The sequence below is a fragment of the Elusimicrobiota bacterium genome (genome assembly GCA_016182905.1).
GTDB lineage: Bacteria > Elusimicrobiota > Elusimicrobia > UBA1565 > UBA9628 > GWA2-66-18.
On record JACPFR010000005.1, the window covers coordinates 1 to 52,969 of the forward strand.

Sequence of the window (52,969 nt, forward strand, 5' to 3'; positions counted from 1 at the left end):
CCCGCTTCACGCCCGCGACCACCGGCGACGAGGCCGCGATCCTCTTCGATCAGGGCGTCGCCCGTCCCCGCGCGCTCGACGACGCCGTCGCCCCCGCCGCCTCCGGCTCCGAGGCCCCGAACCCCGGCGGCCTCGAGCCCGCGAAGACGCCGGCCGCCGCCGGCGCCCCCGACGCGCCGCCCGCGCCGCAGGCCGCGAGCAAGCTTCCGAGGTCCCTGTGGGGCCTGTTCTGGGGCCATCACATCACGACCGTGTTCGGCGTGAACTTCCACGTCTTGAGCCAGGCCTTCCTCGTGAAGGACGCCCTCGGCATGGGGACCGCCGCGATGGGCCTCGTGCGCAACATCCACATGGGCTCGATGGCCGTGGTCAACCTCCTGCCGATCGGCTACCTCATCGACAAGACCGACTACCGCGTCGTCTTCATCGCGACCTCGCTGGCGCGCGCCGCGCTGATGGCCGCGATCCCGCTGCTGTTCATGGCCGGCGGCCTGCACTTCACGGTGCTCGCCTTGATCGTCGCGGTCAACCCGATCTTCCAGAGCGTGATGATCGTCGCCGACGGCGCCGCGCGCAAGTCCTTCCTCGGCAAGGACGAGAAGCTCAACAAGGACGCCGCGGCCACCCTCGGCAAGTGGGACTCGGTCGCCGGCATGCTGATGCCGATCGTCGCGGGCTGGGCGGTGGGCGCGATGGTCACGAGCCTGGGCCTCGGCGGCTACGCGATGGCCTACGCGGTGTATGGCGCGCTGCTGGTCGCGTCCATCCCTTTCTACTGGTTCATGGTGCGCGACTCGCGCTTCCCCGGCAACGACAAGATGGGCCCGATCGCGTTCGGCGCGCAGATCCTGACCTTCATGGCCGCGCTCGGGGCGAGCATCATCCACCCGCTCACCATGATCCTCAACTGGTCCTTCCGCTCGTTCTTCGCCTATGCCCGACCGGAATTCCCGGCGACGCACGGCGCCCGCGCCCTGTGGGTCGCGCGCGAGCTCCTGGTCGCCCTCGCTGGGGCGGCGTTATTGCCGTTGGCGCTGCTCAAGGCGCTGTTCAAGCTGCCCGGGTCGATCAAGGCGGCCCGCGCCAAGGGCGGCCCGCGCCGGTCCCTGCCCGAGATCCTCGACGGCTACAAGCAGATGGAGGGCGTCGCGTTCATCCTGCGCAACCGCACCTTGCGCATCCTCACGGGCGTGATGGCCCTCGAGGTCCTGCTCATCGACGCCCTTCCCTTCGTGCTGATCCCGAGCCTGATCACCGACGCGCTCGGGGCCGCGCCGGCGGCGCTCTCCGTCCCGCTGTGGGCCGCCGCGGTCCCCGCCGGCCTCGCCGCGCTGGCCGCGCTCGCGCGCGCGGTCACGCGCTTCAAGTCCTGGTGGCCGGCGGCCGGGTTCGCCGCCGTCGCCGCGACGGTCGCCGCCGTGTCCTTCTTCCCGTCGATCCTCCTCGTGCAGATCGCGAGCGCGGGCGGCATCATGGGCCTGCTCTTCTCGCTCGAGTACATCGGACGCTTCATCCCGTCGGCCCGTCTCGAGGGGGAGAAGGGCGACCAGATCATCGCCAAGGTCGGCCACGGCCGCTTCTACCGCCACGCGGCCTTCGCCTCGCTGCTGTTCTGGGCGCTGCTGGCGCCGGTGTACCTGACGACCGGCATGTTCTGGGTGAACCTCGCGATCATCGCGGGCGTCCTGTTCACCGTCCAGTACTTCCACGCCCCGGTCGGCATCGTGATGGAGCCGGTCAAGCGCGCCCAGATGGACGACGACAAGCTCGCGCGCATCGAGAGCGCCGTGTTCATGATCGACGTCGCCTTCGAGTCGGTCGGCGCGCTGTTCCTCGGCCTGCTGCTCGACTTCGCGGGCTTAGCACCCGCGCTGATCGCCACCGCCGCCTTCCTGACCATCACCGCGGTCCTGCAGTACAACGTGCCGAAGTGGATCTTCAAGGACGGCAACCATCCGGACAAGGTCCCCGCCGCGCCGCCCGCGTCCTCCTCCGATAAACAAGCCTCGCTGAGCCTCCCCGCGCTCGCCTTCGCCTAAAACTCCGTCGAGAAACGCCTCGCGCGGAGCCCTGTTTAAAATCTCACATTATTTGTCAGAAAACCTATTGACAAATATGAGATGTCATGTTAAAACAGACGCGACGGATGGCGGATGGGGCGAAGGAGGCAACATGAACGCGAAGTACGCGGTGGCGAAGGACCTGATGCCCTGGTTGTTCGTGGCGAGAAGCGCGGCGTGGCGTCCCTTCGCGAAGGTGCGGTGCGAGGGGGGGAAGTGCGTGTGGTCGGAGCGGCCCCGGGGGCGCAACTCGAAGCGCGCCCAGGTCTGCGCCGCCTAAAGGCGCCGTTCCCGGCTGGCTTCGCCTGAGGCGAACGCTCCGGGAGCAAGCAGCAAAAGCGAGCGGCCGGTCCCCGAGGGGACCGGCCGCTTCAATTCGGCGTCAGTCCTGCCGGGTTTTCACCGGCCTAGCCGCCGGCGATGACGATCACTCCGCACGCGATGCGCCCGCCCGCATTGCCCGCCGGCTGGCTGAAGTCGTCCTCCTTCTCGTGCAGCACGATCGAGCGGCCGGCGACGGGGTTCTTGCCCTTGAGGGAGGCCTTCGGCAGGACGGCCTCGAACGACACGGCGCCGTCCTTCGCGGCGACGTTGCCGAAGTCGCCGGGATGGGCCTTACTGCCGTCCTTGAGGGCGTGGCCGTGCGGCGCGCCCTGGGGGTTGTAGTGGCCGCCGGCGGCCTTGCCCGAGTCGGCGCAGTCGCCGAACTCGTGGATGTGCAGGGCGTGGGCCGCGCCGGGCACGCCCGTCAGGGTCACGGCGACCTTGAGCCCGCCGTCGACGTCCTCGAAGCGGGCCGTGCCGGCGAGGGCGGAGCCCGCGGCGGTGCCCTGGATGCGGGCGACACCGTGCTCTTTTTTGCTCTCGCCGGCGCGCGCGGCCGCGGCGAGGAGGAGCCCTAAGGCGACGGAGGCGATGGAGGCGATGGATCTCATGCCGCGAGCCTACCACATCGCCGCGACCCGGTCATGTCACGCTTTCGTGCCATCGGCGCGCCGGGTCGTCTTGTGGGCCCTTAATCTCATACCATTCTTATATCGAGGATGAAGGAGGCCTAATGAGAGAAGGATCGAAGCTGCCCGCCGCGCTCCTCGCCCTGCGCCTGGGCGTGTTCTTGGTGATGCTGATGTGGACGCTGGACAAGTTCGTCCGGGCGGACCACGCCGCCAAGGTGTTTTCCAGCTTCTACCTGCTGCCCGCTTGGGGATCGGGCGCGTTCCGGCTCATCGGCGCGCTGGAGCTCGCGCTTCTATTCGCGTTCCTGGTCGGCTTTAAAAAGAGGCTCACCTACGGGGCCGTGCTCGTCCTTCACGCGATCTCGACCGTATCCTCGTACAAGCAGTATCTGTCGCCGTTCGAGGGGGGGAACCTCCTCTTCTTCGCCGCGTGGCCGATGCTCGCCGCCTGTTGGGCTCTGTACGTCCTCCGCGACGAGGACACGCTGTGGTGCCGCGCCGACTAGGAAAGCAGTCCTACCAGGCGCGGGGCGCTCGTTTCTGCGGCTTCGCGGATCCGCATCGCCCGAATCTGAGCCAACAGGTGCTTACGCCGCAGCCGATCAGGGCCAGGCTCAGCAGGAGCAGGGACAGCGCTCCCGCGGATTCGATCGTCATTTGAATGTTGCCCATAAATCACCTCTGATAATGAGTCCGCGGGACGGCGAAGTCGTTACACAAGGGGGGATCGTTGACGATCACGGAACAGACGTTGAGGCAATGGCGCGAGCTTCGCACGGGATATTGGCCGACGGACCTGGCCAACGCCTCCGCTCTCCTGTATGAGCAGATTCCGGACCTGAACTGGGTCGGATTTTATCTTCTCGACGGCGGGGTGCTGAGGCTCGGGCCGTTCCAGGGGCGCGTCGCGTGCACGTCCATTCCCGAAGGCAAGGGCGTCTGCGGCCGGGCGGCGCTCGACCGGCGGACCGTCATCGTCGCCGACGTGCGCGAATTCTCCGGGCACATCGCCTGCGACTCGCGCTCCAACTCCGAATTGGCGGTTCCGCTCGTCAAGAGCGGGGCTGTATGGGGCGTCCTCGATCTGGACTCGCCGGCCAAGGACCGCTTCGTTCCCGAAGAGGCTCGGTTGTTGGAGGAATTCTGCGCCCTTCTCCTCGAACCGTGGGACGAAGCCCCGTGGGCGCGAAGCGTCAAGCCTTCGGCTTGAGAGACAGCGCGTAGTCCGCGGAGCGGCCGACCCATTTCTTGAGCCCGGCGGGGGTCGCGCAGGCTTTCGACGAGACGAACAAGAAGTTCTTCATCGGCCGCCCGGTGAAGTCCATGGGCCGGGCGTGAGGTTCCTTAAGATAATCCTCGGCCTTCCCCGGATCCAACCGCAGCACAAGGTCGTTCTTGAGCACGCCGCAGGCCATGTTGCCGCGGATGGTCCAGCAAAGACCGCCGAACATCTTGATCTCGGCCAGCGCCTTATGTCGTGCCAGCCGCTTGCGGACTCGCGCCGCCAGCTTCTCGTCGTAGGCCACGCTCGGCTCCTCCTTATTTATCGAAGACGGTACGCGAAAACTTGGCGGCACGGAAACTGCATATCCGCGCTATTGAATAACATCGAGGGAGGCGCTACAATGCGGACGATGAGCGCCAGATGCCTGGGACTGATCCTTTCGGCCGCGATCGCCAGCGGCTCGCCTCTCCATTGCCTGGCGGAGACGATCGGGAAGCCCTCGAACGCGTCGTTCTTCCTGGACCAGGCCGAGCCGCAGCTGCGCGCGGCGTCCCACTGCCGGACGCACGCGACGCTTCTTTCCGCCGCCCCGCAGGCGCCCCGGGTCTCGGGGCGGTCTTGGAGGGCGCCCGCCGCGGCTCGCTTCGACCCGTTCCTGCCCCTCGGCGCGCCGCCTGCCCGGGCGCTCAGCCCGCCGCCGGGCACGCTCGACCATCCAGTGGTCTCCTCGCCCGCCGCCTGGGCCGCCCCCCTGCTGATCTGATCCCTACTGGATCGGCGCCCGCCGGTCTTTTTCTTAGGCGCACGCAGCATCGCCCGCCGTCGGCCCGCGCTCCCGGCGCGCCGGCGAACCAAAGACAAGAATCAAGGAGGCACACATGAACATCAAGTCATCCGCAAGCCGCATTCTCGCCGCGTCGGCGCTGCTCCTGTCCGTCGCGGCCGCGCCGGGCCGCGCCGCTGACGATCCCTCCATCAAGGGGACGGTCCGCGAGGCGATACAGGCCTCGATGGCCTACTACATCGACTCCAAGACCATCGGCGGGGCGTTCCGGCTGTACGATCCGGTCGACGGGAAGCTGCTCAAGCTGAAGTTCAAGGAACTTCACAAGGGAATCGTCAAGAAGGGCGACTTCTACGTGAGCTGCGCGGACTTCGTCGACGGCAAGGGCAAGCTCTACGACCTGGACTTCATGGTCCTCAAGGACGGCGACGCCCTGCACACGGTGCAGGCCATCGTCCACGCGGCGGAGGGGAAGAAGCGCCCTTACCAACTGGAGTCCGAATGACGCGAGGCGCCGGCGCTCTATGAAGCGCCGATTCCAAGCGGCTTGGCGCCGCCTGCCGTCTCCGCGCGAGACGGCAGGCCTCCTGGCCGTCGTCCTCGTCGGCGCCTGGCTCCTCGGCCCCGGCCCTCGTACGGAGGATCACTCCCATTCGCCCCTGCCGGCGGCCGAGCTCGCGCTCCCGGATATTTCCGGGAAGACCGCCCGCCTCTCCGACTTCAAGGGGCGCGTGGTCCTCGTCGATTTTTGGGCCACCTGGTGCTATCCCTGCCTGCAGGAACTGCCGGACTTGAAGGCGTTATACCGCAGGCACGAAGGGAAGGGCTTCGTCATCCTGGCGGTCTCCATCGACGAGGGCGGCAAAGAGGCGGTCGCGGCGTTCGTCGCCGAGAACAAAGTGCCTTATCCGGTCCTGCTCGCCGGGAGCGGGCCGATCAAGGGCTGGCGCGTGCGCGGCCTGCCTGTCGCGCATTTGATCGACCGGGAAGGCCGCATAGTTCGGAGTTGGGTCGGCTACAAAGACCCGAGCGAACTGGAAGGAAACGTGAAGGCGCTGTTGAGCGGAGAACCCATCCATGACGATTAAGACAGTGATGACGCGGGCAAGACGTCTCGCGCTGGGGGGCGTGGCGCTCCTGGCGGCTGGCCTCGCCTCCGCGGCGGCGGCCGGGCGCAAACCGAACCACCTCGTCGCGGAGAAGAGCCCCTATCTGCTCCAGCACGCCTATAATCCCGTGGACTGGCATCCCTGGGGCGAGGAAGCCTTCGCCAAGGCCAGGAGGGAGAACAAGCCCGTCTTCCTGTCCATCGGCTACTCGACCTGCCATTGGTGCCACGTCATGGAGCGCGAGTCCTTCTCCAATCCGAAGATCGCCGCCGTCCTGAACGCGAACTTCGTCTCGATCAAGGTGGACCGCGAGGAGCGCCCGGACGTGGACAAGGTCTACATGACCGCCGCGACGGGCGCGGGCTGGGGCGGGGGCTGGCCGCTCAATCTGTGGTTGACGCCCGACCTCAAGCCTTTCTTCGGCGGGACCTACTTCCCGCCGGACTCGCGAGGTGGACGGCCGGGACTGGCGCAGCTCACGGAAAGGATCGCGGAGCTCTGGAAGAGCAAGCGCGACGGCCTGCAAGCGGACGCGGACCGCCTCGGCCGCGCGCTGGAGAAATACACGAAGGTCGAGGGAAGCGGCGGCCCGCTCGAACCCGCGGCGCTTGACTCCGGCTTCAAGGCCTTCGTGAAAACCTACGAGCCCTCGCGCGGCGGCTTCGGCGGCGCGCCGAAGTTCCCCATGCCGGTCAACTTCGACTTCCTCCTGCGCTATCACGCCAGGACGAAGGCGGAGACGGCGCTCGAGATGAGCGTGCGGACCCTGCGCGAGATGGCCAAGGGCGGCATCCACGACCACGTCGGCGGCGGCTTCCACCGCTACTCCACGGACGATCGCTGGCATATCCCGCACTTCGAGAAGATGCTCTACGACAACGCGCAGATCGCCGTGAACTATCTGGAGGCGTACAGGATCACGCGCGCGGAAGATCTCGCGCTGGTCGCGCGCGGCGTCCTGGACTACGTCCGTCGGGACATGACGCATCCCGAGGGCGGCTTCTACTCGGCCGAGGACGCCGACAGCCTCCCGCCGGAGCTCCTGGGCAAGGTGGAGGACGTCGGGCACGAGCACCGCAAGGAGGGGGCCTTCTACGTCTGGACGCAGGCCGAGATTCTCGACGCGGCGGGGCCGGGGGAAGGGGAGATCTTCGACTATCGCTACGGCGTGAGCGCCGGCGGCAACGCCGAATCCGACCCGCAGGGCGAGTTCGGCGACAAGAACATACTCTACGCCGCCCACACCATCCCGGAGACGGCCAAGAGGTTCAAGAGGACCGAGGACGAGACGCGGGCGATCCTGGAGACGGCGCGGCAGAGGCTCTTCCGAGTCCGGGCCAAGCGGCCGCGGCCCCATCTCGACGACAAGGTCCTGGTCTCCTGGAACGGGCTGATGATCTCCGCCTTCGCTCAGGGAGCGCAGGTCTTGGACGATCCGGCCTACCTTGCCGCCGCGGAGAAGGCGGCGCGCTTCATCCGCGCGAATCTTTACGACGCGAAGCGCAACCGCCTCTACCGCCGCTGGCGCGCCGGCGAGCGCAAGGTCCCCGGCATCGCCGACGACTACGCCTTCCTGGTCCAGGGCCTGCTCGACCTCTACGAGACCTCCTTGCGCGCGGAGTGGCTGGAGTGGGCGGTGAAGCTCAGCGACGCGCAGAACGAGCTGTTCTACGACGCCAAGGACGGCGGCTTCTTCATGACCGCCTCGGGCCACGACAAACGACTGCTCGTCCGGGTAAAGGAGGACTCCGACAACGTCGAGCCGGCGGCGAGCTCCGTGGCGGCGTTGAATCTGCTGCGCCTCTCCTGGTTCACCGGACGCAAGGACTTCCGCGAGAAAGCGGAGAAGACGCTTGCTCTCTTCGGCACCCAGATGCGCGATCAGCCGCGCTCCCTGCCGCGGATGATGGTCGCGTTGGACTATTCCTTGGCCAAACCCCGCCAGATCGTCATCGCCGGCGAGCGCGACGCACCCGAGACGCGCGCCATGCTCAGGGAGGTTCACTCCCGCTTCCTGCCGAATAAGATACTCATGCTCCTGGACCGGGGGCCGGATCGCGAGGCGCTGGAGCGCCGGCTGCCGTTCTTGAAGGGGGTCGTGCCGATCAAGGGCCGGACGGCGGCCTATGTCTGCGTGGACTACGCCTGCGAGCTGCCGACGAGCGACCTGGAGACCTTCAAGGCCATCCTGGACGGTAAACGCCCAAGCGAGCGGACCGCCAAGGAGTAACGCCGATGGAAGCAATGCGAGCAGCTATTTCTTTTTTACGTTAGAATACCCAAATGAACATCACCATTGAGACCAATCCATGAAATGGATTACGCGAGAGGGCGCGAAGACGGATCGTGTCGCCTGCCCTTGGCTCATCCGCCGCTTCCTCGACAAGGAGGCCGAATTCGTCTTCGTTTCGAAAGACAAGGTCCTTGAAACGGCAAAGCGCCTCGGAGGAAAGTCTTTCGACGCAGCGGGAGCCGACTACACCCACCGAGGAAACAAGTGCAGCTTCGAAGTCCTGATCGAGGACCACAAGCTTACCGATCCGGCGCTCGATCAGTTGGCGCGCATCGTTCACGGCGCCGACATCGATGGTGAGCTGGATACGGCGCCCGAGGCGGCGGGTCTCCTTGCGATGGCCGAGGGATTCCATAAGAGCGTGCCGGACGACCACGAAAAGCTGAGGCTGCAATTCCCGGTCTACGACGCCCTCTACGCGTACTGCCGCCACGGGCGGTAATGGATCGAACGAGCCGGCTGCTGCTGACGGCCAAGGCGGTCCGCACCTTCTCCTACGGCGCTCTGAGCGTCGTGTTCCCGGTCTACCTCGAAGAGTTGGGATTAGGGCCGCGCGGGATCGGCCTGAGCTTTACGCTGACCTTGGCGGCCAGCGCGGCGTTCACCTTCGCCGTTCGCGCGCCGGCGCGCCGGTTCGGCGCGAGGCCTATCCTCTTGGCGCTCTCCGCGGTCGGCGCCGCGGGAGCGATCCTGTTCTTGGCCGCGGAGAAGCCGTGGCAAGCGATCACGGCGGCGATGCTGGCGAATCTCGCGGTCGGCGCGGGCGAGACCGGGCCTTTTCTGACGCTCGAGCAAACATGCCTGGCCCGGACGACCAGCACGGAGAGGCTCGGCAGCGCGATGAGCGTCTATAACTTCGTGGGTTATGCCGCCGCGGCCGGTGGAGCTGCGGTCGTGGGTCGCCGGTTGGTCGATGCCCGCGCGGCGTTCCTGCTGCTCTTGGCGGCGGCGGCGCTTCAGCTTGGGATTTACGCCGCGCTGCGCCTAAAAGCCGCTCCTCCGGCAGCGCCGGTGAGCGGACAATCGAGCGCCTTGATTCGTCGCTTGGCGGCGCTCTTTGCACTCGACTCCTTCGCGGGCGGATTCGTCGTTCAAAGCCTCGTGCTTTACTGGCTGCGCCAGCGATTCGAATTAGAGTTGGCGCAACTGGGATGGGTCGCCTTCGGCGCGCAGATGCTCTCGGGGCTGTCTTTTCTCGCCGCCCCGGCTCTCTCGCGCCGATGGGGGTTGGTCAACACCATGGTCTTCTCGCACTTGGCGGCGAATCTGCTGCTGATCGGAGTGGGCCTGGCACCTACGGCCGCCGTCGCGGTGACCCTGTTGCTCGCTCGGCACCTTCTTTCGCAGATTGACGTGCCGACCCGGCAGACTTTTCTTATGCTGGCTGTCGGCGACCATGAGCGCGAGCACGCCGCCGCGGCGACGAACGCGAGCCGGACGTTGGCCCAATGCGTCAGTCCCGTCCTGGCCGGGTCCGCGATGGCGTCTTTGCCGCTCTCCGCCCCTTTCATCCTGGGCGGCGGGCTCAAGATTCTCTATGACCTGCTGCTCTTCGCCGCCATCCGGCGCATCGAGCCCCGGTATGTCAGCGAAACGCGAGAACCCCTATGATTCCGGCCGAGAGCACCAGCAGAGGCTCCGGTACGCGCCGCCACACGAGAACCGCGGAAGCGATCGCTGCGGCGGCCGTCGTCCAATCCACGACAGAACGCCGTCCCAGCACGAAGACGGCTCCGGCGATGGTCCCGACAGCCGCAGCCGTCACGCCGTCCACGAAGGCGACGACGGCGGGATTCTTGCCGTATCGCTTGAAATACGGCGCAGGAAGGATGGTGAACAGGTAGCAGGGCAGGAAGGTCGCGGCGGCGGCGACGCAGGCGCCGGGAAGACCCGCTACGAGGTAACCGATGAAGCCGACGGTGATCACGACCGGCCCCGGTGTGATCATCGCGACGGCGACGGCGTCCAGGAACTGCCGATCGGTCAGCCACTGATGCTCGCGCACGACTCCGCCGTAGAGAAACGGCACGATCGCTAGGCCGCTGCCGAACACGAAGGCCCCGGCCTTGCCGAAGAAGGCGGCGATCGCCAGCAAGGTGTGCGGGTCCACCGAACGCGCGGCGAAGCGCCGGAGAGCCTTGGGCGGCGCCTCGACCAGCCAGACGACGACGCCGGTCGCCAGGAACAGCGCGATCCACTCGCTCTCCGTCCACGCCGTGACGAGAGCGGCGGCAAGGAACAGCGTCCAAAGCAAACGGCGGTCGCCGAGCGTCTTCTTGGCGAGTTTGTAGGCGCTGTTGGCGATGATGCCGATGACGCAGGCGCCGATCAGATGGAAGGCCGCCTGCAACCAGGGCAGGCCGCCATAACGGCGATAAGCCCAGCCAAGGCCGAGCACCATCAAAAACGACGGCACGATGAAGGCGACGCCCGTCGCCGTCGCGCCGATCACGCCGTAGTGGACGTAGCCCAGATACATCGAGAGTTGCGCGGCCAACGGGCCCGGCGCGAGCTGGGAGAGCGCAAGCCCGTCCTTGTAGTCCTCTTCCGATATCCAGCCGCGCTCCTCTACGAGATCACGGTGCATGTAGCCGATCAAGGCGACGGGACCGCCGAAGCCGATCGTCCCCAGCTTCAGGAAGTAAAGGACCAGCTCCTTGAGGTTATAGGGCTTTTCTTGCGCAGCAGGCATATAGGGCGTCGTCTTAGCTCCCTCCCTCGCGCGCGACCCATTTCATGATCATTCGCCTTCTGTTTTTACATAACCTACGGCCAGCCTCTTCGGGGCCTTCACGACCGGGATTTTCTTTATAAGCGACCGCTTCTTGCTATCGATCAGGCTTACGTCGTTCGAAGAGGTATTGCTCACGACGGCGATCTTGCCGTCTTGAGTGAATTCGATCCAGTTGGGGTTCCTCCCGGTCCCGAGAGAGGCGATTGTTTTTAAAGTGCTCGGATCGATGATGGTAATCCGATCATTGAGCTGGGTCGTGAGCCAAAGCTCCTTCCCGTCGGGAGTGACGCGAAGGCCATGCGCTACCATGCCATCCTTAGGGAAACCCTTGGGTTCCGCCAAAGCGATCCGATCGGCTACTTCGTCCTTATCGAGATCGATCACGAGAGCGCCATTCGTCCAGCGAATGGTTTGAAACAATCGCTTCCCATCCGGCGTCACGGCGGGGACTCGGGGCCAAGCCCAAATGGGAATGCTTTTCACGACCTGGTTGGTCTCGGTATCGACAACGACGATCTGTTCGTCGCCCTCGCAGGTGATGTAAATTCGCTTTGACGTAGGACTTGCGAGGATGATATGCGGATTTCGCCCCACGGGCAGAACGGAGGCGACTTCGCGCCGCTTGACTTCGACGATAGCCACGGCATGATCCGCATTCAAAGGCACGTAGAGCGTCGCGCCATCCTGAGAGACCGCCGGCTGCTGAGGACGCGCGCCCACCTTGATCGTAGCGGTGACTTTATTCTCTTTGGGGTCGATAAAACTGAGCGTGCCGTCCCCTTCGTTGGTCACAAACACTTCGGAACCGTCGGGGGCGATGGCGACGCCGTGCGGTTTTTGTCCCGTCGTGATTTGCGCGATTTCCTTTCGGCCCTCGACATCAATGACGGAAATCTTTTCGCCCTCGAAGTTGGTGACGTAGGCGCGAAGCCGCGACTCCGCGGCCTGGCCGTCGACGGCAATCAATACGAGGCTCATGAGCAACGGCAGAGTCCTGAAGACTATGGAGCTGATTCTATTCATGGCTTGCCTCCTTGGCTGGTTTGCGGCAACCGGGGCTTCGACGTATTTGAAAACAACGGGAACTCGATCATGAGGCCCGCGTAGACGCGCAGCCTCGGCCCTCCCGCATTCCCGCTCCTGAGGCTCTTGCCCGCGGCGGCGTGAAGCTGCAGCCAGGGGCGAACGTTGTGCTTGATCCCGACATCTGCGGCCAGGCGAGCCGATTCCCCCGGGGTCGCGCTCTCGCGCCAATAGACCTCCGACAAGAGCTTGGTGCGAGCCGCCACCTTGTATTCCTGAGCGAAGGCGAGAAACAGCGCGTTGCGCCGCTCCTGCCGAACGTCGTTGATGACGGGCTCGCCGACTACCGTGTAGCCGACGTTCCAGAGCCCGGTAAACCATGCCCACGTCTTTTGGGTCCTGAGCCTGACGTCGTAGTCGACCGCGCCGGCCCCTAGCCCTCTCCCCGCATCTCCGTTATCGAGCTTCGCCTCGCCGGAGAGGGCGATGCCGGGCCTGCGGGCCTGCTCGCGAAGCACGAGCAGCTTGGTCCCGACGACGGCGTCTCCAAACCCGGTCCGCGTTTCCCCTTGCGCCGGCGACAACGAGAGGTAGGGGACCTCCAGCGTGAGCTCCTGCCAGGACGAGACCCCAAGAACGAGTTCGATGAACGGTAGTTGCCGTTCGGCAACGCTCGTTCTCAGGTAGCGCGTCCCGAGGAAAATCTCAGCCACGCCCTTGCCCGCCGTAGGGACGTCACCCGCGACGAGGGGAGGCACGGCGTGAGCGTCCCGCGAGGCCGCGGCGAGGAATCCGGCCGCGACAAGGACCCTAGCGCCCGCTCTTGCCGACCTGAGGCTTGATTTCAATGTCATCGAGATAGACCACCGAGTCTGCTTTAGACCACAGTCCCACCTTGCCGGAGATCGAGTCCTCCCACTCATGCTCGAGGGTCAGCTTGCCGTTGAGATAACCTTCGATCCTCTTGCCTCGGACGACCAGCTTCAGGTCGTGCCATTGCAGCGTCGGCGTGGGTGTTTTCTTGATCCATTGGACCGAGCTGCGCTTGCCGCGGATGTACTTGAAGAGCACCAGGTTATCCTCGAGCGCGTTGCCCCGCAGCACGAGATAGTCCCCGTTGGGCTTCAGGTTGAAGACGATCCCGGCCGCTTGGTCGACGCGACCGCTCATGGGCTTGAACCTCAGGCTGATCTCGCCGTCGCGGAAGTCGTCGATCTCCTTGGCCACCGCCAGCGGGAAATAGGCGTAGGCTTTGACGTTGTCCAGGAACTCGGCGTAGCGCTCTCCATACAGGGCGCGCGCCTTGTCCGCCAGGCCCGCGGACGCCTGTCCCTGCTTCCATTTGCCGCCGTCGATGACGAGCACCTTGTTCTTTCCCTCGACTCCGATCCGCCAGACGCCCACGACCGGGGTGAAAGCGGATGGCTCGGCGCCGACCGTATCCGCCGAGAAGTCGTAGCGGCTGGGAGCGGCGACGCATACGGCGGCGCTCAGCAGCGGCCACAGCGCGACGGCTATTCGCAGCTTCGATTTGGCATGGTGCATGGTCATCCTCCTAGAATCCATCTCATCGGGGCGCCGCGCCCGTTGAACCAGCACCCGAGCCCGGCAATAAGCGGCAGAACTCCATAGAACCACCATTCCCACCAGCCGGTATCGGCCACGAGCGGATAACCGGGATAGTCGGTACCAGCCTCGGTCGATACGGTCTGCCCGGAGAGGTTGAAAAGAATGGGGAGTATCTCTTCCTCGCTGTTGGAGCGGCTTTGCTCCCTTTTCCCATCGTAGTCGTAGGCGATGACGCCGTAGTCGTCTTGGCCCTCAGCCTGCCCGGAAAGTCTCCGCGCGTCGGCATACACGACCGCCAGCTTGGGGACCAAGCGGCGCAGCTTGTCTAAGATGTTGCGCTCCAAGTCGGCGAGGCGGGAATCCTCCGGAGAAAGGCGAACCGTGATCCGAAGCGGCTTATTCAGACGCCGTAGCGCCAGCTCCACCGCCGGAGGAAACGAGTTGCGCCGGTCCTCGGTAACGTCCCTCGATACGTTCAGCATCGCCCCCAGCGTCCAGACGCCGGCGATCGCCAATGCCGCGAAGAGCCCCAAAGCCGCCCTTCGCCTCGGCGCCGCGCCGAGCCACGCGCCGGTCAGGAAGATCAGCCCGAGTCCGAGGGCCGCCAGCGCGAGGGCCGATTCGAGAGAGAAAAGTCCGCGTTCGAACGGCCTCAAAGCCGCGGTAAGCGAGAGAAACGAGACCCGACTCAGCAAACCGTCTCCTGCCGCGGCGAAATCAAGCACCCACGAACCTGTCGTGCAGGCCAGGGCGATGATGGCGGCCGTGGAAACGGAATCCGCCACGGCGGCCGCGAAGAACGCGATTCCCGCGATGGCCAGAGCGTAGAGACTGTGCCCGGCAAGGAGGTTGAGGGTCTCCGGCCAATAGATATGACCTCCCAGCGCCCGCCAGCCGACGAGCGCCGATAAGGCGGGCAGAAGCGCGACAACCCAGGCCAAGCCGACCGCCAAGGCCTTCAATGCCGCGAGTACGGAAGGCTTCATCGGAAGCTGAAGCAACAGCTTGATCGAGCCGCTCTGCTTCTCGCCTCCGATCAGCCGGATAGCGATGAAGGGGAATAGCAACGTCGCGACCAAGTAATAGGCACCGAATGTCGGCACAAGGACGCCGTCCAGGGGCGTCATGGCTCGCGCCATCTCCGGGAACGGAAGGGCGGAGCGGCTCGCCTCGCCATAGAGCCGGACGGCCTGGCTGAAGCTGTAGCCGGTGACTATAGAGAGAAGGACCAGCATCACCCAGAGGGACCTCGAACGAAGCAGCTCTCGGACCTCTTCTTGGAGCAAGGCGCCGACACGTCCAACGACCATGCCGTCAGGTGAACGCAAGGAAGACCTCCTCGAGGGTCCCGGCAGGGCTGGGTGCCCGGGTCTTCAGTTCATCGAGCGTACCGCTTCCCAACAGCTTCCCTTCCTTCAAAAGCAGGAACCGGTCGCAGACTCTCTCCGCGTCCGCAAGCTGGTGGATGGACAGGAGCAAAGTCCGCCCAAGAGCGCGGACCTCCTTAAGCAGGGCCATCACGCTTCGGGTCTGCCGGAGATCAAGGCCGTCGAAAGGCTCGTCGAGCAGGAGCAGCGGCTGAGGCGTCAGCAGACCGATGGCCAATAGCAGCCTCTTGAGCGTCCCCTTGGACAGCGCGCCGACCCGCTTCTCCAGGGCCGAGCGCAGGTCCAATCTCCTGATGAGATCTTCGACGCGACCTAGGTCTGCTCCATACAGTTGGGCGTAAAGCCGGAGAGTCTCCGATGAACAGAGCTCACGGTGCGGCAGAATCCCATCAGGCAGGTAGAACAGTTCTTCCTTCCTGCGTCCTGAGGGGAAATCGCCGCCTCGCCAACTCAGCGCGCCGGACTCGTGGTGCATGAGGCCGGCCATGCATTCGAGAAGCGTCGTCTTTCCAGCTCCATTGGGACCGATCAGTCCAAGAATCTGGCCCGGATAAACTTCGAAGCTCACCTCATCAAGCGCGGAAAAACCGGCGAACCGCTTCGAGAGGCCTTGGACCTTAAGCAGTGCCTCAGCCACGGTTCGACTCCTCTTGCGCCAAGCTCGCGTGTACGGCATCGAAGAAGGCGATGCCTGCTTCCAGCCGGTCCGCGTCCTTCTTATACAGGCGGCAGAGTCCCTGCACGGCCATCGCCACTCCAGGCGCCTCCGGTCGGCCGAACTTGCCGTCTTTCAGGTCGATGTCGTGTACGATCTCGGCCAGCCCGCGCAGCGCCGGGTCGGTGAGCTTCAGGCGGTGGATCAGCGCCTCGAACGTACACCAGTCTCCGAAGTGCGTGAACTCGGCGTCCGCCATGTCGAAGCGCAATTCACCACGGCCCGGCGTGTAAGGCTCCGCCGCGAATTTGAACCGGGCGCTTCGATCGACGTAGCGGCGGATCAGCCAAGCCGAGACGAGGCGGTCGATGTGGGGAGAGGGCCTCGTGACCCATACGCGGCCTTGGAGTTCGGCCGCCGAGATCAGCGGGGGAGGCTCGGGCGCCGCCTGGCGCCGCATTGAATCCGCCTGCGCGATGAGCTTTTGGACCTTGTGAACGGCCGCTTCCGCCTTGCCGCGCTCAGGAGCCGTGAAGAAATCGATCTTACGCAGGCGCTCACACTCGGCTTTCGCCGCCAGCCACTGCTTGTTCAGGCGCTGAAACGTCTCTTCGGAAGGCCTTCCGCCTTCCAAGCTGTTGCGCACGGTATGCGCCAGAGCGGCCGCGGCGTTCGCCAATTCCGCGAAGTCCTCATCGCGCGCCTTGCGGAACGCGGCGATAATGTCATTATTTTCCGCCTCGGTGATGGAATCCGCGACGAATACCGAGGCCTCGCCGCCGAGCTGGAGAATCTCCTTTCTCAGCCACTCGAAGTCTTCCCTTGTCTCCGCCTGATTGGGGAGCGCATAGATCGAGTTCTTGATGGGCACCGCGCCGAGTGCCTTGAGCTTTCGCCACACCCGCACCCTGACATTGGATGGATGGGCCGGAAGTTGGTGCGTCAACAGCAGCCACCGCGACGTCTTCATGGAACAGGATGCTATATAAAACAGCTGTTACACTTCAACGTTTTGTTACATGCTCATCGGCAGCTGTGATTTAAGCCGGCACAAACGCTATACCTTACCCAGCCGCGCTCCTCGACTAAGTCGCGGTGTATGTAGCCGATCAAGGGCCGGACGGCGGCCTATGTCTGCGTGGACTACGCCTGCGAGCTGCCGACGAGCGACCTGGAGACCTTCAAGGCCATCCTGGACGGGAAGAGCTAATATCGATAGCCGCTCCACTCTTCCTCAAGTCCGACGCCCAGTCCGAGCACGAGCCGGTTGACGAAGTTGAAGTAGGCCGCGATCTGCGCGGCGTCGAGGATCGACCGGTCGTCGAGGCCCGTATCACGCAGAAGCGCGACGTCGGCCTCGCGCACGGACGCGGGATTCCGGGTGAGCTTCTCGGCGTATTGGCAGAGGCGCGCGGTCCGGGGATCAAGGGCGTTCCAGCGGCCTTCACGGACCGCGGTCATGACCTCCGGACTTTTCTCGTAGCGCGACAGTGCCTCGGCGTGGTGCGCGACGCAGTAGGGACAGCCGTTGGTCCTCGATACGGCCACGGCGATCGCCTCTCGCTCGCGGCGCGTCAGCGGGGATTGCCCGAACAACAGCTCCATATAGAGCGCCATGTGCGCCGTTAAAGTCTCCGGGTGGAGGCCGTGTATCTTATGCACGGCGGCCAATGCGCCGCGCTTGCCCACGGTCGCCTCATAGACGGCCTTAAGCTCGCCCTCGGCCTCCTCGGGCTCGATGACGCGGATCCAGGCGCGGCTTTTTTCGCCGCTCATGACGGGCCGAGCGGCCGCGCCGGCGGCGCGGCCTTGGCCGTCTCCACCGCGAACGCCACGGCGAGCCTGGCGAATTTCACCGAGTGGGCGGCGCCGGATGCGGCCAAAGTGTCGCGTTCGGTGTGGATGTTCGGGTTGACCCCGTCGAAGTTCGACTCGAAGACCGCGCTCGCCGGGTAGCCGCTGCGCGTCCATGAGGCGTGGTCGGAACAGGCGTAGCCGCAGGCCACCTCTCCCCGCCGGGCGCCCGTGTAGGCGTCGGACAGGCGGCCGAGATAGTCGGTCAGCGCCGGCTCGACGTTGTCGGTGACGAGGAACAGCCTGTCGCCGGAGCCGGCGAAGTTGGTCATGTCGAACTGGATGACGCCGGCGACCGCGCGGCCCTCGGCGCGCCAACGCTTGGCGATGTCTCCGGACCCGCGCAGGCCGACCTCTTCCGCCGCGTAGCCGATGAACGCGACCGTGCGCCGGGGACGGAAGCCTCCCTCGGCGAGCACGCGCAAGGCCTCGGTCAGGACGGCGATGCCGGACGCATTGTCGTCGGCGCCGGGCGCGCGCCCCTGGGCCCCCGCGCGGGAGTTGATCGAGTCGAGGTGGCCTCCAAGAACGACGGTCTCCCCGGACAGGTCCGTGCCGGGGAGAACGGCCATGACCGAGGGCTGCTTCCAGCCCGCGTGTTCGACGAGCTCCACGGCGGCCCCGGGGACGCCCTTGAGGATCGCGCGCCAGCGCGCGGCCAGGGCGCGCGCCGCGGCGGCGCCGTCCTCGGTCTGATAGAAGCGGTCATGCCGCGTCGAGAGGTCCTCGATCGTCGCTCTCAGTTCGGACTCTTTCACCGCCGCGGCGAGCGGCCGGACGACGCTCCCCTGATCGACGGTGGGGTTCTCCCCGGCGGGCGCGGCGACGGCCTTAAGGTCCGTCTCGGCCTCCGCGCGCGTGGCGTGGGCGAAGAATCCTCCGCACTTGTTGAAGCGCTCGTGCATCGCCGACGACAGGACCGGCAGGAGCGCGGGATCGACGCGGTAGATCGCGAGACGCGCGTCGGACTGGATCGACGCTCCCATCGCTACGCCCGCGGCGGCAAGCCCGGGCAGGTCCGCGCGCGCAAGCGAGATCCACACCCCCTCGTCCGCCGGTTCCGTCGCCCAGCCCGACGCCGCCACGGCCAGGGCCGCCGTCGCAAGCCGCATCCGCCGCGAGCGGCTCATATTCCCCGCCCGCTCAACCCGGCTTCGAGCCTGCGCGCGGCGTCAAGCGCCGCGCTCCCGGCCGCGGAGATCCTCGGCGCGGCCGGAACCGGCGGCTTGTACCAGCATAAGGGACGAACCCCGACCGTGAAGCCCTCCTCGCGGGTGCAGGCGCCCGGACGCGGGTCGCCGAATGCGAAGCTCTCGGCGGCCGGCTTGACGCAAAGGGCCGATTGGAAGTGGGTGTCCAGCCTGCATTGAGGCGCGGGATGGGCGGCCGACGTCCGAGCCACGCGCGACGGGTCCGGCGCGTCGAACCGGGCGAGCGCGGCCTGTCCCGACAAGGCCTGCGCGACCTTCGCCATGACGAGCCCTGCCATCGCCGAGCGCGCGCACAGCGCGCGCTGGGATGCCGAATCGAACACCACTGAGCAGCGTTTCGCCGCGAACGCGTCGACGCCCGGCCCGGCGCCCGCGCGGAGATTGTCCTTTTCGAGCCAGACGCGGCGATGGCACTTCATGTTGGCGAAATAGTCCGCCTGTCCCTCCACCGACAGGCCGCGGGCCGGGAAACCTCCGAGGTGATGGCCCATCTCGTGGCAGGCGACCAAGGAGAATCCGTCGGGCGTGATCGAGGGATGACGCGCCATCCCTCCGAACATGTTGACGATCCAGCGATCGCCGTCGCGGGAGGCCGAGGCGTTGACGGAGCCGTCGTCCCACTTGCGCCGGATCTCGAGGACGCCGCCCTGCGCGGCGACGATGGGGGCGTAGACCTCCTCCAGGCGATCGAGGATCGCGTCGAATTGGTCCTTGGTCAGTCCGCCCGCGTCGGCGGCCGACGGCCCGGTCCGGACCGGGATATTGGCCCCGTTCTCCGGGAAATAGCCGGCGCACGCGGCGAAGCCGCGCTGAACGGCGGTCGAGGGAGACAGGACGGCGGCCAATACTGCGGCGACGAGAGACTTCCTCATTTCACTCCTCCATTTTCGCCCCACCGCGGCGCCAGGGCGTCCGGCGGCGTCTCGGTCGGGCGCTCATGAGCCCGCGGCTCCAGCCGGACCCAGGTTCGCGGCGGCGAGTAGGGCTGATCGCGGGAAAGGACCCGCGCGTCGGGAAAGCGCGCGCGAGCGTCGCCCCAGGTCGTCTGGGACCACAGCGACCTTTCCAGCACCGTCATCGGCGCGTCCAGCATGGCGCCCGAAACGGCCCGGCCCGCCGTCGGAAGCCACAAGCTCTCGGTTTCCCGGTCCCAGAGAACGAAGGCGTCGAGGCCGCTCCAGAGTTCCGGCGAGAAATAGGTGTAGCCGCTCAAGGCGAAGGTGTGGACGCGCCCGTGGACGCGGCGATCGTAGACCGCGGCCAGATCGGCCAGGGGGCAGAACGCCGCGAAGATTTCCCGGCCGCCGAGCTCGTCGTTGACCACTTCGTGACGCTCCAACAGAGACAGCGGATAGATGCGTGTCTCGCCGGCGATGGTCGCCGTCAAAACGCGCTCGCCGGCCTCCAGCCGCTTGCTCGCGCTCGAGACGGGCTCGAATCGGGGCTCGAGCAGCGCGGGGAAAGCCTCGCGGCCGATGCCGTAATGGAGCTGAGCCGGGCGCAGCCGCGATTCGGTGATGTCGAAGTTCTGAGCCGCGGCCTTGCCTCCCCACAGCCAACGCCGTCCGCCGGCCTGAAACACCTTGCCGTGATCGACGCTGATCGGCCGCCGGTCCCGTCCGCGGTTGGCCAAGGCCGCCTCGGGATCGAGGCCCGCGCAGCCGCCCAAAGTCAGCGCCGTCAACGCCAGCGGGAGAGCGGCTGTCAGCGCGACCGTGACCGTGTTCCTCATGCGCGAAAGAATATGTCTTTCCACGCGACGCGTCATGAGGCATTCGCTCTAGAAGCGCGGCAGGCGCGCGGCGAATAAAAATAGGAAGTCTCGCTTCCTCTCGATCTGCTAAAATTCCCCTCATGAAGGAGTTCTCCGCGATACTCCGGGGCTTGCGCCTCGACGCCGGCCACAAGACGCCCCGGCGCTTCTTCCTCGCCCAGGGCGGGCGGGCGTTCTTCGGCTGCACCTACCGCAACTACGCGAACGTCGAGTACGGACGCTCCCTGCCGAGCCCAGCGCTCATGGAGAAGATCGCCGCGGCTTTACGCCTGATCAGCGACGACGCCCGCGCGCGGCCGCTCCTGAGCGCCTACCTGCGCGCTTTATTGGAGGGCACGTCCCTGTTCGACCACATCCTCCGGGCGCTCGGCCGGGGTCCTCACTCAGCCGCGGACCGCTGGTCCCCCATGAGAAGGGCGTTGGAAGAAAACGTCCGGTCGCGCGCCTTCTCCTTGACGCGCGATCAAACCGACGCCGTCGCCGGGAGCATCGAGGGGCACTGGGCCTTCGGCGTCCTCATTCACGACGGCGGCCGGTGGACCGCGAAGCGCCTGGCGCAGGTCACGGGCCTGCGCGCCGATCGCCTGCGGCGCGTCCTCGAGCGATTGACGAAGCTCGGGCTTTTCGAGCGCGACTCCGAAGGCGGGTACCACTGCCGGCATCACGGAAAGGATTTTCACCTCGCCAAGGGCGGGATGAGTCAGGCGCGCCTGGACGCCCTTCGCCGCCATTTCGTCGAGTCCGGAGAGAAGCACGGCGGGACGAAGGTCTCCCGGTTCCTCTGTCTGCGCGCCTCCGAGCGCGAACTCCAGGCCTACCTTCCGCAGATCTTCGAGGCTTCGTTCAAGGAACTCGGTCTGCTCTCGACCGACGAGAAAAGCGAGGACACGGCCTTCTTCCACGTGGAGGCCGTATATAGGAAAATCCTCCAGTTCTGAAGGCCGGCACTGACCGCGCAGGCCGCTTGAGCGCCGCCTAAAGGGACGCCGGCGACGCCTCCGCCGCGGGGACCTGGAGCGCGCTGAGCAAGCCGGGGCCGAAGCCTCCCTTGAAGGCCGCCAGCGCCACGGCGAGAAGATGCACGGGCGAGGCGCCCGGCACGGCTTCCGGGGGCAGCCGCGAGATGAAGAGAGCGGCCAGAACCGAGACCGCCGCGGCGGCGAGCCATTGCTTCACATCCTCTCCGTTCATAGAACGCAAATATTACATGCCGGGCCGACCGATCGGGAATGGACGGAATGTCAGGGCCTGATGACGTTCCTGCGACCGCCGCTTTTCCGGAAGGTTCACATCTCCTCCATGGCGCTTCATGAGGCGGCTTCGCTAAAACCGGACCATGAACGCTTTCAAGCAATTGAGCCGCTGGCTGGCGCCCGATGCAAACCACGAATCCGCCGATGCTCTCACCCATTACAGCCATTTGCTGGCCAGTTTGTTGACCATGGCCTGGTTCGTCGAAGCGCGCGACCCTTATACCGGCGGGCATCTGTGGCGCGTGTCGCGTTATGCGCGGCTGCTGGCGGAGGATGCCGGTTACGGCGATGCCGATGCGGCGCGGATCAGTCTCGGCGGGTTTTTGCACGATCTGGGAAAAATCGGCGTGCCCGATGCGATCCTGCGCAAGCCTGAACGTCTGACCGACGACGAGTATGCGGTCATCAGGACCCACCCGGATATCGGCATGCGCATGCTCGCCGGCCATCCGCTGGCCCGACTCGTCAGCGACGCCGTGTTTTTGCATCACGAGCGCCCTGACGGCAAGGGTTATCCGCGCGGCCTGGTTGGCGGCGCGATTCCCGAAATGGCGCGCATCGTCGGCATCTGCGATGCGTTTGACGCGATGACCAGCCATCGCCCTTATCGACCCGGCATGCCGCGCGACAAGGCCGTCGCCGTCATTCGCGAATTTCGCGGAACGCAGTTTGACGCCCGCTTTGCCGACGTCGTCATCGCGCTGGGCGCGGCGGGAAGCCTCGACCATGTGATGGGCCATAGCGATACGGGCATCCCGCTGAGGTCGTGCCCCATGTGCGGCCCCACTTTGGTGGTGCAGCGCGAGCACCGGCGGGGCGATCACATCTACTGCCGCAACTGCAGCGGCGAATTCGTACTGGAAGAAGAAGACAACTTCCTGGTGGCGGCCCCTACCGGCAAGCAAGGCCGCGCCGTTGACCTGGAACCCGAAGCCGATACGGCGCTGATCGCACGCACGGTACGCGCGGCTGCAGAAGCGTTGCCTATTGCGGATATGCTCAGATCTTCAGCCCTGCCGCTCGGAGCCGGTCGATGAAGTTTTTCACCCGCTGGGTTGTCAGAGCGAAAATGAGGACCTGCTACTGTCATATCCCGCCGGATCTCTTGGTCGAGCTCGTCCGGGCGAAGTTCTTCGACCGCGTTCCCACTATCGAGCTCGTGAAGAGGTATCCGAGCGAGCGCGAGCGGGAGTACGTCCGCACGATCGCGCTGCTGGACGTGCCGGAAGCCGAGGTCCGCGAGCTTCTGAAAGGCGACGCCGCGTTCCTGGCGCACTTCCTGGACTGCCGTCGGCACGCGCTTCAGGTCTTGAAGGGGAGGATGAACGACCTCGAGGCGCACCTGAGATCGGCTTAGGTGGAAAAACCGATGCGGTGCAGCCCCTCCTGCGCGGGCAGTTCCGCCGTCCCCATCGGGAAGGCGACGGCCGATATGATGACGCCGGCCGGGATGAAGACGTGGGCATGGCAGAAGTCCTCGCCCTTCGCGTCGGGAAGCTTGCCCGTCCCGGCGGGGCAGACGCTGAACCGGGGGCTGTCGAGCCAGAGACCGTGGCTTTCGACCTTGTGCACGGTGGCCAGCAGCGGGGAGCCGTTGATGCCGAGCGGTCTCAGCCGCGAGACGACATCGTCGGAAAGGACGAGGATGACCTGCTTGCCCTTCAAGTCGTAGTCGAACATGGGCCTCCGTGACTCTCCGCGCTCTCTCCAGTTCGTCTCGTCCGCGGGCCGAACGTTACAGCGAGCCTGCTCGAGCGCCCCTCATGAGACGGGCTTCAATGTCCCGCCCACGCAGCTGGAGCAGCGATCCTCGACCGGCGCGCAGCGCGGGCACCACAGCTCCCCGCACTTATCGCACTTCCTCCAGCCCGTCTGCCCGGACTCCGGGCTCATGTTGCAGTGATTGCACGCCAGCGCGTTGTCTTCCATGATGCCTCCTTCTTTGGTTGCCCCTCGCGTCAGCCCTTCGTCGCCGGCGCGAACTCCAGCTCCGCGCCCAGGTTCTTGCCGATTCGTTGAATGAAGTTCCCGGCCGCCACGACGAAGGCGAGCTCGGCGATCTCCTTGGGTGAGAAGTTCCGTTTGAGCGCCTCCAAGGCCTGGTCATCGGCCTTGATCACTTGCGTGGTCTGGTAGGCGAAGCGGATCACGGCGCGTTCCGCCTCATTGAACGCGGGGTTGTCGAATCCCTGCGGCCCCAGCAAGGCGATTTGCGCGTCGGTCAGGCCCGCCGCTTTCCCCATCGGGACGTGGTGGCCCTGACAGTAGGCGCACTCGTTGGCGCGGGCGACGGTCAGGTAGGCGATCTCCCGCACGCGCGGCGTCAGCGAGAGCTTGTTGAAGTAGACATCGAGGAGGCCGCCGAAGGCCTGGGTGACGGGCCCGGAGTGACCGACGAGCTTGACGACGTTGGGCACCATTCCGAATCCCTTCTTGAGGTTCTCATAGACCGGCTTGGCTTCGGGAGCTTCCTGTCCTTCGTGAGCGTAGGTCGTTCGCGGCATGTCGATTCCTCCTGTACGTCATCCAAGGCGGACGTCGGCGGGTCCGGGACCGAGAGACCCGGACCCGCCGACGGGCCGTCTTAACAGCCGCCCACTTTCGTCATGGGGTCCTTCCGAGTCGGCGGCTCGATTCCTTTGATAAGGCCGCGGGCGACCCAAGATGAGAACCAGCGGCGGACCTCGGCGGCCCCGGCAACGCCCACCGACTTCGAGGCGCGGGCAAGCACGGCGCCAAGCCGAGCCCCTTCCTTGAGCCGTCGCAGCGTAATCCACTCCAGCCTGGAAATCTCATACACCTTCACCCAGGTCTCATCTCGAAAGAGCAGCAGCCATTGCGCCCGATCATTGCGGAGGATTTTGCCTCCGGCCTTAAGGGGAAGCTCGCGGCGGCGCCAAAGACGCTCGACGGGCCAATCGACTTTGAGGAGCAGGACCGTCGGATCCAGGATCAGTCTCACGCGCGCCCAATCCTCGTCCCGAATATTTCCGATGGTTTTAGGATCGAGGGGGAGCAGGCGATCGGCGAAAAGCCGGGTCATGGCGTCCCGCTCGAGCCGGGAGAGGTCCGCCAGGAACGGGTATTTCCGGCCGAGCGGATGGGAGCGCACGAAGCGAGGAAGGGCCGCGCCTAGATCCGCCAGAGAGGACGACCTCGATGGATTCGAGAGGAGGTAGTCGGCGACGAGAACGCGAAATTCGTATTCGCCCAGCGTCCTTCTCACGGCGGGGAAATCTGAGGTCAAGGCCTCGTGCAGGCGCAGAAAATAGCCGTCGCCATAGACGCTCAGACGCGTCGGCGCATCTAGCGGGGGGGGATCTGTGATCCAGCGCAGCGCCGCGGGTCTATTCTTCACGGCCGCCCGCACGCCTTGCGGGTCAGTGAATATCTCTCGTAAGGATCGCTGGAGACGGGCCAGGTTAGGCGGCGACGGCGGCATCGCGCACCTCCGTGGCCCGCGCCGCTTCGCGCTGAAGCCGCGCAAAGGACGGTATCTTGTCATCCCATTCGATGAGCGTCGGCACGCGCCCGAAGCGCCGGATCGCCGCCGCATAGAGCTCCCAAACCGGGTCCGAGACCGGATGATCGTGCGTGTCGATAAGAAAGCCTCCCTCGTCGGAGTAGCCGGCCAGATGCATCTGCCCTACCCGTTTCAACGGTATGGCGTTGATGTAATCGAGAGCGTCGAAGCCGTGGTTCACGGCGCTGACGTGGATGTTGTTGACGTCCATCAGTATCCCGCAGTCGGCGCGGGCGGCGATCTCCGCCAGAAACTCCCATTCCGGCATCTCGGAGTGCCGATAGGTCAGATAGCTGGAGACGTTTTCGATGAGAATCCGGCGGCCGAGGTATTCCTGCACTCGTCTCAGGCGCGCGGCGACATGGTCGACGACCGCTTCGGTGTAGGGCAGTGGAAGCAGGTCATGAAGATTCCGCCCGCCGACCCCCGTCCAGCAAAGATGATCGGACACGATGGCGGGCTCGATGATACGGATGAGGCTCTTGAGCCGTTTCAGATAGTTCCGGTTCAAAGGATCGGCTGAGCCGATGCTGAGCGAGACGCCGTGAAGCATCACCGGATAGTCGCGGCGGACGCGCCCGAGCACCTCGAGGGGCCGTCCCCCTGAGGAGCCGCCCCGCAGTCCCATGTAGTTCTCGGAGTTCACCTCGAACCAGGAGACCGCGGGACGGCGTGAGAGCACATGATCGTAGTGGGCGGGCCGCAGTCCGAGGCCGACGCCGAGTTCCGGGTTCATGTCTCTCCTTGAGGCCGCCGGTCCTACTTGCTGCCCAGGTCCTTCATCGGCTCGGCGCCGGTCTTCGCGGCCTTCTTCTCCGGAGGAGTCAGCGTCCCTCCTTCGATGTTCTCGCAGGACTCCTTGGGCATGTACAGCCAGCCCTGGCCCTTGCAGGAGTTCTTTCCCGCGCATTCGTGCCCCGGGCCGCCGCATTGCCCGTGGCCGCCGCACTTATTGACGCCGTAGCACTTGACGTTCTTGTCGCTCTTCTTGGCCTTCGACTCCTTGGCCCAACTCGGCGTCGACACGACCGCCGCTCCGACGATTCCCGCCACCGCCGCCTTCAATAACATGTTGCCTTTCGCCATTTGTTCAGCGCCTCCTTTTCTTATTGATGAATGCCTGACCCACCGATTTTAGTGCGTTTGGACGCGGAAACGTTACATGCCCGAGGTGAATTATTTGTCGCAACGCGCCGTCGAGCCCCCGCGCTCATTCCGCTCTCCCGTCCAGGGGTCGACGCCGTCCCCGACGGGCATCCGGAGAAGATCCTCGATGATGAGGTCTTGAATGGCCGCGCGTGAATGGGGCGCGGCGCTCTCGCCTGAGAACAGGCGTCGCGCGAGCGCCTTCAGGTCGCCGAAGGTGTCCACATCGGAGCGCACGGACAGGAGCCGGAAGCTTTCGCCGCGCAGGCGCTCGAGTGTTCGATTGAGAACATCGGGGCCCGACCACTCCATCTTCGCGAAGAGGCGCGGCATGGGCGCGCGCAGACCGATGAGATAATAGCCGCCGTCCTCGGCGGGGCCCAGGACGGCCTGGACGTCATCGAGGCGCGCGAAGGCCTGGCGCAAAATATCGGGCTCCAAGTCGGGGCAGTCGCTGCCGATGACGACGACCTTCTCGGCGCCCGCGCGAAAGGCCTTGTCGAAGGCCGCGACGAGGCGCGCGCCGAGGTCGCCTTCCGCCTGCGGGAACCACGGCGGCGCGTCCTCGAGCCAGGCCAGGCCGGGGCGTTCGGGGTGCGGCTCGTAAGCGATCGAGACGGCCGCCTCGCTCGTCAGCCGGGCGCAGGCGACCGTATCCCGCACGAAGGCTTCGTAGACGCGGGCGACCTGCGAGGCGGAGAGAGGAATCTGGAGACGAGTCTTGACCTTCCCAGGGACCGGCGCCTTGACGAAAAGGATCAGCGAGTTCATGAATAAAGCCTCCTCAGCCTCTCCGGCGAGACCCCGGCCTTGAAGAGCGCGATGATGACGACATTTCTCAGGGCGTTGAACACGGGACCGTTGCGCTCGTAGCGCCGCACCGAGGTCAGCACGGCATCCTCCATGACGACGACGGGGCCCAGCCTCGCGAGCATGGGGAGCAGGTAATACTCCTCCATGATGCTGACGGGCGGGTATCCTCCGACGCGCACGTAGTCTTCCCGCCTGCAGGCGACCGCCTGATCGCCGTGCGGCACCCCGGTCTTCCGCGAGCGCCAATGCCCCAAAGCGGCGATGAGCCGGTAGATCGGCCTCGCCGAATCGAAGTCGAGGCGGTAGGCGGTCGCGCCCGGCCGCGGCTTGGCGGCCCAGGCGTCGAGCAGCGCGCCGAGCCAGCCTCCGGGCAGGCGGGTGTCGGCGTGCAGGAACAGAAGAAGGTCTCCGGCCGCGGCAAGAGCGCCTCGATGCATCTGCACCGCCCGTCCGCGCGCGGGAGACTCGATCAGCTTGTCGGCGACGCGGCGGGCGATCTCGATCGTGCCGTCCGTGCTGCCGCCGTCGGCCACGATGATCTCGATGTCGCCTTTGCCGGCGGTCAGGCGCAGGCGCGCGACCGCCTCCTCCAGGCGCCGGCGTTCGTTGACGGTCGGGATGACGACGGAGACCTTCATGGCGCGGACCTCGCGGTCTTCGCCATCCACTGGATCAGGCCCGCCGTCAGGGCCGGGCCGGAGACGGGACGGGAGAGGATATCGGTGCCGTGTCCTCCGACGGACAGCCGCAGGCGTTTGACCGGGCCCGCGACAGAGGAGGCCAGGCGGCCCGCGATCGCGTCGAAATCGGGGTCGTCGGCGGCGGAGGTGACGAAGAGAGGCCGCCGGCCGTAGGCCGCGACAAATTCCGAGACCGGAACGCGCTTGGGATTGTCGCCCGGGGAGATCAATGCCGCGCCGCCGAGACGGGGGTCGGAGGCGGCGCGGCGGAAAGCCAGGGATGCGCCGATGCTGGCGCCGCCCAGGAAGATCGAAGAGGGGGAAAAACCGCGACCTTCGAGCCAGGCGACGGCGGCGGCGGGATCGCGGTCTACCTCGCGCCAGCGGGCTTTATCCCAGTCACCGGGACCCTGCCCGTAGGGATTCGCGCTGTCACCATGACCGCGAGGATCGAGCAAGAGTACGGCTATCCCGGACGCCGCGGCCTTGACCGCGGACGGCTCCCAGTCCTTGCGCGCGCCCCCGAGCATGGGCATGAGCACGAGGACGGCGCCGGGAACGCCGGCGGACTCGTGGTAGGTCGCGGCAAGCGCGACGCCGTCCTCCGTTTTGAGAACGACCTCGATCGGGGCCGCGGCGACCGCGGCGACGGCGAGAGGGGCCAAGAATATCATCGCGCGACCTCCGCGAGCGAGCGGCGCGCGGCCGCGCTCACCGACTCGTTCTCATCGGCGAGCGCGGCCGAAAGGTACTGCGCGGCGGCCGGGTCGCGGCGCTCACCGAGGGCCTGGGCAGTCTTGACCCGGACCCACCAGTGACGGTCGCGCAAGGAACGGGAGAGCGGGAGCAAGGCGTCTTTGCGCGACACCCGCCCCAGGGCCCGCGCCGCGTTGGCGCGCACTTCCCACCTCGGGTCGCCCAGCGCCTTGACCAACGGCCAGTAGGAGCCGTCGGGGCGGCGTTCTCCGAGTTGGAACGCCGCCCGCTGACGGATATCGGATGAGGCGTCCGTCAGGGCGGCGGCCAGGCGCGCCTCGTCCCAGGACGCGTCCGGACGCGCCCCGGGTCCGCAGGCGGCCAGGGCCGTCAGCAGCATGTACGGGAAAGACGACTCGGCCGTCATGCGGCGCATGACCCGCCTCCGAGCACGCAGAACGAGGCGCAGTGCGGGTGCCGCAGGGCGACCGGACGCCACGACTCCCGCACGGTCCGGCCGAGCTCGAAGCGCGCGTCGTAGGGGATGAGCGTGCAGGCGACGACGGCCGGGCGCTCCGCGCCGCGGCGCTTGACCACCATGCGCGAGGAGGCGCACATCACCGACTCGGGCGACTTGCCGAGCAGACCCCAGCACTCGGCGGTGATCTCGGGAAGCTCGCCGGAAGCACCCATCTCGGGGAACACCGTCAGCTCGACCTCCCGGCCGATCGCGCGGCGGTACCCTTCCCGCGCGGCGGCTTCATCCTCGTCGACGAAGGTCCGCCCGGCCACGGAGGCGCTAAATCCCGAGTCGAGCAGCCACCGCAGGCCGGCCACGGCCTTGTCGAAGGCGCCGGCGCCGCGTTCGGCGTCGTGGACGGCGGCGGTGTGATGGTCGAGCGAGACGCGCAGGCGCAAACCGCGATCGTGCCGCTCGAGCAAGGCGAGCAGCTCCGCCTTGCGGTTCGTCATCGGCGCCATCGCGTTCGTGAGAATCAAGACCGAAAAGCCCCGCTCCAGGGACTCCTCGGCCATGGCGAGAAGATCGGGGTTCATGAACGGCTCGCCGCCGGTGAATCCGATCTCTGTCGCTCCCATCTCCCGGGCCTCCTCGAGAAAGGGCCGGATCTCGGCCGACTTCAGATACTCGAGACGATCATTGCGCGGGGAGGACTCGATGTAGCAATTCGCGCATTGGATGTTGCACCGGGTCCCCGTGTTGAACCACAGCGTTTTCAACGCGCCGGGCGGCACGACGGCGCGGGCCTTTCCCTGGGCCGTGGTCTCGGCGTCGGCCCACTTAGCAGCAGGCATCGCCGTTCCTCGCTTTCGTCGAGAACGGCATGTTCGTCCCGCAGCCCGGGAAGATGCCGAAATGCTTCGTCGTGTCGCCGAAGAAGTCGAAGTGGCGGCGGTAGCGGCTCTTTTCGAGCATCGACGCGGTGTTGCCGCACACCGTCATGATCCGCCCGGCCTCGAAGCGGTGATGGCCGTCGAGCTGAAACGCCTGCGGCGCGTCCGCGATCGTCCCTTTATACCTCACGGCCTGGCCGTAGTCTTCGCAGGCGGGCTCAAGACCCGTGAGCTTGAACAGCCGGTAGGTCGCCGAGTAAAAGCCGATGTGGCCGGCGCGCTCCCGGATCGGGCCCTTGTCGAGAGCCAGCGGCCGCGACTCGACGAGCCGCGGGTCGGCGAAGCCCGCGCTCTTGGCGAGAGGAAGAAAATCGCTCCAATACAACGCGCCTCCCAGGCATTCTCCGTACAGCACGGGGTCGTTCCTCAATTCCTGAGGTACGCGTCGGTCGGCGTAGACGTCAGAGAAATACATCTCGCCGCCTTCCTTGAGAACGCGCCGGGCCTGGCGCAGGACAGCCGCCTTGTCGCGCGCGAGGTTGATCACGCAGTTGGACACGACCAGGTCGAACGAGGCGTCCTTGAGGCCGATCTCATCGAGGCGCGAGATGTCGCCTTTGATGAACTCCACGTTCCCGTAGCCGAACGCCTTCGCGTGATGCGCGCGGTTGCGCTCGGCGACCTCGAGCTGCTCGTCGGTCATGTCGACGCCGGTCACGCGTCCCGCTCGGCCGACCAGTTGGGAGAGGACATAGCAGTCCCGTCCGGAGCCGGAGCCAAGGTCGAGGACGCTCAGACCCGTCAGCTCGCTCGGGATGGTCAGGCCGCAGCCGTAGTAGCGGGAGACGACCTCCTCGCTCACCCTCGATAGCGCCGCGCGCACGGCGCGCGGCAGGTCCGAAGGCGAGCAGCAGGCGTCGGTTTTCAGGTCGGCGCCGCTTTTCAGGGTCTTTCCGTAATAGTCGCGGACTCCGGCTTCGATGTCGGCGGGCATAAGTCAAACCTCCATGGAAATATCAGCCGTCATCACAAAAGATGTAGATGCGTTAAAGTCCAGTAGGCCGCCACGCCGATCACTCCGGCGGTCGGCAAGGTCACGAGCCAGGCCAGCGCGATCTGGCCGACCATGGCCCGGTTCACTCCGGCCGACCCCTTGCGCAGGCCCATGCCCATGATCGCGGAGCTCGACACATGGGTCGTCGAGACCGGGAAGCCGTGGAGGGCGGTGCCCACGACCATCGCGGTCGTGGCGAGATTGGCCGCGAAGCCCTCCAGATGATCCATCTTGGCGACCTTGTGCGCGAGGGTGTCGGTGACCGCGAGCCCCAGGATGATCCCGCCCGCCGCGTTGGCGACGGCGAGGACGAGGAAGAACCAGCGCGGCGCCACCGTCGCGCTGGGATCGAGCACGGCGTAAAAGAAGAAGCCGAGACCGGCGATCTTCGGGGTGTCGTTCAAGCCCCGCGCGAAGCCGCTCGAAATCGCGCTCGCCCAATGCGCCCAGTGGCAATTAAGACAGTACTGTTCGCGGCAGAGCCAGTTCAATCCGCGGAACAACAGCCAGGCCGTGCCGAACGCGGCGACGGGCGAAAGCAGCAACGGTAAGGCGACTTTCTTCCACACGCTTCCCCAAAGCACCTGGTCGAAGCCGAAGGCGTACAGGCCGGTCAGGAGCGTGGCGCCCACGATGGCGTGCGTGGTCGAGACCGGCATGCCGATACGCGTCGACAGCAGGACCCAGCCGACCGCCCCGGCGAGGATGGCGAGCGCGAAGGTCTGGTTGAGCTGAACCTGAGGGGAGAGCATTCCCGTGGTGAAGAGCAAGGTCATCTTCACGGCCCAGGCGGAGGCGAGCACAGCGCCGGCCGCGACGGCCAGAGAAGCAACGACGACGGCCTTCTTGTAATCCGACTCTCCGCTCCCGACCAAGGTCGCGATCGACTTGGAGATGTCGTTGGCGCCGTTGGCGAAGGCGAGGCCGGCGGCGGTGGTCAGTCCCACGACGGCGACGATGTTCATTTGATCTCCACGGTCATTAAGTGAGTCCGTCCGGGCCGCCGTTCGTTACACGCGTTGTAAAGACCTCGGCCGAGCAGGCCGTAGACCACGGCGTATTCGCCGATCCACAGCCAGCGCCACCACGGCAGGCGAGCCGACGATTCTCTCAGCGCGGGATCGATCGCGAAATACATGAAGCCGACGATCCAGGCCCAGGCCAAGGCGGCCGGCGAGGGAGTCAGGAGGGCGAACGGCAAGGCCCAGAGCACGTACCAGGGCTGGACCACGGGACTGGCAAGGAGGACGGCGAGGATCATCCCGCACAGGTAGCGTACGGCGTCCTCGCCGCAGCGCCGGGCCCATGGCAGGCTGAACGTGATGACGATCAGTACGAGGAGGAGCCGTCGCAAGGAGGGGGATTCGACGAGAGTCGACAAGGCGGCGTACAGGCTGGGATTAGCCAGCCAGTCGGATGCGAACGCGGCGATGCCGCTCTCAGGTACGGCGTGCAGCGCCGCGGCAAGACCGGAAACGACCGGAATCAGGCCGAAGCATGCGACTGAGAGAAAAACCACCGCGTAGCGCGGGCGCCGAAGGAACAGCCATGGCAGCAGGACGATCGGGACGACTTTCACCAGCGCCGCCGCCGCCCATACCGCGGCGCCGATTCCGCGGCGCCCGGATTCCCACAGGTCGAGGCCGGCAAGGAGCCCGAGGATCATCAGGGAGTCGAGATGCCCCGCCGCCGAGAACTCGACGAGCACGAGGGGATGCCAGGCGTAGACCGCGGCCCAAGCGACGGACAAACCGCGGCGGCGCAGAAGCCGCATGAGCAGGACGCAGGCAAGGAGGTCGCAGAGGGAGAAAAATCCCTTTTGGGCTCGCGCGTCGGCCGTGACGGCGGCGACAATACGGAAAGCCGCCAGGGCCAACGGGGGATAGATCGCGGTCAGGCCCTGATTGTTGATCCGTTCGTCCTGTCCTTGGCGAAGGAACGCGAGATCCGGAGAAGACGGCGGGAGAAGATAGGGATTGCGTCCCGCGTTGGCGACCCGGCCCTCCCATGAATATCGATAGGCGTCGGTCGATGGGGTCGGGGGAACGAGAACGAGCGCAAGACGACAGAAAGCCGCGACGACGAGGATAAGCGCCTTCCGATCGCCCTCGTCCTTCCCAGGATGAGGCTCATGCGCAAGCCTTCGCCAGGTCAGCCACGACACGCAGGTCCAGAGGGCCAAAACGCACAGGAACGCCGGAACATGGTCCACCAGCGGAGCCCGGAGGGCCAACGCGACGGCGCCGAGCGCCGAGGCAAGGCCGGCTCGAAGCAGAATACGGGTCACCAGAGTGAGTCCGCGCCGGCGGAGGAACATTACAGAGGTCTGACTCCATACCTAAAGCACGCTGGGCGCGATTTCCTCCACCATGTCGCCGATCAGATCAGGATCACTGTCAGGAGCCAACATGCCGGCATCGCCCATCTTTCCGGTCATCTCCAGCTTGAAGGCATCGCCGGTCTTGCGCAGGCGCGACTCGCCCCCGCAGGCGCGGCAATAAATGCATTCGCCGCCATGCTGGGCGCGACGCAGCGCGATCGGCGCGCTGCATGAGGGACAGCCTTGCAGCGGAAGTCCCGGCTCGCTGTGTCCGACGATGCAAGCGACCTCCGAAGAACGATCCCATGCCAGGGCGTGCCGTCCGAATTGAGCGTCGAACTGGCCGCCGAGCTCGTCGCCGATGACGGTCAATGCCTTCGCCATCGGCATTCCCTTTCGATAGGGACGAGCGCTGGTCATGGCATCGAAGGCGTCGGCGATGCCGACGATGCGCGCGACTTCGGGGATCGCCTCGCCCGCGATGCCGCTCGGATAGCCCTTGCCGTCCGGACGCTCGTGATGACCGACCACGGCATCCATCGCCAGACCGGCAAGCGGATGATGCGACAGCAGCCGTCCGCCGACCGTCAGGTGGGTTTTCATGACGGCGTATTCAGCATCGGCCAGGCGATCCCGTTTGTTGAGGACCGAATCCGGCACGCCGACCTTGCCGAGGTCGTGCAGGAAGCCGCCGATCTCGCACAGCGCGACATCGCGGGGGGACAACCCGGACTGCCGCGCCAGCAGCTTCGAGAGCTGAGAGACGCGCCACAGGTGTCCTCCGGTATAAGGGTCGCGCGCTTCGACGATCATCGCCGAACCCAGCAAGGCATGCAGCAACGATTCTTTTTCCGCCATGATACGCCCCCCTGCTCACGGAAGTCTAATCCGGGCGGCCGGGCGCCGGCCATAGCGGGCGCGTGAATTAATTTTAACGGCCCTTGACTCAATACCCAGGTATTGGGTCTATACTGGAAGCAAGGAGGCGCGATGAAAGAATATCTGACGGTCGGAAAGGTCGCCCGGCAGGCCGGAGTCAACCTGCAGACCGTTCTTTATTACGAGAGGCGGCGCTTGCTGTCGCCGGCCCGGCGCTCCGACTCCGGCTACCGCTTATACGCGCCGGAAACGGTGCGCGTCATCCGCTTTATTAAGAATGCCCAGGCGTTGGGCTTTACGCTCGAAGAGGTCGCCAAGCTCTTGCGGCTGAGGGTCAACCATCGCAGCCAATGCGAATCGGTCAAGCGGCAGGCCCGATCGCGGTTGGAGCTGGTGCAGGAGAAGATCGGGGGATTGAGGGCGATGGAAAGGACTCTGAAGCGGCTGCTCAAGACTTGCACGGCGCGCGGCACTACGGACTCCTGCCCGATCCTGGAAAGTCTGGAATCAAGGAGATGATCATATGGACAAGAAATTCGTCGGATTGGCGGCGCTGGCTTCGGCCGGACTGGCCTCGGTGTGCTGTCTCGGTCCACTCGTCGTGACGGGCCTGGGGCTGGGAAGCTTGGGTCTGGCGGCGGGCTTGACCAAGTACAGACCGCTCTTCCTGGCGCTGACCGGCATCATCCTCGCCGTCGCCTTCTACCTCGCCTATCGCAGACGTTCCGTGACGTGCGTCGACGGCAGCTGCGAGCTCCGCTCGGGCAGCCGGGCGATGAAGGCCGGCGTGTGGACGTTGGCGGCGCTGGCGGCGGCCATGGCGACTTTCCCAAGTTGGTCGGGGCGATTCGTCTCAAGCGCTCCGGTCGCCGTCCCGGCGGGGACTCAAGTCCTGTCCCTGAAAGTCACTGGCATGGACTGCGAGGCCTGCACCGCGGCGATCAAGCAGTCGGTGGAGAAGGTGCCGGGCGTCCTCTCGGCGCGTATCGACTTCACCGGACAGCGGGCGACGGTCGTTTCCGACGGCAACGCCGATCCCAGGGCGGTGATTCAAGCCGTGGCGACCGCAGGATACAAGGCCGAATTGATCAACGGAGGCGGTCATGACTAATCCTGACGAGCACGAGGCGTGCTGCCGTCTTCCGGCCGTCGCCCTTGCCTGTCCCGTCTGCGGCAAGCAAGGCCGAAAGGTGGGGAAAGAAACCTTGGATCAGCACTTAGCTCCCGGGCCGCGGGCTCTGCTTGGTGATGAAGCCGGCTTCTGTCCGAACCCGGCCTGCGAGGTCGTGTACTTCGACGGTACCGCAACCGTCCGCAAGGGCGAAACGTTGCATGCCGTCACGCAGAAGGATCCGGGCGATGAAGTCTTCGTGTGCTACTGCTTCGAACATAAGCGCGGCGACCTGAGGCGCGATCTGGCGGAGAAAGGCATGACGGACATTCCGGACCGGGTCAAGCGGGGTGTTAAGGAAGGGCGCTGCGATTGCGCGCGAAAGAACCCGCAGGGAGCCTGCTGCCTGGGCAATATCGTTGCGGCGATCAACGAGATAAAAGGAAAAAAATCATGAAAAGCGCGCTGCTCGCCGTCGGGTTGGCGTTCGCGACGACGGCGGCCGTTGGATCTTCCGTGCTTGCCGCGAACGTCGCCTCGGACGCCGCGCGGGCGGAGCCGGCCGAACTGTCCGGAGCGGTGCTCGTCCGCGTAAAAGGCATGGACTGCCCCATGTGCGCCTTCGGCTTCAAGAGGCGGCTCAAGAAACTGCCGGGGGCTGAGGCCGTGCGGCTCGACTATAAGGCAGGCACGGCGCGCATCACGTTTAAGTCCGGCGCACGGATCAATCCGGACGATATCCGCAAATCCGTCAAGGACGCCGGATTCGAGGCGATCGAGATCGGCCCGGCCATACCGGCGCAGATCAAAGGAGAAAAACAATGAAACGGATACTTGTCGTTCTCGGGGCGGTCGCGGCACTTTGCGCGCTTTCCCCGCTGGCACAGGCGCAAACCTTCCGCAACGTCCTCATCCACGTCAAGACGTCGCTGTCGCTTGACGACGCGCAGATCTGCGCCGCGCCGAACGTCGCCCTCGCCTCGCTCAAGGCCGGCCACAAGGTGACGATGCTCTTCGACGCCAGCGCGGTGACCTCCGTCACGAGGGGGTTCGGCTGGAAGCGTAAGTTCTCGAGCACGAGCGCCATGGACCGGGCGAAGCTCCCGGAGCGCGAACGGCGCAGCCTGTCCGAGCAGCTCGGCGTCCCGCTCGAGCAAGTCCCGCACGACTACGGCGAATACCTGGGCTTCCTGAAGGGCAAGGGCGTCGAGATCTACGGGAACAAGACGATGATGCTGCTCTACAACATCGACCCGGCCAAAGCGGATTCCGCCGTCGTGCCCGTCGGCTTGGAAAAAATGGTCGAGCTGTTCAACGCGGCGGAGCGCACCATCGTATATTGACGTAGCCGACATATCGAAGCGCCCGCTGAAATGGTGGAATCGATAATGGCAACGGCGACGAGCGGATGCGGCGTGGAGAGCCTTCGCGCGCGCAGTCCGGAGGCGCTGACGGCGATGGTCAACGAGCACCTCCCGGCCTTGCTCGCGGGGGCGCTCGCCATTGGGCTGTCTCGGGCCGACGCGGAAGAGGCCGTCCAGGAGACCTTCGTGGCCTTCCTCTCCGCGTCGGACCGTTTCCAGGTCCGATCGAGCCTGCGGACCTACTTGTTCGGCATCCTTTATTATAAGGCGTCCCACTTGCGCGCCAAGGCCCGGCGGGAGGAGGGGCGCGACGACCTTGAGGCCGTGCTCGAGGCGCGCCTCGACGCGGGCGGGATGTGGCCGCCGCGCGGGCCGGAGGCCGAGATGCTCGGAGCCGAGACTCGGAGCCGGATCAAGGAGGCCGCGGAAAGCCTCTCGACGGCCCAGAGAACGGCGTTTTTTCTCAAGGAAGTCGAGGGAGCGACTCCGGCGGCTATCTGCGGCGTTTTGAACGTTACACCGACGTATCTTAGAGTGCTGCTCTATCGCGCCCGCATGAAACTGCGCTTATGCCTCGGTCCGCGGGTTCTTGGAGCCGTCTTTGCTTTGTGCGCGTTTTCACCGGCGACCGCCGGCGCGCAGGGCTATGGCCTCATCGCCGCATGGGGGACGAGCGGCTCCGGCCCCGCGCAGTTCCGGGAGCCTATGGGGATCGCCATAGACGGCCAAGGAAACGTCTACGCGGCAGATTCGCGCAATCGCCGCGTCCAGAAGTTATCGCCGGACGGCAGGTTCCTCGCGGAGTTCGGCGGGCCGGATGTGTTAAAAAAGCCGGTGGACACAGCGGTCGGTCCCGAGGGGACGCTTTATGTCTGCGACTATGAAGCGGACCGCGTCGAGGTTTTTTCCCGGGATGGCGAGCGCCTTTACGGCTGGGGAGAGCCGGGAGAGGGGAACGGCCAATTCCGTTCTCCGGCCGGTATCGCGGCGGACAGGACCGGCAACGTTTACGTGGCCGACTTCTACAATCACCGCATCCAGGTTTTCGACTCCAAAGGCGGATGGCTCAAGTCCATCGGCAAGAAAGGGCGCGGGAAAGGAGAATTCACTTATCCCACGGATCTGGATTTCGACGACTCGGGCAATCTGGTCGTAGCCGACGCCTACAACCATCGAATCCAGAAGATCTCGCCGGACGGACGGTCCCTGGAAATATGGGGCTCCGCCTGGAAGCGCTTCTTCTCACGCGGCGCTTTTCGCGTGCCCAGCGGCGTCGCGGTGGACGCTCGCGGCGACATCCACGTCGCCGACTCGGCCAATAAGCGCGTCGTTTTGCTGGGAGCCAAGGGAGACTTTAAGGGCGAATGGAGACCGGCGGACGACAGGCGTCCCGACGTCTATTCCCCGACCCATATCGCCGCCGGATCGGATGGACGCATCTTTGCGGCCGACACCGCCAATGACCGCATACTGGTCCTGGGTCTTGGAGCCTCCGAGGTCGCCGGCGAGGGCCGGGAAGCTCGGGAGCCTCCTGCCGCCGAGCATGTTTCCGGGGACGTGCTGGTGCGGATCGAAGGAATGGCCTGCCCATTCTGCGCCTACGGCATCGAGAAACACTTAGGCCGCCTGGCCGGCGTGCGTTCCGCCCGCGTGAACCTGGGCCAGGGGACGGCGATACTGTATCTCGAGCCGGGTAAGACCGTTTCCTTCGACGATGTCCGCAAGGCCGTGGAGAAGGCCGGGTTCAAGGCCGCGGAACTCAAGGGAATGCCGCCCGTCCGTAAGGAGCACCCATGAAAACGGCGCGGATTCTGCTCTCCCTATCCTTGCTAGCCTCCCACATCCCGCCCCTTGAGGCCGCTCCCATCAGCTTCAACACCGCCCTTCCCGTGCATGAGGGAGGACTCCTCTTTCGCGGGCTGGGAGTTTGGATGAACATGCATGACGACCCCTCTCCCATGGGTCGGGAAATGGATGTCGCGGCGGTTGCCTCCGTGCTGGTTTACGGGGCCGGCTCCAAGCTGGCGCTGATGGGCGTATTCCCGTACATGGACAAAAGACTTGCGATCAAGTCGACCGGCGTCGTCCGGCGAGCTTCCGGGCTCGGAGACATCTTGACCGTCGGCCGATACGAGATCTTTGCGCGCAGCGGCCCCGGACAGACCACCCGCGGAGCGGTCCTCGCCGGGGTCAAGTGGCCGAGCGGCAGAAACGCCGAAACCGACGCCCTCGGGGTCCTGCCGCCCTCCGTGCAGCTTGGGTCCGGTTCCTACGATCCCATCCTGGGCACCGTGTGGACCGGCCAGTGGCTCGCCTTTCAAGTGGATACGGACGTCTCCTATCGGAGAAACACGAAGGCCGATGACTTCAAGTTCGGCGATGCCCTGGAGCAGAATATTTCCGTTCAGTATCGCCTTTGGCCCAGGGTGTTGGAGGCGGAGGGCCTGCCCAGCTACCTCTACGGAGTCTTGGAAGCCAACAACATCTACTCGGCGAAGAACGAGGCGGGCGGCGTCACGGACGGGGACTCAGGCGGATACCAGTTGTTCCTGACGCCCGGTCTGCAATGGGTCGCCAAAAGAGCCGTGGTCGAAGTCGCGGCGCAGTTGCCGGTCGTGCAGAGCCTCAACGGGACCGCTCTCAGGACCGACTACCGCCTGTTAGGCGGCTTTCGTCTCTGGTTTTGAATCCACCGTTTAGAAGTCCAACTGCGCCGATAACCTGTACGTCCGCGGCGCGCCGAGATGGAGGTAGCCGTCCCCGAAGTACTCTCCGACGTCTTTCCAATAGACCGCGTCGAGGACGTTTTCCACTCGGAAGCGCCAGGTGACGCGGCTCGGGCCGACGGCCAGGGCGTAGCGGGCGCCCAGATCGAACCGATTGTAAGCGGGAACCGACAGTGAGTTGTCGCGCGAGGCGTATTTCTCCGAGACGCGCGCCCAGGTGCCGTTGAGGGAAGCGCCGGGAAGACGGGAGATGCTCCACTCGAGCGTCGCTTGACCGCGCAGCCAGGGGACGTTGAGCGGGGCCCTGCCGTCGAAGGCTGACACGCCCGTGCCGCTCTGCCGGGCGTGGATCAACGTCGCGCCGGCGAATACGCGGAGGTCGTCGGTGACGCGTCCGGCGGCCGAAAACTCCAGGCCGCTGTGCTTGACGGTCCCCCGTTGGACGAAGACGTTGCCGGGATCGACGAACTCGTAAGGCTTCCAGATGTGGAACGCCGCCGCCGCGACCAGAAGCCGCTTGGACATGTCGCGCTTGACGCCCAGCTCGACCTGACGGGTGACCTTGGGATCCAGGGTCCGGCCGGCGTTGGCGGTCGTGACGCCCGCGGTGCCGCCGAGCTCGAGGCCTTGGCTGTAGGAGGCATAGCCCATCAGGTCGGATCGCGGCATGAAGGCAAGCGCGACCTGCGGCGAAAGAAACGATCGCCGATAACGCGAGACGGGAGCTCCGTCCACCTTGCTGAAGCGGTCGTCGACGAGGATGCCGGCACGCAGCCCGGCATGGACCTTCCACCGGGAAGAAAGGGAGATCGAATCCCGGGCGAAGGCGGCGGACTCGGCGTAGTCCTGGACCCGGTGGACGACGCCCGTCCCCCGCGCCGAGGGCGCGAAGACCAGCGGGCTCGGGCTGTAGATGTTGTCGGTGCCGACGTAGTCGTAGACCTCGGCGCCCAGATTCACCGCGCGCTCGAAGCGCGAGAGGCCGACCGCGGCCTCGTGCCGCACGGACCCCCATTCGCGGTCGCCGCTCAAGACCGCCTGGGCGTGGGTCGCGGCGCGGACCTCACCCGAGCTGCGATAGTCGTAGAGGTCGTAATCGCCGTTGCCGCAGAATGTGGCGAGGTAGACGGGACCGCTTGAGCAGCCGTAGGGGAAGGCGGCCTTGTCCTCGGAGGCGACGCGGTTTCGGTTGACCGCCGCCTCGAAGCGCCAGTCCGTGTCGGCTCCATAGGCGAAGCGCGCGCCCATATTATGGGCCTCGACGGCGACCGGCCCGCTCCAGGGCTGATTGTTGAGCATCTTCTCCGGCCGGACGCCGGGCGGCAGAGCGGTCCCGCCCAGCGGCTGGTAGCCGGGGACGGACAACTGGCTTTTCTTCTGCCAATCCGCGTCGATTCCAAAAACCGCGTTTTCGCTTAGTCGCCAGTCCAGCGCCGCGCTCAAAAAGTCGCGATGTCCGACCGCTTCCTTGACGTAAGGATGAAACTCCTCACGCGCCGCGTTGACGCGCCAGCCGAAGCGGCCGAAGCGGCCTCCCAGGTCCGCATGGCCGTAGCGGGTTCCGCGGTCACTCATTTCCAAGGTGACGCGGCGCAGGGGCGCTTCCGTCGGCTGCTTGGTGATGTAATTCACCACTCCGCCCGGGGCCGCCAGTCCCGCCTCGAAGCCGGCGACGCCCTTCAATATCTCGATCCGCTCCTTGTTCTCCAGGGGCATGCTCGACTCGTTGGCGATCGTCAGGCCGTCGCGCTTGTAGCCGCTGGCGTTATCGAGGGCGAAGCCGCGTATCGAGAGGCTCTCGTAATAGCCGAGGGGAGCGTAGTTCTCGCCCACGGAAGCATCGTTTCCGATCAGGCCCAGGACGCCGCGCGCGCCCTGGTCGTCGATGAGCCCTCGCGGGAAGATGGTCGCCGAAGCGGGCGTCTCGAGGAGCGACCGTCCAGTGAGGCCGAGCCGGGTGAGCGTGGAGCCGTAGTCGTTGGGCTCGCGCGGCGCGGTGATGACGATCGGAGCGAGCGGTCCCGAGGCGGGCTGCGCCGCTAAGGCCAGCGACGCGGTGTTCAGGACATGGGAGAGACAAAGACAGAGGACGTATGATTTGGCGGTTTTTGACATCGTTCGCTCCTTTGGCCGGCGGCCAGGGGAACGAATAATGTGTCAGAGCGCTCTGTGCTTCCCTTCGCTGGCATTACCCAGATCAGGTTCAGAGGGTTTCTCTCACCCAAAGCTCGAAAGCTTTAGGACCCCTAGCATGGGAAAGTTTAGGTAATAGGCGGGGAGGTGTCCATGGGAATGTCCCGGGATGTAACGATTTCCAGACCGAGCGGACTCATCGTTGACGCGATGAAGAAGGAGAACGCCATGACAGAGCCGCAGAACGGACGCCCGCCGTTTCCGCCCTTCACCCGGGAAACCGCGGCGAGGAAGGTGCGCATGGCGGAGGACGGCTGGAACATGCGCGACCCGGAGCGAGTGTCGCTCGCTTACGCCGAGGACAGCGTCTGGCGCAACCGCGCCGAGTTCCTATCGGGGCGTAAGGAGATCGTGCAGTTCCTCCGGCGCAAGTGGTCCAAGGAGCTGGACTACCGCCTGATCAAGGAACTATGGACGTTCGACGGCGCGCGAATCGCGGTGCGCTTCGCCTACGAGTGGCACGACGGCGCGGGCGGCTGGTTCCGGTCCTACGGCAACGAGAACTGGGAATTCGACGCGGCGGGGCTGATGCGCCTGCGCCTCGCCAGCATCAACGACCTTCCGATCCCGGAGTCCGCGCGCAAGTACCGCTGGCCGCTCGGCCGGCGGCCGGACGATCACCCGGGGCTTTCGGAGCTCGGTCTCTGACGGGACTGTCGTATCAGCGAGCCGGCCGCTTTCTTCGCGGCCGAGGCGGAGCGGACGTCCCCGGTCATTGCCGCCCTGACGATGGCCCCGTCCGCCAGCAATAGGAGCTGGTCGGCCAACAGGCCGGGATCCCGGACTTTCGCCTCGTCCGATAATGCCCGCAGATAATCACGGAATCCCGTTTTGAACGCAGAGGCTGCCTTCGCCGCCGGGTTCGAGCGGTTCGAGATCTCCGCCGACGTGTTGATGAAGGGGCAGCCTCTGAACGTCGGCGTGCGGAACCACTCGCCCAAAGCGTCGAACACGGCCAGCAGCCGCGCACGCGGCTGAACCGAAGCTCCTTCCACGCGTTCCTTCAGCCAGGCCGACCACTCGCGGTTTATTCGTCCGAGAAACGCGACGACGAGGATCTCTTTCGATGGAAAGTGACGGTATAGGCTGGTCTTCGTCACCTCGGCCTCCGCGACGATCCGGTCCACGCCGACGCTGTTGACGCCGTGAGCGTAGAAAAGACGGGTGGCGGCGGCCAGGATTCTCTCCCGCGCTCCTCGTCCGTTCATGTCCCTTCCGCCGGCCGGCGCAGCATGCCGGCGAATTTTTCACGCCACGGCGATGGCAGAGACTTCGCCGTCAACGCGCGCCTCAAGGTCTCGGCCGACGGCGTCTCCGACAGCATGAGCCGGAGGACTTCCGGCACGGGCAGGCGCGCCGGATCACGACTTATCGGCGCGACCTCGTCGCCGACGCTCAAGACACCCTCCTCGAGCACGCGGAAGTAGACGCCCCATCTCTCGCTGTCCAGGAACCGCTCGATGATCGAGTCGTCCTCGAACTTCATGCCGAGCTTATAGCACGGAAAGCGCGGCTGAACTGCCTCCAAGACCGCGCCGCCGATCCGGAAGCGGTCTCCGACGCACACCTCCTCCTCCGGGAAACCCTCGATCGTGAGATTCTCGCCGAAGGCCCCGAAGGGGAGGGTACGTCCGAGCTCCTTGCGCCACCACTCGTAGTGAGCGGCCGAATACGCGTAGACCGCCTTATACTCTCCGCCGTGGACGCGCAGGTCCGACTGCTTGTCTCCCTCGAGGTTCATGCGCCCGACCCGCACGGGTCCCTCGACGGGCTCTTTGAATATGCCCGTCTCGATCTCCCGCCCTTTCCAGCGGACCGTCCGGCCGAGCGAAACGTTGACGGAGACGAGTTTCATGCCGTGTTAGCCCTCTTTGATGGCCGCTTTGAGCTTCTTGAGAATCTCGGGCGTGACCTCCTTGATCCCGTGGTCGGGCCCGGCATGGGCCGCGACCTTCTGCAGCAACTCCTGCTCGCTGTCCGCCTCCGCGGTGAACGAGCAGCCCGGAACCACGTCGGCGCAGCTGATCTTCTTCTTGCTCATAACTCCTCCTGTCGCTTCTCTCGGGAGCATCGCCCCCGAGAGTATGTGTACAGGTCTGTCTATATGTTACACCCGATCGATGGAAATAAAAAGCCCTCAACGCTGAATGGCCTTCATCAGTGTAACGAACTCGAGATCGCGCGGACTCATAGGAGCCATGAACGAAATGACGCGGGACCTCATGACTCAGATGAACGCGCTGCCGCTTTGGGTCCGTCTTTGGACGGCCTGGATGATGGCCGTGTTCTTCTCGTCCGCGTTTTTCTTCCGCCGGGAAGCGGAGGCTCGCGTCACGTTGGGGGCGTTTCTCCTTACTATGGGCGTCGCGATGGCGCTCTTCCAGGCGACGGGCACCGTGAAGATGATCGCCGCGGCGCACCTGCTCGTCTGGACGCCGCTGTTGGTTTATCTTGTCAGGGCGAGGTTGAATCGCGCGTCCGCCGGGGCCGGGAGTCCGTTGGCGGCCTGGCTCGGTCTGCTGATCGGCACGATCGGAATCTCGCTCATGTTCGACGTGAGAGAAGTCGTCCTTTTTATGGGTGGGTCTTGAATAATCGTTCCAGACCGGATATCCTCAAACAACGACGCCATATGCCCTGGGAAAAAAAATTCGATCGAGCCAAAGTCCTCGACAAGGCCATGCAGGCCTTTTGGAGCCGGGGCTATGAGGCGACTTCCATGCAGACGCTCGTGGAGCGGACGGGGATCAACCGCGGAAGCCTTTACGCCACCTACGGCGACAAGCGCGCGCTGTTCCTGGCTTCGCTTCATATGTACGACGACCGGATACGGCGCAAACGCCTGGCCGCCCTCGAGTCATCCGCGCCGCCGCGGGAAGCCGTGCGGAGGCTTCTCCAGACCTTCGCGGAAGTCAAGTCCGCCGGCGAGGAGAATTGCGGCTGCTTCCTGACCAACACGGCGTTGGAACTCGCCGCGCACGACCCGGAGGCCGGGGCGATCGTCGCCAAGGCGCAGAAGGAGATCGAGGAATTCTTCGAGCGGATGATCCTCAAGGGACAGACTGAGGGGGACATCCCGGCCGGCGTGAACCCGAAGAAGACCGCTCGCGGTCTTCTCGCCGCTTTGATCGGGCTCGCGGTGCTGTCTCGCAGTCGTCCGGAGCGGGAACTGCTCAATGGCATCGTGGAGGAGGCCGTCGGGAGGCTCGGTTGATTTTTTTTGATTTGTGTGGAACGAATGTTCCAGACAAAAGATCCGCACGACAGTCGTTGAGACATGGAAAAATAGAATGGAATACAAAACATACGCCGTCGAAGACGCGCCCGCGGGGTACAAGGAACTTCTGGTCGCCGCGAAGAAGAAGTACGGCTTCGTGCCGAACCTGCTCGGCAAGATGGCCGAGGCGCCGCCGCTGTTGAAGGCCTACATGACGCTCTCGGGGATATACGAGGAGTCCACCCTCGACGCGTCCGAGCGCCAGGTCGTGCTCCTGGCCGCGAGCCGGGTGAACGGGTGCGAGTACTGCGTCGCCGCGCACACGGTGATCGCCTCGATGCAGAAGGTGCCGTCCGACGTCGTGGCCTCGGTCCGCACGGGCGGTCCCGTCGGCGACGGGCGGCACGAAGCCCTGCGCGCGTTCGCCGAGGCGGTCACGGAGTCGCGGGGCTGGCCGAGCGAGGAGCGGACGAAGGCGTTTCTCGCGGCGGGCTACGAGCGGCGCCAGGTCCTGGAGGTCGTCCTCGGCGTGGGCCTCAAGACGCTGTCGAACTACACCAACCACATCGCCGGAACGGGTTTGGACGCCGCCTTCAGCCAAGCGGCCTGGTCCAAGGAGGGCGCGGCATGCCATTAGTCCAAATCAAGGGCGTCGGGGGCTACCTGACGCTGGCGCAGAAGCAGGAGATGATCCGCAAGGTGACGGACGCGGTGCTCTCGGTCGAGGGAGAGGGGCTGCGTCAGGTGACCTGGGTGACCATCGAGGATGTTCAGCCGGGCGCGTGGGGCGTCGGGGGCCAGCCGGTGACCGACGACGACCTTCGAACCATGGCCAGGGGCTAGGCGACCGCGGGAAGGGGCGGCGTCCGCGCCGATGGGCGCCGCCCCGCGGGCCGGATGTCGGGATCGAGCGACTTTGGAAAAGGAATGGTAGAATCCGCGCATGGCAACGACACCGGGCCGATCGAGCGTTGAGGACCTCCGCGCTCGCAAGCCGGAGGCGCTGACGGCCATGGTGAATGAGAATCTCCCGACTTTGCTCGCCGGGGCGCTCGCCATCGGGTTGTCGCGCGCCGACGCGGAAGAGGTCGTCCAGGAGACTTTCGTCGCCTTCCTTTCGGGCCTGGATCGTTTCGAGGGGCGCTCGAGCCTGCGCACCTACCTGTTCGGCATCCTCTACCACAAAGCGTCCAACCTGCGCGCCAAGGCGCGGCGCGAGGAGGGGAGCGACGACATCGAGGCCGTCGTCGCCGCGCGTTTTGATGAGGCCGGAATGTGGTCTCGTCCGCCGCGCGGCCCGGAGGCCGCGGCGCTCGACGCCGAGACCCGGAGCTGGGTCGAGAAGTGCGCGGAGGGCCTCCCGGACGCGCAGCGGGCGGCCTTTTTCCTCAAAGAGGTCGAGGGCGAGACCTCGGAATCGGTCTGTAACGTTTTGGGCGTGAACCCGACCAACTTGCGAGTGATGCTCCATCGAGCCCGTCTGAAGCTGCGGGAATGCCTGGAGCGGAATTGGGAACAAGGCCGATGATGAAGCTCATGATGGCGTTCATGCCGAACTGCCGCGAGGTCGCCAAGACCTTATGCGGCGACGGCTTGGCGGCCGAGCCCTGGCATCGACGGCTGCTGATCCGCGTCCACCTGTCTCAGTGCGAGTTCTGCGCCCGCTTCGCCCGTCAGATGGATCGCATCTGCGAGGCTTTGAAGGAGGCTTGGTCCGAGCCTCAGGGCGGGGACGTCGAGGCGTTCAAGCGCCGCGTCATCGACCAACTGGGCCGCCGGCTGTAACGATCCCGCGTCCGGCGGGACTCACCTCTGTGGATATCCGCTTCGCCGTGACGGCCGCGCTTTCGATGGCAGCCGTGTCCTGGGCCGAGCATGCGCCGCTCGACCCCTTCGCGGCTTTCCTGCCGCGCGGCGTCCGGGTCTCGGTGCCGCGCGAGGAGATCCGCGGCGGCGGCCCGCCAGTCGATGGGATCCCGGCGCTGGTCCGGCCGCGGAAGGCCTCCGTCGAGGAGTCCGACCGCGCTCTTAAGGCCGACGACGCCGTGCTCGGCCTGGTCGTGAACGACGAGGCCGTCGCCTACCCGATCCGCCTGCTCGACTGGCACGAGCTGGTCGACGACGAGGTGGGCGGCGTCCCGGTCGCCGTGACCTACTGCCCGCTCTGCCGCAGCGGCATCGTCTTCGACCGCCGGGTCGCGGGAGGCGTCCTGGAGTTCGGCGTGTCGGGCCTCCTCTACAACAGCGATCTCGTGATGTACGACCGGGGAACGCGCAGCCTCTGGTCTCAGATCATGGCCGAGGCGATCGCCGGCGGATCGACGGGGACCAAGCTCGCGCGCCTGCCCGCGCGCCGGACGAGTTGGGCTCGCTGGAAGGCGGCGCGTCCGGACACTCGGACGGTCCTCTTCGACACGGGGCACGCGCGGGACTACGGCAAGGATCCCTACGCGGGCTACGAAAAATCTCCGGAGCTCTATTTCCCCGTCGGTCACGAGGACTCCCGGCTTCCTCGAAAGACGGTCGTCTTCGGCGTCTCCCTGCCCGAAGGGGCGGCGGCCGCGCCCGTCTCCGCGCTCGGCGGCGAGGGCGTGCGCCTCCGGATCGGGAAACGGCTGATCGTCATGCGCGACGACGGCGGGGCGCGCGCCTTCGACGAGGAGGGACGGGAGATCGCGGGCCTCGAGGCCTACTGGTTCGCGTGGGCCGCCTTTCATCCCCGGACTTCGCTGGCCGGCGCGGAGAAGCGGTGAACGGGGAGCTCCGCGAGGCGGCGGCCTATGCGGCGCGTCCCGCCGTCCTGCGACGGAGCGCGGCGATCGCGCTTTTCGTGGGCGTCGTCTTGTCGGCGGCGAACCAGGGCGACGTCGTGCTGCGCGGGCCGTGGACGGCGCGATTGTGCGCTAAAATCGCGTTCAATCTTCTCGTGCCCTTTGTCGTCTCATCCGCGAGCGCCGCGGCCAACAGGGAAAGACGCCGTTGAAGATCCCGAACCTGCTCTGGAAGCTCCTCTGGCCCTTGCGGACGAGGCTCCATCCAGGCGCGGACATCGGCGGATGCTTTCCCGACTTCACCTTGCGCGACACTTTCGGGCGGGAGCATTCGCTCTACGCCGGCGGGAGGGAGAAGCACACGGTGCTGTGGCTCACGAACTTGTGCGGGGACTGCCGGGCGAAGATTCCCCTTCTGGAGGAAGTCAGGTCCGAGTCAGGCGGCCGTGTCCGCGTCCTGGCCGTCAGCCTCCTGGATCTCGACGACCCTTTGCCCATGACGGTATCGCTGGTCTGCGGTTTCCCGATACTTCTGGACCCCGACGACGTCGTCGCGCGCCGGCTCGGCCAAACGCATCCGCCGGGGGCCTGTCCCTTGCGCAATATCTACATCGTCGACGGAGCCGGAACCATCCGCTTCAAGCACCACTTGTCGGCGGTAAAGCCGGAGGAATTCCGCGCCGTTTGGAGAAAGTTGGGCGCGGCCCCGTAACAAAGCCGGCGCGAGACGGACTTACTATCAGGAGCATATGACATGAACCGCTCGATCCTCATCGTTTCCCTGATCCTGTCGACGGGCGAAGTCTCTCGGGCCGCGGAGCCCGACGGAGCGCGAGCGCGATTGAACGCGACGCTCGCGGCGCGGGTGCTCGAGGGCCGCGTCGACTACGCCGGCCTCAAGAAGGACTCGTCCGGCCTGGACGCCTGGCTCGCCGCCGCCGCCGCGGCCGACGAGGACGAATTCAAGGGCCGGCCGCGAGATCAGCGGCTGGCCTTCCTGATCAACCTGTACAACGCCGCGACCCTGCGCCTCATACTGGACCGCTATCCGATCGCCTCCATCCGGGACATCGGACCGGCATGGGACCCGAACAAGGCCTGGAAGCTCCCGGCGGTGAAGGCGTTCGGGCGGACCGTCACGCTCAACCAGCTCGAGCACGAGATGATCCGCCCGGTCTATAACGAGCCGCGCGTCCATTTCGCGCTCGTTTGCGCGGCCAAGGGCTGCCCGCCCCTGCGCTCCGAGTCCTACGACGGGACGCGGCTCGACGCGCAGCTCGACGATCAGGCCCGGACCTTCCTGTCTCAGAGGGCCAAGAACGACGCCAGCAAGGCGGGGGAGACGGCCTATCTTTCCCCGATCTTCAAATGGTACATGAAGGACTTCGGCGGCTCGAAGAAAGCCGTCCTGAGATACGTGAAGAAGTGGCTGCCGGTCGAGGAAGGCTGGGCGGTCGATTGGACGGCGTACGATTGGGCGCTCAACGAGGATAAGAAATGAGGGAGTTCCTGGCGTCGGCGCTGGCGTGGACCGCGGCCGCCGGTCCCCTGGGACAGGCGGCTTTCGTGGGGCTTTACGTCCTGGCCACCGTGGCCTTCCTGCCCGGCTCGGTGTTGACCTTGGGGGCGGGCGCGGCCTTCGGCCTTTGGAAGGGATTCATTTTGGTCTCGATCGGCTCGACCGTGGGGGCGAGCGCCGCGTTCCTGGTGGGGCGCTACCTGCTGCGGGACTGGGTTTCCCGTAAGCTGGAGAACGTCCCCGCGTTCGGCGCGATCGCAGGAGCCGTGGGCCAGGAGGGCTGGAAGGTCGTGCTTCTGACGCGCCTGTCGCCCGTGCTGCCGTTCAACCTGCTCAACTACGCCTACGGCCTGACCACGGTGGGCTTCGGGGAATACGTCCTGGCTTCTTGGCTCGGGATGATCCCGGGCACCTTCTTGTACGTCTACCTCGGCGCCGTCGCCGGCGAAGCCGCGCGGGGTGGCTCTCGCGCGCGCACGCCCGCCGAGTGGGCGCTGTACGCGGGGGGGCTGGCCGCCACCGCCGTCGCCGCCTGGCTGGTGGGCCGCACCGCCAAGCGCGCGCTGTCCGCCAAGACGGCGCCGAACGCAAAGGAGAAATGAATGTCGAACGACCTGATCTCGCCCATGGACGAGCACAACCGCAAGCTTCTGTCCAACGTCCATCCGCCGGACTGGGTCAACCCCGAGCCCGCGGGGCGCTACAATCTCGTCGTCATCGGAGGCGGGACGGCCGGGCTCGTCACCGCCGTCGGCGCGGCGGGCCTGGGCGCCAAGGTCGCCCTGATCGAGAAGCACCTGATGGGCGGCGACTGCCTCAACGTCGGGTGCGTGCCGTCGAAGGCCCTGATCTCCGCTTCGCGCGCCGCCGCCCGGGTCCGGAGCGCGGGAGAGTTCGGCGTCAAGGTTCCGGACGGCGTGACGGTGGATTTCCCGGCGGTGATGGAGCGCCTGCGTCGTCTGCGCGCGGACATCAGCAGGAACGACTCGGCGGCGCGCTTCAAGAGTCTCGGGGTCGACGTGTTCGTCGGCCAGGGCCGGTTCACGGGCTCGGACAGCGTCGAGGTCGGCGGCAAGACCTTGCGCTTCGCCAAAGCCGTGATCGCCACGGGCGCGCGCGCAGTGACCTTGCCCATCCCCGGTCTCAAGGAGTCCGGGGCGCTGACCAACGAGACGGTGTTCAACCTCACCGAACTGCCCAAGCGCCTGCTCGTCATCGGCGCCGGCCCCATCGGCGTGGAGATGGCTCAGGCCTTCGCGCGCCTGGGCTCCCAGGTGACTTTGTTCGAGGCCCTGCACGGCATCCTCAACCGGGAGGACCAGGACGCCGCCGAGCTCGTGCGCAAGTCCCTCGACCGCGACAAGGTCGAGTTCCTGTGCTGCGTCGACATCGAGCGAGTCGAGCGCTCCGGCGCCGTGAGCACGGCGCATTTTAAGAGCAAACACGGGCCTTCCGGCACGAAGGAATTCGACGCGGTCCTCGTCGGCGTAGGGCGCGCGCCCAACGTCGAAGGCCTCGAGCTCGACGCGGTCGGCGTGGCCTTCGACAAGACCGGCGTCAAGGTCGACGATCAGCTGCGCACGACGAACCCGAACATCTACGCCGCGGGCGACATCTGCCTGGCGCCGAAGTTCACCCACACCGCCGATTTCGCGGCGCGCATCGTGATCCAGAACGCGCTGTTCATGGGGCGCAAGCGCTTCAGCGCGCTGACCATCCCCTGGTGCACCTACACCGATCCCGAGATCGCCCACGTCGGCCTGTACGAGAAGGAGGCGCTGGCCAGGGGGCTCAAGGTCCGGACCTTCGTCCAGAAGCTCGACGAGGTGGACCGCGCCATCCTCGACGGCGAATCCGAGGGGTTCGTGAAAGTCCATGTCGAGGACGGGACCGATAAGATCCTGGGCGCCACCATCGTCGCCTCTCACGCGGGCGACATGATCGGCGAGATCTCGGTGGCGATGAACAACGGCGTCGGGCTTTCCGGCATCGGGGCGACCATCCACCCGTACCCGACCCAGGCCGAGGCCGTGCGCAAGCTCGGCGACGCCTACAACCGCACGCGCCTGACGCCTTTCGCCAAGTCCGCGCTCGGCGCCTGGCTGCGATGGAGCCGGTAGGCCGGCGCCCGGGCAGGTGAGATCGTGAGCGGGCGGACGGCCTTCGTTTTCGCGGGGGGAGGGAGCCTCGGCGCGGTGCAGGTGGGGATGCTCAAGGCCCTGGCGCGGGCGGGGGTCGTGCCGGACTTGGTGGTGGGAGCGTCGGTCGGCGCGATCAACGGAGCCTTTTACGCCGGCGACCCGACGCCCGCCGGCGTCGAGCGCATCGAGCGCATCTGGCTCGGCCTGTCGCGGCGGGACGTGTTCCCGTTCCCCTTCGTCCAGGGCTGCCTCGGCCTGGCGGGCCGCTCGTCCCATGTCTCGGATCCCGGACGCCTGCGCTCGATCCTGGAGCCTGAGCTGCCGTGCCGCAGGCTCGAGGAGTGCTCCGTGCCCTGCGCGGTCGTGACGACCGATCTCATGGACGGCTCCGAGCGCGTCTACCGGGAAGGCCCGGCGATGAACCTGCTGTTGGCCAGCGCGGCGATCCCGGCCGTCTTCCCGCCGGTCCTTCACGAGGGACGCTATCTCGGCGACGGGGGCTTGGCCAACAATGAGCCCGTCTCGACCGCCGTCGCTCTCGGCGCGACGAAGGTGATCGTGCTCTCGACCGGGTTCTCCTGCGCGCTGGCGCGGCCGCCCCTCGGCGCCGTCGCGACGGCGCTCCACGCTCTTAATCTTCTCGTCAATCGGCGCCTGGTCCGCGACCTGGAAGGAGCGGGGGCCGGCGTCGAGGTGGCCGTGGTGCCGCCACTGTGTCCGGTCGCGGTGACCCCGTTCGATTTTTCGGCGACCGCCGACCTGATCCGCCGGGCCGAAGCCTCGACGCGGCTGTGGCTTCGCCAGGGCGGGCAGTCCCGGCGGGGCATACCGGACGAGTCCATTCCGCACAGCCACGGCATCGCCTAAGGGCGCTCGGCCGGCGATTTGGTATCTTGGCTCCCATGGCCGCCGTCTTCGCCGCCCTGCTCTTTCTTCTCGTCCCGCCGCTGCGCGCGACGACGGTCTCGCGCATCGAGGTCGAAGGCGCGCGTACGCGGACGGAGACCATCCTCGCGCTGCTCGACACCCGGCCGGGCGAGCCGTTCGACCCGGCCGCGTGGGAGCGGGACCTGCGGCGCCTGCGCAACCTCGACTACTTCTACGACGTGGAGGGCGCGGCCGCCGAGTCCGACGGGAAGGTCGACCTGACGCTGCGGCTGCGCAACAAGCACTCCACCTTGCCGGTGTTCAAGTTCAAGCGCGGGGGAGGGTCTTCCCTCATCACCGCCGGGCTGTACGAAATCAACTTCCTCGACCGCCTGCTCGAGGTCGGCGGCCAGTACGAGCGGTTCAACGGCCAGCCCGGTTACGCGCTGTGGTTCCGCCATCCCTATTTCCTGTCGCGCCGCAACCGTCTCGGCACCGAGGTCCTTTCGCACATGATCGACCTTCCGCTGCTGACGGACAAGGGAGCGGAGGAGGCGTTCTTCTCGAACCAGGAGACGCGTTGGAACGGGCGGCTGCAGCGCGAGCTGACCGAGCGGCTCAGGCTCGGGTTGGAACTGTCCGTCTACCGCAACGAGTTCGCCCGCGACGACGCGACGCCCGCGATGGCCGCGGCCAACGACGCTTTCC

68 protein-coding genes and 1 riboswitch (1 of these 69 cut by a window edge) are annotated in these 52,969 nt (G+C 66.0%); of the genes, 35 read left to right on the forward strand and 33 right to left on the reverse strand.

The features are described from left to right. Positions 1 to 2,039, forward strand: a 2,039-nt coding sequence (locus HYV14_01240) for a hypothetical protein (GenBank protein MBI2384613.1), incomplete at its 5' end; no start/stop codon positions are given. A gap of 133 nt (positions 2,040 to 2,172) precedes the next feature. Beyond that, a complete protein-coding gene (locus tag HYV14_01245; GenBank protein MBI2384614.1) occupies positions 2,173 to 2,340 on the forward strand; it encodes a hypothetical protein in 168 nt (55 codons plus the stop codon). A gap of 127 nt (positions 2,341 to 2,467) precedes the next feature. Here the strand turns inward: HYV14_01245 and HYV14_01250 are convergent, their stop codons facing one another. Beyond that, a complete protein-coding gene (locus HYV14_01250) occupies positions 2,468 to 2,995 on the reverse strand; it encodes a superoxide dismutase family protein (protein MBI2384615.1) in 528 nt (175 codons plus the stop codon). 122 nt (positions 2,996 to 3,117) lie between these two features. Between HYV14_01250 and HYV14_01255 the strand changes: the two genes are divergently transcribed. Together HYV14_01255 and HYV14_01260 are read left to right on the forward strand one after the other, a co-directional pair. Then, a complete protein-coding gene (locus HYV14_01255; protein MBI2384616.1) occupies positions 3,118 to 3,522 on the forward strand; it encodes a hypothetical protein in 405 nt (134 codons plus the stop codon). Between the two features lie 224 nt (positions 3,523 to 3,746). Continuing rightward, positions 3,747 to 4,226 (forward strand): GAF domain-containing protein, encoded by a 480-nt coding sequence (locus tag HYV14_01260; protein MBI2384617.1) that lies wholly within the window; start codon positions 3,747 to 3,749, stop codon positions 4,224 to 4,226. Here the strand turns inward: HYV14_01260 and HYV14_01265 are convergent. Beyond that, complete coding sequence (locus HYV14_01265) at positions 4,210 to 4,542, reverse strand: TfoX/Sxy family protein (protein MBI2384618.1); 333 nt, start codon at positions 4,540 to 4,542, stop codon at positions 4,210 to 4,212. The two genes, HYV14_01260 and HYV14_01265, sit on opposite strands and share 17 nt — an antisense overlap. A gap of 108 nt (positions 4,543 to 4,650) precedes the next feature. Between HYV14_01265 and HYV14_01270 the strand changes: the two genes are divergently transcribed. The 6 genes from HYV14_01270 to HYV14_01295 all read left to right on the forward strand — a co-directional run bounded on the left by HYV14_01270 (position 4,651) and on the right by HYV14_01295 (position 10,038). Further along, positions 4,651 to 5,004 (forward strand): hypothetical protein, encoded by a 354-nt coding sequence (locus HYV14_01270; protein ID MBI2384619.1) that lies wholly within the window; start codon positions 4,651 to 4,653, stop codon positions 5,002 to 5,004. A gap of 115 nt (positions 5,005 to 5,119) precedes the next feature. Beyond that, positions 5,120 to 5,530 carry a hypothetical protein gene (locus HYV14_01275; GenBank protein ID MBI2384620.1) on the forward strand — a complete coding sequence of 137 codons (411 nt, stop codon included), beginning with the start codon at positions 5,120 to 5,122 and terminating at the stop codon, positions 5,528 to 5,530. Between the two features lie 19 nt (positions 5,531 to 5,549). Next, a complete protein-coding gene (locus HYV14_01280; GenBank protein MBI2384621.1) occupies positions 5,550 to 6,113 on the forward strand; it encodes a TlpA family protein disulfide reductase in 564 nt (187 codons plus the stop codon). A gap of 7 nt (positions 6,114 to 6,120) precedes the next feature. Then, the gene (locus HYV14_01285) at positions 6,121 to 8,364 is read left to right on the forward strand and encodes a thioredoxin domain-containing protein (protein MBI2384622.1); all 2,244 of its coding nucleotides are present in this window, start codon (positions 6,121 to 6,123) and stop codon (positions 8,362 to 8,364) included. A 79-nt stretch (positions 8,365 to 8,443) separates the two neighbouring features. Next, complete coding sequence (locus HYV14_01290; GenBank protein MBI2384623.1) at positions 8,444 to 8,869, forward strand: chromate resistance protein; 426 nt, start codon at positions 8,444 to 8,446, stop codon at positions 8,867 to 8,869. Then, on the forward strand, positions 8,869 to 10,038 hold the full coding sequence (locus HYV14_01295; protein MBI2384624.1) for an MFS transporter: 1,170 nt from the start codon (positions 8,869 to 8,871) through the stop codon (positions 10,036 to 10,038). Before HYV14_01290 ends, HYV14_01295 begins: the two co-directional genes overlap by 1 nt. On the opposite strand, the gene HYV14_01300 is transcribed toward HYV14_01295, so the two are convergent. The 11 genes from HYV14_01300 to HYV14_01350 all read right to left on the reverse strand — a co-directional run bounded on the left by HYV14_01300 (position 10,013) and on the right by HYV14_01350 (position 20,593). Then, a complete protein-coding gene (locus tag HYV14_01300; GenBank protein MBI2384625.1) occupies positions 10,013 to 11,119 on the reverse strand; it encodes a chromate transporter in 1,107 nt (368 codons plus the stop codon). The two genes, HYV14_01295 and HYV14_01300, sit on opposite strands and share 26 nt — an antisense overlap. Positions 11,120 to 11,167: 48 nt before the next feature. Beyond that, positions 11,168 to 12,184 (reverse strand): beta-propeller fold lactonase family protein, encoded by a 1,017-nt coding sequence (locus HYV14_01305; protein ID MBI2384626.1) that lies wholly within the window; start codon positions 12,182 to 12,184, stop codon positions 11,168 to 11,170. Then, positions 12,181 to 12,897, reverse strand: a complete 717-nt coding sequence (locus HYV14_01310) for a transporter (protein ID MBI2384627.1) — start codon at positions 12,895 to 12,897, stop codon at positions 12,181 to 12,183. The genes HYV14_01305 and HYV14_01310 overlap by 4 nt, the downstream gene beginning before the upstream one ends. 97 nt (positions 12,898 to 12,994) lie before the next feature. Further along, positions 12,995 to 13,549: a hypothetical protein gene (locus tag HYV14_01315; protein ID MBI2384628.1), complete on the reverse strand. Its 555-nt coding sequence runs from the start codon at positions 13,547 to 13,549 to the stop codon at positions 12,995 to 12,997. Positions 13,550 to 13,731: 182 nt separating this feature from the next. Further along, entirely contained in the window at positions 13,732 to 15,063 is a 1,332-nt protein-coding gene (locus HYV14_01320) for an ABC transporter permease subunit (GenBank protein ID MBI2384629.1), read from the reverse strand. A 4-nt stretch (positions 15,064 to 15,067) separates the two neighbouring features. Beyond that, complete coding sequence (locus tag HYV14_01325; GenBank protein ID MBI2384630.1) at positions 15,068 to 15,817, reverse strand: ABC transporter ATP-binding protein; 750 nt, start codon at positions 15,815 to 15,817, stop codon at positions 15,068 to 15,070. Beyond that, positions 15,771 to 16,766: a chromate resistance protein gene (locus HYV14_01330; protein MBI2384631.1), complete on the reverse strand. Its 996-nt coding sequence runs from the start codon at positions 16,764 to 16,766 to the stop codon at positions 15,771 to 15,773. The genes HYV14_01325 and HYV14_01330 overlap by 47 nt, the downstream gene beginning before the upstream one ends. 236 nt (positions 16,767 to 17,002) lie before the next feature. Continuing rightward, positions 17,003 to 17,572, reverse strand: coding sequence for a peroxidase-related enzyme (locus HYV14_01335; GenBank protein MBI2384632.1), 570 nt, complete (start codon positions 17,570 to 17,572; stop codon positions 17,003 to 17,005). Further along, positions 17,569 to 18,762, reverse strand: coding sequence for a M20/M25/M40 family metallo-hydrolase (locus tag HYV14_01340; protein ID MBI2384633.1), 1,194 nt, complete (start codon positions 18,760 to 18,762; stop codon positions 17,569 to 17,571). Before HYV14_01340 ends, HYV14_01335 begins: the two co-directional genes overlap by 4 nt. Before the next feature lie 14 nt (positions 18,763 to 18,776). Continuing rightward, complete coding sequence (locus tag HYV14_01345; GenBank protein ID MBI2384634.1) at positions 18,777 to 19,733, reverse strand: hypothetical protein; 957 nt, start codon at positions 19,731 to 19,733, stop codon at positions 18,777 to 18,779. After that, positions 19,730 to 20,593: a DUF3179 domain-containing protein gene (locus tag HYV14_01350; GenBank protein ID MBI2384635.1), complete on the reverse strand. Its 864-nt coding sequence runs from the start codon at positions 20,591 to 20,593 to the stop codon at positions 19,730 to 19,732. The genes HYV14_01345 and HYV14_01350 overlap by 4 nt, the downstream gene beginning before the upstream one ends. Positions 20,594 to 20,715: 122 nt before the next feature. On the opposite strand from HYV14_01350, the gene HYV14_01355 reads away from it, so the two are divergent. Next, positions 20,716 to 21,573: a hypothetical protein gene (locus tag HYV14_01355; protein ID MBI2384636.1), complete on the forward strand. Its 858-nt coding sequence runs from the start codon at positions 20,716 to 20,718 to the stop codon at positions 21,571 to 21,573. A 37-nt stretch (positions 21,574 to 21,610) separates the two neighbouring features. On the opposite strand, the gene HYV14_01360 is transcribed toward HYV14_01355, so the two are convergent. Next, positions 21,611 to 21,826 carry a hypothetical protein gene (locus HYV14_01360; GenBank protein ID MBI2384637.1) on the reverse strand — a complete coding sequence of 72 codons (216 nt, stop codon included), beginning with the start codon at positions 21,824 to 21,826 and terminating at the stop codon, positions 21,611 to 21,613. Positions 21,827 to 21,971: 145 nt separating this feature from the next. On the opposite strand from HYV14_01360, the gene HYV14_01365 reads away from it, so the two are divergent. Both HYV14_01365 and HYV14_01370 read left to right on the forward strand, forming a co-directional pair. Continuing rightward, on the forward strand, positions 21,972 to 22,925 hold the full coding sequence (locus HYV14_01365; protein MBI2384638.1) for an HD-GYP domain-containing protein: 954 nt from the start codon (positions 21,972 to 21,974) through the stop codon (positions 22,923 to 22,925). After that, positions 22,922 to 23,245, forward strand: coding sequence for a hypothetical protein (locus HYV14_01370; GenBank protein ID MBI2384639.1), 324 nt, complete (start codon positions 22,922 to 22,924; stop codon positions 23,243 to 23,245). The genes HYV14_01365 and HYV14_01370 overlap by 4 nt, the downstream gene beginning before the upstream one ends. On the opposite strand, the gene HYV14_01375 is transcribed toward HYV14_01370, so the two are convergent. The 15 genes from HYV14_01375 to HYV14_01445 form a co-directional block, all read right to left on the reverse strand. Continuing rightward, positions 23,242 to 23,568: a hypothetical protein gene (locus tag HYV14_01375; protein MBI2384640.1), complete on the reverse strand. Its 327-nt coding sequence runs from the start codon at positions 23,566 to 23,568 to the stop codon at positions 23,242 to 23,244. The genes HYV14_01370 and HYV14_01375 overlap by 4 nt on opposite strands. Before the next feature lie 81 nt (positions 23,569 to 23,649). After that, positions 23,650 to 23,817 carry a hypothetical protein gene (locus HYV14_01380; protein MBI2384641.1) on the reverse strand — a complete coding sequence of 56 codons (168 nt, stop codon included), beginning with the start codon at positions 23,815 to 23,817 and terminating at the stop codon, positions 23,650 to 23,652. A 29-nt stretch (positions 23,818 to 23,846) separates the two neighbouring features. Further along, positions 23,847 to 24,392, reverse strand: coding sequence for a carboxymuconolactone decarboxylase family protein (locus HYV14_01385; protein MBI2384642.1), 546 nt, complete (start codon positions 24,390 to 24,392; stop codon positions 23,847 to 23,849). Between the two features lie 80 nt (positions 24,393 to 24,472). Next, a complete protein-coding gene (locus HYV14_01390; protein MBI2384643.1) occupies positions 24,473 to 25,246 on the reverse strand; it encodes a putative DNA-binding domain-containing protein in 774 nt (257 codons plus the stop codon). Between the two features lie 64 nt (positions 25,247 to 25,310). Continuing rightward, on the reverse strand, positions 25,311 to 26,147 hold the full coding sequence (locus HYV14_01395; GenBank protein MBI2384644.1) for a DUF692 domain-containing protein: 837 nt from the start codon (positions 26,145 to 26,147) through the stop codon (positions 25,311 to 25,313). Positions 26,148 to 26,170: 23 nt separating this feature from the next. Continuing rightward, positions 26,171 to 26,497: a DUF2282 domain-containing protein gene (locus tag HYV14_01400; protein ID MBI2384645.1), complete on the reverse strand. Its 327-nt coding sequence runs from the start codon at positions 26,495 to 26,497 to the stop codon at positions 26,171 to 26,173. Between the two features lie 90 nt (positions 26,498 to 26,587). Further along, on the reverse strand, positions 26,588 to 27,328 hold the full coding sequence (locus HYV14_01405; protein MBI2384646.1) for a TIGR04282 family arsenosugar biosynthesis glycosyltransferase: 741 nt from the start codon (positions 27,326 to 27,328) through the stop codon (positions 26,588 to 26,590). Then, a complete protein-coding gene (locus HYV14_01410; GenBank protein ID MBI2384647.1) occupies positions 27,325 to 28,038 on the reverse strand; it encodes a TIGR04283 family arsenosugar biosynthesis glycosyltransferase in 714 nt (237 codons plus the stop codon). Before HYV14_01410 ends, HYV14_01405 begins: the two co-directional genes overlap by 4 nt. Beyond that, entirely contained in the window at positions 28,005 to 28,724 is a 720-nt protein-coding gene (locus HYV14_01415; protein ID MBI2384648.1) for an alpha/beta hydrolase, read from the reverse strand. Before HYV14_01415 ends, HYV14_01410 begins: the two co-directional genes overlap by 34 nt. Next, positions 28,721 to 29,182 carry a HEAT repeat domain-containing protein gene (locus tag HYV14_01420; GenBank protein MBI2384649.1) on the reverse strand — a complete coding sequence of 154 codons (462 nt, stop codon included), beginning with the start codon at positions 29,180 to 29,182 and terminating at the stop codon, positions 28,721 to 28,723. Before HYV14_01420 ends, HYV14_01415 begins: the two co-directional genes overlap by 4 nt. Next, entirely contained in the window at positions 29,170 to 30,060 is an 891-nt protein-coding gene (locus HYV14_01425; protein ID MBI2384650.1) for a radical SAM protein, read from the reverse strand. The genes HYV14_01420 and HYV14_01425 overlap by 13 nt, the downstream gene beginning before the upstream one ends. After that, entirely contained in the window at positions 30,047 to 31,081 is a 1,035-nt protein-coding gene (locus HYV14_01430) for a methyltransferase domain-containing protein (GenBank protein ID MBI2384651.1), read from the reverse strand. The genes HYV14_01425 and HYV14_01430 overlap by 14 nt, the downstream gene beginning before the upstream one ends. Before the next feature lie 44 nt (positions 31,082 to 31,125). Then, positions 31,126 to 32,118, reverse strand: coding sequence for an inorganic phosphate transporter (locus HYV14_01435; GenBank protein ID MBI2384652.1), 993 nt, complete (start codon positions 32,116 to 32,118; stop codon positions 31,126 to 31,128). Further along, entirely contained in the window at positions 32,115 to 33,440 is a 1,326-nt protein-coding gene (locus HYV14_01440; GenBank protein MBI2384653.1) for a DUF2029 domain-containing protein, read from the reverse strand. Before HYV14_01440 ends, HYV14_01435 begins: the two co-directional genes overlap by 4 nt. 51 nt (positions 33,441 to 33,491) lie before the next feature. Further along, complete coding sequence (locus HYV14_01445; protein MBI2384654.1) at positions 33,492 to 34,331, reverse strand: HD-GYP domain-containing protein; 840 nt, start codon at positions 34,329 to 34,331, stop codon at positions 33,492 to 33,494. Positions 34,332 to 34,463: 132 nt separating this feature from the next. Between HYV14_01445 and HYV14_01450 the strand changes: the two genes are divergently transcribed. Genes HYV14_01450 through HYV14_01480 form a run of 7 tightly spaced genes read left to right on the forward strand, consistent with a single transcriptional unit; the run spans position 34,464 to position 39,514 of the window. After that, a complete protein-coding gene (locus HYV14_01450; GenBank protein ID MBI2384655.1) occupies positions 34,464 to 34,871 on the forward strand; it encodes a MerR family transcriptional regulator in 408 nt (135 codons plus the stop codon). Between the two features lie 4 nt (positions 34,872 to 34,875). Then, positions 34,876 to 35,463: a heavy-metal-associated domain-containing protein gene (locus tag HYV14_01455; GenBank protein MBI2384656.1), complete on the forward strand. Its 588-nt coding sequence runs from the start codon at positions 34,876 to 34,878 to the stop codon at positions 35,461 to 35,463. Continuing rightward, complete coding sequence (locus tag HYV14_01460) at positions 35,456 to 35,920, forward strand: copper chaperone Copz family protein (GenBank protein MBI2384657.1); 465 nt, start codon at positions 35,456 to 35,458, stop codon at positions 35,918 to 35,920. The genes HYV14_01455 and HYV14_01460 overlap by 8 nt, the downstream gene beginning before the upstream one ends. Continuing rightward, positions 35,917 to 36,288, forward strand: a complete 372-nt coding sequence (locus tag HYV14_01465) for a heavy-metal-associated domain-containing protein (GenBank protein MBI2384658.1) — start codon at positions 35,917 to 35,919, stop codon at positions 36,286 to 36,288. Before HYV14_01460 ends, HYV14_01465 begins: the two co-directional genes overlap by 4 nt. After that, complete coding sequence (locus HYV14_01470) at positions 36,285 to 36,806, forward strand: hypothetical protein (protein MBI2384659.1); 522 nt, start codon at positions 36,285 to 36,287, stop codon at positions 36,804 to 36,806. Before HYV14_01465 ends, HYV14_01470 begins: the two co-directional genes overlap by 4 nt. A gap of 45 nt (positions 36,807 to 36,851) precedes the next feature. Continuing rightward, positions 36,852 to 38,624: a sigma-70 family RNA polymerase sigma factor gene (locus HYV14_01475; protein ID MBI2384660.1), complete on the forward strand. Its 1,773-nt coding sequence runs from the start codon at positions 36,852 to 36,854 to the stop codon at positions 38,622 to 38,624. Further along, entirely contained in the window at positions 38,621 to 39,514 is an 894-nt protein-coding gene (locus tag HYV14_01480; protein MBI2384661.1) for a transporter, read from the forward strand. The genes HYV14_01475 and HYV14_01480 overlap by 4 nt, the downstream gene beginning before the upstream one ends. A 9-nt stretch (positions 39,515 to 39,523) precedes the next feature. Here HYV14_01480 and HYV14_01485 read toward each other — a convergent pair whose 3' ends face one another. Next, positions 39,524 to 41,668: a TonB-dependent siderophore receptor gene (locus tag HYV14_01485; GenBank protein ID MBI2384662.1), complete on the reverse strand. Its 2,145-nt coding sequence runs from the start codon at positions 41,666 to 41,668 to the stop codon at positions 39,524 to 39,526. Between the two features lie 42 nt (positions 41,669 to 41,710). After that, a riboswitch (TPP riboswitch) is annotated at positions 41,711 to 41,811 on the reverse strand. 103 nt (positions 41,812 to 41,914) lie between these two features. Here HYV14_01485 and HYV14_01490 point away from each other — a divergent pair. Beyond that, positions 41,915 to 42,394, forward strand: coding sequence for a nuclear transport factor 2 family protein (locus HYV14_01490; GenBank protein MBI2384663.1), 480 nt, complete (start codon positions 41,915 to 41,917; stop codon positions 42,392 to 42,394). On the opposite strand, the gene HYV14_01495 is transcribed toward HYV14_01490, so the two are convergent. The 3 genes from HYV14_01495 to HYV14_01505 are packed head-to-tail and all read right to left on the reverse strand — an operon-like array spanning position 42,364 to position 43,787. Next, positions 42,364 to 42,954 (reverse strand): TetR/AcrR family transcriptional regulator, encoded by a 591-nt coding sequence (locus HYV14_01495; GenBank protein MBI2384664.1) that lies wholly within the window; start codon positions 42,952 to 42,954, stop codon positions 42,364 to 42,366. The genes HYV14_01490 and HYV14_01495 overlap by 31 nt on opposite strands. Continuing rightward, positions 42,951 to 43,601: an MOSC domain-containing protein gene (locus HYV14_01500; GenBank protein ID MBI2384665.1), complete on the reverse strand. Its 651-nt coding sequence runs from the start codon at positions 43,599 to 43,601 to the stop codon at positions 42,951 to 42,953. Before HYV14_01500 ends, HYV14_01495 begins: the two co-directional genes overlap by 4 nt. A gap of 6 nt (positions 43,602 to 43,607) precedes the next feature. Further along, a complete protein-coding gene (locus tag HYV14_01505; GenBank protein ID MBI2384666.1) occupies positions 43,608 to 43,787 on the reverse strand; it encodes a DUF1059 domain-containing protein in 180 nt (59 codons plus the stop codon). A gap of 157 nt (positions 43,788 to 43,944) precedes the next feature. On the opposite strand from HYV14_01505, the gene HYV14_01510 reads away from it, so the two are divergent. The 14 genes from HYV14_01510 to HYV14_01575 form a co-directional block, all read left to right on the forward strand. Then, on the forward strand, positions 43,945 to 44,337 hold the full coding sequence (locus HYV14_01510; GenBank protein MBI2384667.1) for a hypothetical protein: 393 nt from the start codon (positions 43,945 to 43,947) through the stop codon (positions 44,335 to 44,337). A gap of 41 nt (positions 44,338 to 44,378) precedes the next feature. Further along, positions 44,379 to 44,960 (forward strand): TetR/AcrR family transcriptional regulator, encoded by a 582-nt coding sequence (locus HYV14_01515; GenBank protein MBI2384668.1) that lies wholly within the window; start codon positions 44,379 to 44,381, stop codon positions 44,958 to 44,960. A 76-nt stretch (positions 44,961 to 45,036) separates the two neighbouring features. Beyond that, a complete protein-coding gene (locus HYV14_01520) occupies positions 45,037 to 45,600 on the forward strand; it encodes a carboxymuconolactone decarboxylase family protein (protein ID MBI2384669.1) in 564 nt (187 codons plus the stop codon). Further along, a complete protein-coding gene (locus HYV14_01525) occupies positions 45,591 to 45,806 on the forward strand; it encodes a 4-oxalocrotonate tautomerase family protein (GenBank protein ID MBI2384670.1) in 216 nt (71 codons plus the stop codon). The genes HYV14_01520 and HYV14_01525 overlap by 10 nt, the downstream gene beginning before the upstream one ends. Before the next feature lie 100 nt (positions 45,807 to 45,906). Beyond that, on the forward strand, positions 45,907 to 46,491 hold the full coding sequence (locus HYV14_01530) for a sigma-70 family RNA polymerase sigma factor (protein MBI2384671.1): 585 nt from the start codon (positions 45,907 to 45,909) through the stop codon (positions 46,489 to 46,491). Next, a complete protein-coding gene (locus HYV14_01535) occupies positions 46,488 to 46,748 on the forward strand; it encodes a hypothetical protein (GenBank protein MBI2384672.1) in 261 nt (86 codons plus the stop codon). The genes HYV14_01530 and HYV14_01535 overlap by 4 nt, the downstream gene beginning before the upstream one ends. A gap of 47 nt (positions 46,749 to 46,795) precedes the next feature. Continuing rightward, positions 46,796 to 47,716, forward strand: coding sequence for a DUF3179 domain-containing protein (locus HYV14_01540; protein MBI2384673.1), 921 nt, complete (start codon positions 46,796 to 46,798; stop codon positions 47,714 to 47,716). Between the two features lie 47 nt (positions 47,717 to 47,763). Further along, complete coding sequence (locus HYV14_01545) at positions 47,764 to 47,946, forward strand: hypothetical protein (protein MBI2384674.1); 183 nt, start codon at positions 47,764 to 47,766, stop codon at positions 47,944 to 47,946. Continuing rightward, positions 47,943 to 48,446 (forward strand): TlpA family protein disulfide reductase, encoded by a 504-nt coding sequence (locus tag HYV14_01550; GenBank protein ID MBI2384675.1) that lies wholly within the window; start codon positions 47,943 to 47,945, stop codon positions 48,444 to 48,446. The genes HYV14_01545 and HYV14_01550 overlap by 4 nt, the downstream gene beginning before the upstream one ends. Positions 48,447 to 48,488: 42 nt before the next feature. Further along, on the forward strand, positions 48,489 to 49,235 hold the full coding sequence (locus HYV14_01555; GenBank protein MBI2384676.1) for a DUF547 domain-containing protein: 747 nt from the start codon (positions 48,489 to 48,491) through the stop codon (positions 49,233 to 49,235). After that, positions 49,232 to 49,855: a TVP38/TMEM64 family protein gene (locus HYV14_01560; protein MBI2384677.1), complete on the forward strand. Its 624-nt coding sequence runs from the start codon at positions 49,232 to 49,234 to the stop codon at positions 49,853 to 49,855. Before HYV14_01555 ends, HYV14_01560 begins: the two co-directional genes overlap by 4 nt. After that, entirely contained in the window at positions 49,856 to 51,373 is a 1,518-nt protein-coding gene (locus HYV14_01565; GenBank protein MBI2384678.1) for a mercuric reductase, read from the forward strand. 24 nt (positions 51,374 to 51,397) lie between these two features. Continuing rightward, positions 51,398 to 52,261: a patatin-like phospholipase family protein gene (locus HYV14_01570; GenBank protein ID MBI2384679.1), complete on the forward strand. Its 864-nt coding sequence runs from the start codon at positions 51,398 to 51,400 to the stop codon at positions 52,259 to 52,261. A 35-nt stretch (positions 52,262 to 52,296) separates the two neighbouring features. Next, on the forward strand, positions 52,297 to 52,969 hold the 5' portion of the coding sequence (locus HYV14_01575) for a BamA/TamA family outer membrane protein (GenBank protein ID MBI2384680.1). The gene runs 596 nt beyond the window's last position; 673 of the gene's 1,269 nt are visible here — the first part of the coding sequence; the start codon lies at positions 52,297 to 52,299; its stop codon lies off the right edge, out of view.

Excerpts from the sequence above, each read along its gene's own strand:
- HYV14_01485 (MBI2384662.1), bottom strand. The coding sequence starts at position 41,668 with ATGTCAAAAACCGCCAAATCATACGTCCTCTGTCTTTGTCTCTCCCAT.
- HYV14_01560 (MBI2384677.1), top strand. The coding sequence starts at position 49,232 with ATGAGGGAGTTCCTGGCGTCGGCGCTGGCGTGGACCGCGGCCGCCGGT.
- HYV14_01290 (MBI2384623.1), top strand. The coding sequence starts at position 8,444 with ATGAAATGGATTACGCGAGAGGGCGCGAAGACGGATCGTGTCGCCTGC.
- HYV14_01435 (MBI2384652.1), bottom strand. The coding sequence starts at position 32,118 with ATGAACATCGTCGCCGTCGTGGGACTGACCACCGCCGCCGGCCTCGCC.
- HYV14_01450 (MBI2384655.1), top strand. The coding sequence starts at position 34,464 with ATGAAAGAATATCTGACGGTCGGAAAGGTCGCCCGGCAGGCCGGAGTC.
- HYV14_01335 (MBI2384632.1), bottom strand. The coding sequence starts at position 17,572 with ATGAGCGGCGAAAAAAGCCGCGCCTGGATCCGCGTCATCGAGCCCGAG.
- HYV14_01370 (MBI2384639.1), top strand. The coding sequence starts at position 22,922 with ATGAAGTTTTTCACCCGCTGGGTTGTCAGAGCGAAAATGAGGACCTGC.
- HYV14_01395 (MBI2384644.1), bottom strand. The coding sequence starts at position 26,147 with ATGAACCCGGAACTCGGCGTCGGCCTCGGACTGCGGCCCGCCCACTAC.
- HYV14_01380 (MBI2384641.1), bottom strand. The coding sequence starts at position 23,817 with ATGGAAGACAACGCGCTGGCGTGCAATCACTGCAACATGAGCCCGGAG.
- HYV14_01510 (MBI2384667.1), top strand. The coding sequence starts at position 43,945 with ATGAACGAAATGACGCGGGACCTCATGACTCAGATGAACGCGCTGCCG.
- HYV14_01515 (MBI2384668.1), top strand. The coding sequence starts at position 44,379 with ATGCCCTGGGAAAAAAAATTCGATCGAGCCAAAGTCCTCGACAAGGCC.
- HYV14_01555 (MBI2384676.1), top strand. The coding sequence starts at position 48,489 with ATGAACCGCTCGATCCTCATCGTTTCCCTGATCCTGTCGACGGGCGAA.
- HYV14_01345 (MBI2384634.1), bottom strand. The coding sequence starts at position 19,733 with ATGAGGAAGTCTCTCGTCGCCGCAGTATTGGCCGCCGTCCTGTCTCCC.
- HYV14_01270 (MBI2384619.1), top strand. The coding sequence starts at position 4,651 with ATGAGCGCCAGATGCCTGGGACTGATCCTTTCGGCCGCGATCGCCAGC.
- HYV14_01455 (MBI2384656.1), top strand. The coding sequence starts at position 34,876 with ATGGACAAGAAATTCGTCGGATTGGCGGCGCTGGCTTCGGCCGGACTG.
- HYV14_01255 (MBI2384616.1), top strand. The coding sequence starts at position 3,118 with ATGAGAGAAGGATCGAAGCTGCCCGCCGCGCTCCTCGCCCTGCGCCTG.
- HYV14_01535 (MBI2384672.1), top strand. The coding sequence starts at position 46,488 with ATGATGAAGCTCATGATGGCGTTCATGCCGAACTGCCGCGAGGTCGCC.
- HYV14_01325 (MBI2384630.1), bottom strand. The coding sequence starts at position 15,817 with ATGCCGTACACGCGAGCTTGGCGCAAGAGGAGTCGAACCGTGGCTGAG.
- HYV14_01525 (MBI2384670.1), top strand. The coding sequence starts at position 45,591 with ATGCCATTAGTCCAAATCAAGGGCGTCGGGGGCTACCTGACGCTGGCG.
- HYV14_01360 (MBI2384637.1), bottom strand. The coding sequence starts at position 21,826 with ATGAACGGAGAGGATGTGAAGCAATGGCTCGCCGCCGCGGCGGTCTCG.
- HYV14_01355 (MBI2384636.1), top strand. The coding sequence starts at position 20,716 with ATGAAGGAGTTCTCCGCGATACTCCGGGGCTTGCGCCTCGACGCCGGC.
- HYV14_01465 (MBI2384658.1), top strand. The coding sequence starts at position 35,917 with ATGAAAAGCGCGCTGCTCGCCGTCGGGTTGGCGTTCGCGACGACGGCG.
- HYV14_01340 (MBI2384633.1), bottom strand. The coding sequence starts at position 18,762 with ATGCGGCTTGCGACGGCGGCCCTGGCCGTGGCGGCGTCGGGCTGGGCG.
- HYV14_01405 (MBI2384646.1), bottom strand. The coding sequence starts at position 27,328 with ATGAACTCGCTGATCCTTTTCGTCAAGGCGCCGGTCCCTGGGAAGGTC.
- HYV14_01415 (MBI2384648.1), bottom strand. The coding sequence starts at position 28,724 with ATGATATTCTTGGCCCCTCTCGCCGTCGCCGCGGTCGCCGCGGCCCCG.
- HYV14_01275 (MBI2384620.1), top strand. The coding sequence starts at position 5,120 with ATGAACATCAAGTCATCCGCAAGCCGCATTCTCGCCGCGTCGGCGCTG.
- HYV14_01500 (MBI2384665.1), bottom strand. The coding sequence starts at position 43,601 with ATGAAACTCGTCTCCGTCAACGTTTCGCTCGGCCGGACGGTCCGCTGG.
- HYV14_01425 (MBI2384650.1), bottom strand. The coding sequence starts at position 30,060 with ATGCCTGCTGCTAAGTGGGCCGACGCCGAGACCACGGCCCAGGGAAAG.
- HYV14_01460 (MBI2384657.1), top strand. The coding sequence starts at position 35,456 with ATGACTAATCCTGACGAGCACGAGGCGTGCTGCCGTCTTCCGGCCGTC.
- HYV14_01475 (MBI2384660.1), top strand. The coding sequence starts at position 36,852 with ATGGCAACGGCGACGAGCGGATGCGGCGTGGAGAGCCTTCGCGCGCGC.
- HYV14_01280 (MBI2384621.1), top strand. The coding sequence starts at position 5,550 with ATGAAGCGCCGATTCCAAGCGGCTTGGCGCCGCCTGCCGTCTCCGCGC.
- HYV14_01470 (MBI2384659.1), top strand. The coding sequence starts at position 36,285 with ATGAAACGGATACTTGTCGTTCTCGGGGCGGTCGCGGCACTTTGCGCG.
- HYV14_01520 (MBI2384669.1), top strand. The coding sequence starts at position 45,037 with ATGGAATACAAAACATACGCCGTCGAAGACGCGCCCGCGGGGTACAAG.
- HYV14_01365 (MBI2384638.1), top strand. The coding sequence starts at position 21,972 with ATGAACGCTTTCAAGCAATTGAGCCGCTGGCTGGCGCCCGATGCAAAC.
- HYV14_01330 (MBI2384631.1), bottom strand. The coding sequence starts at position 16,766 with ATGAAGACGTCGCGGTGGCTGCTGTTGACGCACCAACTTCCGGCCCAT.
- HYV14_01250 (MBI2384615.1), bottom strand. The coding sequence starts at position 2,995 with ATGAGATCCATCGCCTCCATCGCCTCCGTCGCCTTAGGGCTCCTCCTC.
- HYV14_01565 (MBI2384678.1), top strand. The coding sequence starts at position 49,856 with ATGTCGAACGACCTGATCTCGCCCATGGACGAGCACAACCGCAAGCTT.
- HYV14_01505 (MBI2384666.1), bottom strand. The coding sequence starts at position 43,787 with ATGAGCAAGAAGAAGATCAGCTGCGCCGACGTGGTTCCGGGCTGCTCG.
- HYV14_01495 (MBI2384664.1), bottom strand. The coding sequence starts at position 42,954 with ATGAACGGACGAGGAGCGCGGGAGAGAATCCTGGCCGCCGCCACCCGT.
- HYV14_01320 (MBI2384629.1), bottom strand. The coding sequence starts at position 15,063 with ATGGTCGTTGGACGTGTCGGCGCCTTGCTCCAAGAAGAGGTCCGAGAG.
- HYV14_01480 (MBI2384661.1), top strand. The coding sequence starts at position 38,621 with ATGAAAACGGCGCGGATTCTGCTCTCCCTATCCTTGCTAGCCTCCCAC.
- HYV14_01400 (MBI2384645.1), bottom strand. The coding sequence starts at position 26,497 with ATGGCGAAAGGCAACATGTTATTGAAGGCGGCGGTGGCGGGAATCGTC.
- HYV14_01350 (MBI2384635.1), bottom strand. The coding sequence starts at position 20,593 with ATGAGGAACACGGTCACGGTCGCGCTGACAGCCGCTCTCCCGCTGGCG.
- HYV14_01295 (MBI2384624.1), top strand. The coding sequence starts at position 8,869 with ATGGATCGAACGAGCCGGCTGCTGCTGACGGCCAAGGCGGTCCGCACC.
- HYV14_01300 (MBI2384625.1), bottom strand. The coding sequence starts at position 11,119 with ATGCCTGCTGCGCAAGAAAAGCCCTATAACCTCAAGGAGCTGGTCCTT.
- HYV14_01420 (MBI2384649.1), bottom strand. The coding sequence starts at position 29,182 with ATGCGCCGCATGACGGCCGAGTCGTCTTTCCCGTACATGCTGCTGACG.
- HYV14_01285 (MBI2384622.1), top strand. The coding sequence starts at position 6,121 with ATGACGCGGGCAAGACGTCTCGCGCTGGGGGGCGTGGCGCTCCTGGCG.
- HYV14_01245 (MBI2384614.1), top strand. The coding sequence starts at position 2,173 with ATGAACGCGAAGTACGCGGTGGCGAAGGACCTGATGCCCTGGTTGTTC.
- HYV14_01445 (MBI2384654.1), bottom strand. The coding sequence starts at position 34,331 with ATGGCGGAAAAAGAATCGTTGCTGCATGCCTTGCTGGGTTCGGCGATG.
- HYV14_01385 (MBI2384642.1), bottom strand. The coding sequence starts at position 24,392 with ATGCCGCGAACGACCTACGCTCACGAAGGACAGGAAGCTCCCGAAGCC.
- HYV14_01305 (MBI2384626.1), bottom strand. The coding sequence starts at position 12,184 with ATGAATAGAATCAGCTCCATAGTCTTCAGGACTCTGCCGTTGCTCATG.
- HYV14_01375 (MBI2384640.1), bottom strand. The coding sequence starts at position 23,568 with ATGTTCGACTACGACTTGAAGGGCAAGCAGGTCATCCTCGTCCTTTCC.
- HYV14_01490 (MBI2384663.1), top strand. The coding sequence starts at position 41,915 with ATGACAGAGCCGCAGAACGGACGCCCGCCGTTTCCGCCCTTCACCCGG.
- HYV14_01530 (MBI2384671.1), top strand. The coding sequence starts at position 45,907 with ATGGCAACGACACCGGGCCGATCGAGCGTTGAGGACCTCCGCGCTCGC.